Raw genomic sequence first — 57269 nt, forward strand, 5'->3', positions numbered from 1 at the left:
AGCGCGGATTCGGCGTACCGGTGGGTGCTCACCGACGCCGGCGACGCCGCTTCGGGACTGGCCGACGGCAGCTACACCGCCGTCGTCACCATCCCGCGGGACTTCTCCGCGCACGCCACCTCCGCGGCCACGGCGAAACCCCTCGAAGCCACGCAGGCGCGGATCCAGGTCACCACGTCCGACGCCGCCGGCGTCGCCGATCCCGCGTTGGCCGGCTATCTGGCCGAAGCCACCCAGCGCACCCTGGACCGGCAGATCGTCGAGACCTACCTCGACCGGATCTACGTCGGGTTCACCACGCTGCACGAGCAGGTCGGCCAGGCCGCCGACGGGGCCGCGCAGCTCGCCGACGGCACCGCGCAGCTCGCGCCCGGCGCGAAGAAGCTCGCGGACGGGTCGGCCCAGCTGTCGGCCGCGGCGCAGCAGCTCGCGGCGGGGGCCGGCCGGCTGGCCGACGGCACCGGTCAGCTGGCCGCCGGATCCGGCCGGCTGGCTTCCGGGCTCACCCAGGCCCAGCGGGACACGGCGCAGCTGCCGGCCCTCACCCGGCAGCTCGCCAACGGCGCCGGCCAGGTCGCCGACGGCAACGAACAGCTCGCCGCCGCCGTCGTCCCGCTGGCGAACCGGATCATCGCGGCGATCGACGCCCTGCCCTCGGCGCGGGACGCCGCCGAGGAGTTCCGCCGGCTCGCCGGCCGGTGCAGCGGCACACCGCCCTTCTGCGACGACCTCCGGCAGGCGGCGGACCGCTTCGCCGCCGACGCCGGGAAGATCGACGGCGCCAAGGCCACGGTGCGCGCGAACGCCGTGCGGGTGCGCGATTCCGTGCAGGCCCTGGCCACCGGCGCCCGCCGGGTCGCCGACGGGAACGCCCAGCTCGCAAGCAAGTCCGGGGCGCTCGCGGCCGGCATCGCCGACGCCGCGGCCGGCGCCCGCCGGCTCGACTCCGGCGTCCGGCAGGCCGACACGGGGGCGCGCGCCCTCGCCACCGGGTCCGGGCAGCTCGCGGCCGGGGCGAAGGAGCTCGCGACCGGGGCGGGGCAGCTGAACGACGGCGCCGGGCGCGTGAACGACGGCGCCCACGAGCTGGCCACGCAGCTGGACAAGGGCCGGGACCAGGTGCCGAGCTACACCGACGCCGAGCGCGCGCACCTCAAGACCGTGGCGGCCGACCCGAGCACCGCGACGACGGCCGGCACCGCAACGGGGCCGCTGGCGCTGACGTTGTTCGCCGCGCTGGCGTTGTGGGCACTGGCGCTGGCGACCTACCTGGTGACGCAGGCGGTGCCGGCCGCGGTGCTCACCGCCCGCGAGCCGACCTGGCGGATCATCCTGCGCGCGGCACTCCCGGGCGCCGCGGCGGCGACGCTCGCCGCACTGGCCATCACGGCGGTGGCGGTGCCGGTGCTGAAGCCGGGCTTCGCGGGAAGCGTGGCATTCCTGGTGGTGGCCCTCCTGGCGGCCGCGGCGTTCGTCGCCCTCAACCAGGCGGCCACGGCCCTGTTCGGCCGAGCAGGCCGCCTGGCCTCCCTGGTCGTCCTGGTCCTGGCAACGGCGACAGGGGTGGTCTCGACGCTGCCGGGCCCCCTGGCGGCGGTGGCCGGGTATCTGCCGACCCACGGCGCGGTGATCGCCTTGCGCGCGGCGGCGACCGGCGGGGACGGCCTGGCGTCGGGGGTGGCCGAGCTGGCGGCCTGGCTGGTGGTGGGGATGGTGGCGTCGATCCTGGTGACGGATCGGCGGCGCTACCTGTCGGCGAAGCAGGTGCGGGTGAGCTTCGCCTGACCTGGCAGGCTCCGCGGTACGCCGCGAAGGAATCTGCCGTGAACCTTCCGGAGCCTGCGTCGACTGAACAGGTGAAGGAGGGCAGATGAGCGATGAGCTGCTGATCGTCCGGTGCCGGCTCGGGGAGCGGGACGCCTTTGCCGAGCTGGTGCGCGCCTGGCACGGGGCGGTCGAAGGCTATGTCCGGCGCATGCTCGGCGGTCCGGACGACGACGTCGTGCAGGAGGTGTGGCTGGCCGTCTTCCGTGGGCTGCCCAGGTTGCGGGAGCCCGGGCGGTTCGCGCCGTGGTTGTTCACCATCGCCCGCCGCGCGGTGATGAACCGGCTCCGGGACGCCTACGCCCGGCCGGAGCCCGAGCCGGCCGAGGAGCCGGCGGGCCCGGACGAGATCGGGCCGATCGCCGACCGGGAGGTGCTCGGCGCCGCGCTGGGTGCGCTTCCGGTCCGGGAACGCGAGGTGCTGCTGCTGTTCCACCTCCAGGACCTGCCGCTGGACGCGTGCGCCCAGGTCTGCGGGGTGCCGGTCGGCACGGTGAAGTCGCGGCTCGCCCGGGCCCGGCGGCTGTTGCGGGAGCAACTCGAGCGGAAGGAGTACGAGGTATGACGCCGGAAGAAGTGATCGCGCGGCTCGACGCGCCGTTGTCGTTGCGGCGGCGGGTGGGCTATGTGGGGCTCGCGCTGGCCGGGCTGACCGGCAGTGGCCTCATCGTGCTGCTCTGGGCGACCGAGCCGGGCCTTCCCCCGCGGACGAAGGTGGCCTTCGCCGTGCTCGTCGCGATCGGGCTGGCCTGGGCGGCGTTCGGCGGCTGGGCGGTGACGCGGCGGGCCCCGCTGTTCGCCCGCGACCGCGTCGTGGCCGGCTGGCTCGGCCTGGCCGCCTGGCTGCTGTTCACGACCGGCGCGGTGGTGATCACGACGCTGCGGCACCGCGTCGAGCCCACGCTGCTGCTCGCGGTGGTCGTCCTCGGCGGGGTGGCCGTGGTGCACCTGCGGACCGTCCGCCGCAGCCGGGCCGCCCTCCTCAAGCGGAAGGAGGAGCTGACGCGGGAGTGAACCGCTACCCGGCGGCCGGCAGGAAACCCACGGTCAGCAGCAGGTTCGCGTAGAGGCGGTCGTCACCGGTGGCGATGCACAGGGCCACCTCCGGCTCGCGGCACGTCCGGTAGAACTCGAGCCTTTCCATGGGCCGCAACGGAAGCCCCGGACCCAGCAGCCGCTCGTACCCGCGCCAGCACGCGGGCGGGGCGCCGTCGTCCGGCAGCATCGTCGTCACCGATTCGACCGGGACCGCGGTGAGCAGCGGTTCCAGGACGTCGTCGATCGTGACCAGGCCCGGCCGCAGGTTCAGGTGGATCAGCTCCGCCCCGGGCGCGACGTTGGTCGCGTGCGCGTAGTTGGCGTCGGCGAGCAGGATGCGGGAACCGTGGCCGGTCGCCGCGAGGGCGCGCAGCAGCGGCGGGTGGAGGAGCGGGTAACGCAGCATCGCGTGGCCTTTCAGTCCGGTTCGTGGTTGAGCGCGCCCGAGCGGAAGGCGGCGACGGTGGCCTCGGCGAACCCGGCGGCCCGGACGGCGTCGAGCAGCCGGGCGTCGTCGCGCACTTCGGTGGCCAGGGCGGTGTCGAGTTCGATCCGGGCGGTGCCGCCGAGGTCGCGGACCCGGACGTCGCGGCAGTGCAGGCCGCGGGCGGAGAGGGCCGCGCGGACCGCCGCTTCGGCCCGCTCCACCCGGGCCAGCGTGGCCGTCGTGATCGGGATGCCGTAGCGGACGCGGCTCGCCAGGCAGGGCGCGGCCGGTTTGTCCGCCCAGGTCAGGCCCCAGTGCCGGGCGATCGCGCGGACGTCCTCTTTGGACAGGCCGAGCGTCCGCAGCGGGGTGTGCACGCCGATTTCGTCGCCCGCGCGGATGCCCGGCCGGAACGGGTCGACGGCGTCGTCGGCGTTCGTTCCGGTGGCCAGCGCCGGGAAGCCGTGGCCGGCGGCCACCGCGGCGATCGTCGAGAGCACCGTGGTCTTGCAGAAGTAGCAGCGCCGCCGTCCGTTCGCGGCGTACCCCGGCTCGTCGAGTTCGCCGGTCGCCGGGGTGAGGTGCCGGACGCCGAGGTCCGCCGCGATCTTGCGGGCGTCCGCCAGTTCCACCGCGGCCAGGCTCGCGGAGTTCGCCGTCACCGCGAGCACGTCTGCCGGGCCGAGGGCGCGGACGGCGGCGGCGAGCACCAGCGCCGAATCGGCGCCGCCGGAGAACGCCACCGCGAGCCGGCCCAGGCCGGCGAGGTGCGTGACGAGCCGGGTGCCGTCCATCAGCGCCCCGCGGCGATCGTCGCGACGACCCGTGCCGGCAGCCCCAGTTCGCGCGCGGCGGCCACGACGTCGTCGTGCTCCGGCTTCGCGCCGTGCGGTCCGCGCTTGCGCCGCACCGGCAGCCCGAGGACGTCGACCGTTTCGGTGACCCGGTCGAGCGCGGTGCGGCGGACCGGGTACTCGCGCAGCCCGAGACTGCCGGTTTCGGCGAGCACCAGGTCACCGAGCCGGGCGGCGTGCGCCGGCTCGGCGAGCACGTGCAGGACGTGGGCGGGCCGGCCCTTCTTCATCGTCACCGGGCTGATCCACGCGTCGAGCGCGCCGGCGGACAGCAGCTCGCCGACGACGTGCCCGAGCACCTCGCCGGTGACGTCGTCGAGGTTCGTCTCCAGCACCACCAGCGTGCGGTGCCCGGCTTCCGCCGTGTCGCCGAGGTGCACGACGGCGATGTTCGGCCGGTCCGGCAGCGGCCGGGTGCCCGCGCCGTAGCCGGTGGCCAGCAGCCGGAACTCCGGCGGCGGCTCGAACCGGGCGCCGGTGGCCCGCAGCAGCGCGGCCGCGGTGGGGGTGACGGTCTCGCCGGTGAGGTCGCTCCCGGTCGTTCGCGCGCCCCGCAGCAACGCCGCGGTCGCGGGGGCGGGGCAGGGGAGGAGGCCGTGCGCGGTGCGGACCGTGCCGGTGCCCAGCGGCAGCGCGCCACAGTACACAGTGGACACGTCGAGGGCGTCGAGTGCGGCGCAGACGCCGATGACGTCGACGAGCGTGTCGTGCCCGCCGAGTTCGTGGAGGTGCACGTGCTCGGGCGCTTCCCCGTGCAGCCGGCCTTCCACCTCGGCGATCGCCCGGAGCGCGGCCACGGCCCGGTCGGCGACCGGCGCGGGCTCGACCCGCCCGGCCATGGCGATCAGTTCGGCGGCGGACCGGCTGGTCGCGTCGTCGGTGACGTTCACCTGCGCGCGGGCCGCCGTCAGCCCGTGGGTGAGGAGGGCTTCCACGCGCAGCTCCCACCCGGTCAGCCCACTGCTCGCGACGGCGGCGCGGATCCGCTCCAGCGGCGCTCCCGCGTCGACGAGCGCGGCCAGCAGCATGTCCCCGGCCAGGCCGGTGAACGGCGCGATCACGCAGATCGTCATCGCGGCCTCCCCGAAGCCGGCCTCCCCGAAGCCGGCCTCCGCAGTACCTGGGCCAGCCGGAACGCCGCCATCGCCGCGCCGAACCCGGAGTCGATGTTGACCACGGTGATGCCCGCCGCACAGGAGGCGTGCATCGCCAGCAACGCCGTCACGCCTTCGAGGCCCGCGCCGTAGCCGGTGGAGGTCGGGACGGCGATCACCGGGCAGGCGACCAGCCCGCCGACCGCCGAAGCCAGCGCGCCCTCCATGCCCGCGACGACGATGACCGCGTCCGCCGCGGCCAGGCGGTCGCGCTCGGCCAGCAGGCGGTGGATGCCGGCGACCCCGACGTCGGTGACGGTGTCCACCGTGAGGCCGACGGCCGCCGCGACCTCCGCGGCTTCCTCGGCGACCGGGCCGTCGGACGTGCCGGCCGCGGCCACGGCGAGCGTGAAACCCGTCGCCGCGGCCGGGCGCCAGACCAGCAGCCGCGCGCCCGGGGCGTAGCGGCCGCCGGGGACGTCGGCCAGTACCGCCCGGGCCGCCTCGGCTTCGACCCGCGTGACCAGCACCGGGCCGGCGTTGTGCGTGAGCAGCGTCCGGACGATCGCGGCGATCTGCGCGGGCGTTTTCCCCGGCCCGTACACGACTTCCGGGAGTCCTTGCCGGTGTTCGCGGTCGACGTCGACGCGCGCGAACCCGAGGTCGGCGGTGTTCATGCCGCCTCCGCGGGAAAAAGTACGTCGGCGGTGTTCATGCCGCCTCCGCGGGAAAAAGTACGTCGGCGGTGTTCATGCCGCCTCCGCGGGAAAAAGTACGTCGGCGGTGTTCATGCCGGCACGTACGGGATCGTCAGCGGGCCTTCCGGGAGCACGCAGGCCCGCGCGCCCGGCCCGGCCCGGTCGAGCGCCTCGGCCACGGTGGCCGCGATGTCGGTGGTCCGGGTCAGGTGGGCCGTCGCGAGGTCGGCCTCGCTCAGGAAATCGGTGTGCACGACGACCCGGCAGTCGTTCTGGATCTTCGCCTGGATCTGGACCTGCCACTGGTCGGGCACGGTGACCTCGCGGGCCGAGATTTCGGCGAGCAGGGCCGCGGGCGAACTCGCCGAAGCGAGGACTTCGCGGTAGGAGCCGTGGTCCGGGAACCCGTCGCGGCACTCCGCGGCGCAGACGATCGTCCCGCCCGGCCTGGTGATCCGGTGCGCCGCCGACATCCCTTTCACCGCCTGGTAGAGGTTCTGGTCCAAGGGATACCCGGAGTTGGTCGTCACGACGACGTCGAACGGCGACGGCACCGGCCGCATGGCGACGTCGCGGGCGGCGCGGGTCGCGGCCGCGTGCATGGCAGGCAGGTCGCCGCCGAAGGCGCCGATGACCGCCTTGTCCCGGTTGAGGATGACGTCGAAGGCGAAGGTGACGCCGGTGGCCGCGGCGATCGCGCGGACGTCGTCGTGCACGGGATTGCCGTCGGTGATGCCCCAGGTCGCGTTGCGGTGGCCGATCCGGCGGGCGTCGTGCAGCACCAGCACGGTTTCCAGAGCCGCCAGCCCGGGCGCGACGAGCTTGGGGCCGCCCGAAAAGCCGGCGAAGAAGTGCGGTTCGACGAACCCGGTGGTGATCCGGACGTCGGCCGCGACCCACTCGCTGTTCAGCCACACCGGGACGTCGTCGCCGTGGCGGCCCAGCCACGTCAGGCTCGCGCGGTCGCGGGCGTCGTGGTTCACGATCCGGACCGTGTCCACGACCTCGTCGCCGAACATCGCACGCAGTTCGGCGTCGGAGTTGCCGCGGTGGGTCCCGGTGGCGACCAGGATGACGACGTCTTCGAGGCGGACGACGCCGTCCAGCTCGGCGAGGATCGCCGGGATCATCAGTTCGCGCGGCTGCGGCCGGGTCCCGTCGCACGCCGAGATCGCGACCGTCTGTCCCGGCCGCACCCGTTCGCGCAGCGGCGGCCCGGCGACCGGCTCCCGCAACGCCCGGCGCAGCAGCACGTCCGCGGGTTCGGTGACCGGGTGGTGCACCGGCGTCACCACGGTGGTGACCGCCGGGTCGATGGCCAGGTCGAGGCCGGTTTCCCCGTAGGCGAGCCGGACTCTCACGACGCCAGCCCGTAGACGCGGGTCGCGGTCCCGCCGCGGACGGCGTCCTGTTCGGCCGGTGTCAGACCGTCGAGCAGGCTGTCGGCCGCGTCCATGACTTCGGCGTACGTCCCGGCGAGCAGGCACACCGGCCAGTCGGAGCCGAGCATCAGCCGGTCCGGCCCGAACACGGTGAGCGCGGTGTCCGCGTACGGCCGCAGATCCTCGACGCGCCACGGCCGGCCGGCTTCGGTCACCAGGCCGGACAGCTTGGCGACGACGTTGGGTTCCCGGGCCAGCGTGGCCAGCTCGGTCGCCCAGGGTTCGAGATCGCCGCTCGCGATCGGCGGTTTCGCGAGGTGGTCCAGGACGAAGGTGAGATCCGGCAGGGCCCGGACCGCCGCGATGGCCGCCGGGAGCTGGTGGGGCACCACGAGCAGGTCGTACACCAGCCCGGCGTCGCGCACCGCCGCGAGCCCGGCCAGGACGTCGTCCCGCTCGAGCCAGCGCGGGTCGGGCTCCGCCTGGACGAGGTGCCGGATGCCGGTCAGCAGCTCGCCGCCCGGGGCCGAGCGCAGCCGTTCGATGTCCCGTGCCGGCGAACCGGTGAGGTCGAGCCAGCCGACGACACCGGCGATGAGCGGTTCGGCGGCGGCGATCGCCAGGAACTCCACCGATTCCCCGAGGTCCGGCAGGACCTGGACGAGCACGGTCGCGTCGATCCCCGTGGCGGCCGCCCGGAGGTCGGCCGGGGTGTAGTCGCGCCGGATCGCCGCGGTGTCGTCGCCGTCCAGCCACGCGTGCCGGCGGACGGAGGTCTGCCACAGGTGGTGGTGCGCGTCGACGCGCCGGCCGCTCACGCCTGGCCGATCCGGTGGTGCTGGCGGCCGAGGCCGTCGATCTCCACGGTCACTTCGTCCCCTTCGGACAGATAGGGGAAGTCGTTGGCGCCGAAGGCGACCCCGGCCGGGGTGCCGGTGTTCACGACGTCGCCCGGCTCGAGCACCATGAACTGGCTGAGGTACCAGACGATGTGCCGGACGCCGAAGAGCATGTTCTCCGTGGTGCCGTCCTGCCGCGGCTGCCCGTTGACCGCCAGCCGCAGGCCGAGGCCCTGCGGGTCGCCGGCTTCGTCCGGCGTGACCAGCCACGGCCCGAGCGGGTTGAACGTCTCGCAGGACTTGCCCTTCGTCCACTGGCCGCCGCGTTCGTGCTGGAAGTCGCGCTCGCTGACGTCGTTCGAGACGGCGTACCCGGCGATGACCGCGTCGGCGTCCTCCGGCGCCGCCAGGTACCGCGCCCGCCCGCCGAGCACCACGGCGAGTTCGACCTCGTAGTCGGTCTTCGTGCTCGTCCGCGGGACGAGCACGGTGTCGTGGGGGCCGATGATCGTGTTGGTGGCCTTGAGGAACACCACCGGCTCGGCGGGCGGCCGCGCGCCGGTTTCCGCGGCGTGGTCGGAGTAGTTCAGCCCGATGCAGACGAGCAGGCCGGGCCGGGCCACCGGGGCACCGACGCGCAGGCCCGTGGCGTCCAGCGCGGGAAGGGTGCCTTCGCGCAGTGCCGTCCGGGCCCGCGCGACGCCGTCGGCGGCGAAGAAGGCGCCGTCGACGTCCCGGGTCAGCGAACGCAGGTCCCGCGCCGCACCGGTTTCGTCGAGCACGACGGGGATCTCGTGGCCGGGGTCGCCGAGGCGTTGGAAGCGCATGGCCGGGACCGTAGCAGACATATGATGTCTTCTTCAAAGACCAGCGCAGTCATCATACGTAAAAGTGCGGAAAGTAGTGACACATCACTGTGTGTCCAAGTTATTGCCGTGTTACGGATCGACTCTGGACAATCCGCGGATCGACGCGTAGCCATACATATGTTGTCTGCCCCGAAGGAGAGGTGGCCACGTTGGCCGAAGTGATCAGCGCCATCGACGCCGTGGACGTCCGCTTCCCGACTTCGCTGAGCCTGGACGGGTCGGACGCGATGAACCCGGAACCGGACTACTCGGCGGCGTACGTGACCATCCGCACGAGCGACGGCGACGAGGGCTACGGCCTCGCCTTCACCGTGGGCCGCGGCAACGACGTCGAGGTGGCTGCCGTCCGCGCGCTCGTGCCGCTGGTCGTCGGGATGCCGGTCGCCGACGCGCTCGCCGACCTCGGCGCGTTTTCCCGGCGGCTGACCGGGGACAGCCAGCTGCGGTGGCTGGGCCCGGACAAGGGCGCGATCCACATGGCCGCGGCCGCGATCGTCAACGCGGCCTGGGATCTGCGGGCCCGCCGCGAAGGCAAGCCGGTCTGGCGGCTGCTCGCCGAAATGGCGCCGGAGGAACTGGTCGACCTGGTCGACTTCCGCTACCTGCAGGACGCCCTGACCCGCGACGAAGCCCTCGACATCCTCCGCCGCGCCGAACCGGGCCGCGCGGCCCGCCAGGCCGAGCTCCTGGAGTCCGGTTTTCCCGCCTACACCACGACTCCCGGCTGGCTGGGGTACTCGCCGGAGAAGCTGGCGGCCCTGGCCAGGGAGGCCGTCGAGGACGGCTTCACCCAGATCAAGCTCAAGGTCGGCGCCGACCTCGCCGAAGACGTCCGCCGGATGCGGCTCGCGCGCGACGTCGTCGGACCGGACATCCGGATCGCCATCGACGCCAACCAGGCCTGGGGCGTCGGGCAGGCCATCGAATGGCTGCGCCCCCTCGCCGAGTTCGACCCGTACTGGATCGAGGAGCCCACCTCGCCCGACGACGTGCTCGGCCACGCGGCGATCCGCCGGGCGGTCGCCCCGATCAAGGTGGCCACCGGCGAGCACACGCACAACGCGGTGATGTTCAAGCAGCTGCTGCAGGCCGAGGCGATCGACATCCTCCAGCTCGACGCCAGCCGGGTCGCCGGCGTCACCGAGAACATCGCGATCCTGTTGCTGGCCGCGAAGTTCGGCGTCCCGGTGTGCCCGCACGCCGGCGGCGTCGGGCTGTGCGAGATGGTGCAGCACCTGTCGATGTTCGACTTCGTCGCGGTGAGCGGCACCCAGGCCGACCGCGTCATCGAGTACGTGGACCACCTGCACGAGCACTTCGTTGACCCGGTACGCATCGAGCGCGGCCGCTACCTGGCCCCGCGGGAGCCGGGACTCGGCGCGCGCCTGCACGCGGAATCCGTGGCGCGGTACCGGTTCCCCGACGGCCCGGTCTGGCAGCGCGACCCGGCGGTGGTCGCGTGAGCGGGGAGTTCGACGGCGTCCGCGCGATCGTGACCGGCGGGGCGTCCGGGATCGGCCTCGCCACCGCGCGGATGCTCGCCAAGCGCGGCGCGCAGGTCGTCTGCCTCGACCTGAACGACAAGGTCGAAGAGCCGCTGACGGGCATCCGGGCCGACGTCTCGGACGACGGTTCGGTGCGGGCCGCGGTCGCCGCCGCGGTGGAGCACCTCGGCGGCCTCGACGTCCTGGTCAACAACGCCGGGATCGGCGCGCAGGGATCGGTCGAGGACAACGACGACGCCGAGTGGCACCGCGTCTTCGACGTCAACGTCGTGGGCATGGTGCGCGTGACCCGCGCGGCCCTGCCGCACCTGCGGAAGGCGGGCTCGGCGGCGATCGTGAACACCTGCTCGATCGCGGCCACCGCCGGGCTGCCGCAGCGCGCGCTCTACAGCGCCACGAAAGGGGCGGTCCTCGCGCTCACCCGCGCGATGGCCGCCGACCACCTGGCCGACGGGATCCGCGTCTGCTGCGTGAATCCCGGCACCGCGCACACCCCGTGGATCGACCGGCTGCTCTCGAAGGCCGACGATCCCGGGGCCGAGCTGGCCGCGCTCGCCGCGCGCCAGCCCACCGGCCGGCTCGTCACCGCCGACGAGGTCGCCGCGGCGATCTGCTACCTGGCCGGCCCGGACTCCGGGGCCACCACCGGCACCGATCTGGCCGTGGACGGCGGCATGTCCGGCCTGCGGCTCCGCCCGAAACCTGTCAACGAGGAGAGGTCATGAAGTTCCAGCACCTGCGCGCCGCCACCGTCGTCACCGCCGGCGTCCTGACCGCGGCCGCACTGGCCGGCTGCAGCGGCGGCGGCACGACCGCCGCCTCGGGCGGAACCGTCGTCGGGGTCGACTACCCGCGCTCGGACACCGACTTCTGGAACGCCTACATCAAGTACGTGCCCCAGTTCGCCGGCCAGTTCGGGCTCGACCTCAAGACCACCAACTCGCAGAACGACGTGGCCAACCTGACGGCCAACGTGCAGACGATGATCAGCCAGGGCGTCAAGGGCGTGGTGATGGCGCCGCAGGACACCGCGGCGATCATCCCGACCCTGCAGCAGCTGGCGACCAAGAAGATCCCGGTCGTCTCCGTCGACACCCGGCCCGACCAGGGCAACGTCTACATGGTCGTGCGCGCCGACAACCGCGCCTACGGCGAGAAGGCCTGCCAGTTCCTCGGCGCCAAGCTCGGCGGCAAGGGCAAGGTCGTCATGCTGCAGGGCGACCTCGCCTCGATCAACGGCCGCGACCGCACCGAAGCCTTCAACGACTGCATGAAGAAGGACTTCCCGGGCATCACCGTGTTCGGCGAGGCCACCAACTGGGACGCCAACACCGCGGCCCAGAAGCTGCAGACCCGGCTGACGGCCAACCCGGACATCAAGGGCGTCTACATGCAGTCCAGCTTCGCCCTGTCCGGCACGCTGCAGCTGCTGAAGCAGCGTGGCCTTGCCGTCCCGGCGAGCGACCCGAAGCACGTGTTCATCGTGTCCAACGACGGCATCCCCGAGGAGCTCGCGAAGATCCGGGCGGGGGAGATGGACGCGACCGTGTCCCAGCCCGCGGACCTGTTCGCCAAGTACGCCCTGCAGTACATCAAGGACGCCATCGCCGGCAAGACGCCGACGCCGGGCAAGACCGACCACGACAGCACCATCATCCAGGTTCGCGACGGCCTGATGGAGGACCAGCTGGCCGCACCGCTGGTCACCGCGGACGGTGCCACGTTCGGGCCGATCAGCAGCGTCAAGGTCGACGACCAGTCCCTGTGGGGCAACGCCAAGAGCTGATTCCCGCGGCCAGAACGCTTCAGAGAGGAAGCGAACATGAGCACCGTGCCGGTCGTCGAGGCGCGCGGGGTGGTCAAGACCTACGGCGCCACGGTCGCGCTCGACCACGCCGACCTGACCGTCCTACCCGGACAGACGCACGCACTGGTCGGCCGCAACGGGGCCGGCAAGTCGACACTGGTGTCCGTCCTCACCGGACTGACCGAGCCGGACGCCGGAACCGTGCGGCTCGACGGGGAACCGGCCCCGGCACTGGCCGACCGGGACGCCTGGCGGGCGCGCGTGGCGTGCGTGTACCAGCGGTCGACGATCATCCCCGAGCTGTCGGTGGCGGAGAACCTGTTCCTCAACCGGCAGGAGACCCGCGGCGGGCTCGTCCGCTGGGCCGCGCTGCGCCGCTCGGCCGAGGAGCTGCTCGAACGCTGGTCGGTGGCCGTCGACGTGCACCGGCCCGCCCGGGAGCTGAGCGTGGAGCAGCGGCAGTTCGTGGAGATCGCGCGGGCCCTGTCGTTCGGCGCCCGGTTCGTCATCCTCGACGAGCCGACCGCGCAGCTCGACGGGGCCGCCATCACCCGGCTGTTCGGCCACATCGCCGAGCTGCAGCGCCAGGGCGTCACGTTCCTGTTCATCAGCCACCACCTCCAGGAGGTCTACGAGATCTGCGACGCGGTGACGGTGTACCGGGACGCCCGGCACGTCCTCACCGCGCCGGTCGCCGAGCTGCCGAAGGCCGACCTCGTCGCGGCGATGACGGGTGAGAACGCCGTCACGGCGCAGGAACGGACGTCGTCGGCCCGGTACGGCGGCGAACCGGTGCTCCAGGTGACGGAGCTGACCCTCGCCCCGCACTTCGAAGACGTGTCGTTCGACGTCGCGCCCGGCGAGATCGTCGGGCTGGCCGGATCCGGCAGCAGCGGCAAGACCGAGCTCGCCGAGGCACTGGCCGGGCTGCGCAAGCCCACCTCCGGCACGGTCCTCGTCGGGAACTCCCGGCCCCGGCCCGGCGACGTCCCCGCGGCGCTGGCCGCGGGCGTCGGGTTCGTCCCGGAAGACCGGCACCACCAGGGTTTCGTGCCGGAGATGTCCATTGCGGACAACTCCACGATGAGCGTCATGGACCGGCTCGGCCCCGGCGTCTTCGTCCGGTCCGGCCTGCGCGACAAGCTCGCCGGGAAGCTGATCACGCGGCTGGCGGTGAAGACGCCGGGCCCGGAGCTGCCGGTGTCCGCGCTCTCCGGCGGCAACCAGCAGAAGGTCGTCATGGCCCGTGCCCTGGCCGGCGATCCGCGCCTGCTCGTGCTGATCACCCCCACCGCCGGGGTCGACGTGCGGTCGAAGGAGTTCCTCCTGGGCAAGGTCGCGGAGGCCGCCGCGGCGGGCACCGCGGTGCTGATCGCCTCGGACGAGCTCGACGACCTGCGCCTGTGCGACCGGCTGCTGGTCGTGGTGCACGGCAGGCTCGCCACCGAAATACCCGCAGGCTGGCAGGACCGCGAGGTCGTGGCCGCCATGGAAGGAGTCGACCTCGATGCCTGAAAGCCCCGCCGCGGTGGGCGCCCCGCCGCGGACCGGTTCCGCCGCCGCGCCCCGGCGGATCGCACTGGCCCGCCTGCGCGACTTCGCGCTGGTGCCAGGGATCATCGCGATCGCCGTCGTCGGCCAGCTGGTGAACCCGGTGTTCCTGCAGTACGACAACGTGATCAACATCCTGCAGACGATGTCGGAGATCGCGCTGCTGGTGCTCGCCCAGACGATGGTCCTGGTCGTCGGCAAGATGGACCTTTCGCTGGAGTCGACGTTCGGCCTGGCGCCGGGTGTGGCGGCCTGGCTGACGATCGGCGGCGGCCATTCGCTCGGGCTGCTGCCGTCGTGGACGGCCGTGCCGGTGGTCCTGCTGGTCGGCGTGGTGGTGGGCGCGCTCAACGCCCTGCTGATCGTCCGGTTCGGGCTGAGCGGCTTCGTCGTCACCCTCGGCATGCTGATCGTGCTGCGCGGCCTGCTCACCGGGATCTCCGGCGGCCAGACGTTCTTCGGCCTGCCCGACTCGATGCTCTACCTCGGCACCACCCTGTGGGCCGGGATCCCGGCGTCGATCTGGATCTGCGTGCTGCTGTTCGCCGGCGGGATCGTCCTGCTCGGCTACACCCGGTTCGGCCGCAGCCTGTACGCGATCGGCGGCAACGAGGACGCCGCGAAGGCCGCCGGTATCCGGACCGACCGCATCGTGTGGATCGTGCTGATCGGGGCCAGTGTGCTGGCCGCGCTCGGCGGCCTGCTGCTCTCGGGCCGGCTCGCCTCGGTGGCCGCGGCGCAGGGCAACGGCTACATCTTCACGGTGTTCGCGGCCGCGGTGATCGGCGGGGTGAGCCTAAACGGCGGCCGCGGCACGCTCTTCGGCGCGTTCACCGGCATCCTGCTGCTGTACATGATCCAGAACGTGCTGACCCTGGCCGGCGTGCCCGCCCAGTGGATCGGCGCCCTCAACGGCGCGATCATCCTCATCGCGCTGGTGATGTCCCGCATCACCAGCGGCAAGCGGCAGACCTGATGGCCGGCCTCGCCCTGGGCACCGCGGGCCTGGGCAACGTCTTCGGCGAGATCGACGACGAGGCCGCCGCGGCGGTCGTCGCCGCGGCGGCCGGCGCCGGGGTGCGGTACTTCGACACCGCGCCCTACTACGGCTTCGGGCTGGCCGAGCGCCGGCTCGGCCGGGCGCTTCCCGCGGGTTCGTTCGCGGTGTCGACGAAGGTGGGCCGGACGCTCACCGACGGCGGCTGCGTCTTCGACTTCTCCGCGGCCGCCGTCCGCCGGGGGATCGAGGACAGCCTCGACCGGCTGGGCCTCGACCACCTCGACATCGTCTACCTCCACGATCCCGACGACCACGAAGAGCAAGCCGCCGCCGAGGCGTGGCCCGAACTGTGCCGGCTGCGCGACGAAGGCGTCGTCTCCGCGATCGGTGTCGGGATGAACCAGTGGGAGATGCCCGCCCGGTTCGTCGAGCGGCTCGACGTCGACGTCGTCCTGCTCGCCGGCCGGTACACGCTGCTCGACCGCAGCGGCGAGCGGCTGCTCGACCTCTGCGGCGAGCGCGGCGTCGACGTCGTGCTCGGCGGGGTGTTCAACTCCGGCCTGCTCATCGACCCCCGGCCGGGTGCCTGGTTCGACTACGCCCCGGCGCCGGCCGACCTGCTCGCCCGCGCGCAGCGCCTGCGGGACGTCGCCGCCGCGGCGGGGTACGACCTGGCCGCGTGCGCGCTCGCCTTCGCCGCCGCGCACCCGGCCGTCACCTCCGTCCTGGTCGGCGCCACGAGTGCCGCCCAGGTGCGGGAAAACCTCGATGCCTTCCAGCGCGAGGTGCCGCACGAACTGCTGCACCACTTGATTTCCTGCTAGGTCCCCTCACCCAGGAGAGTGCAACGATGCCCCCTGCCCAGAACCCGTTTTCCCGACGGCAGTTCGGCGCCTTCGCGGCCGCCGGGCTCGCCGCGGCCGCCGTCCCGCCCGCGCTGGCCGGCCCGGCCGCGGCGGCCGCCGCGGCGCAGTGCTACCAGCCCACGTGGCCGTCGGTCGACCGGCACCCGCCCGCGCCGGAGTGGTTCCAGGACGCCAAGTTCGGCATCTACTGGCACTGGGGCGCCTTCACCACGCCGGAGTACGGCAGCGAGTGGTACGGCCGCAACATGTACATCCCGGACAGCGGCGAGAACAAGCACCACAAGGCGACCTACGGCGACCCGAAGGTGTGGGGCTACGACCGGTTCATCGACGGCGGCACCGACGTGGCAGGCAACCCGGTGCAGTTCGCGCCGAAGCTCGTCTCCCGCGGCGGGCAGTTCGACCCGGAGGAATGGGCGCGGGTCGTCAAGGCGTCCGGGGCGAAGTTCGCCGGCCCGGTCGCCGAGCACCACGACGGGTACTCGATGTGGGACAGCAAGGTCAACGAGTGGAACTCGGTGGCGCGCGGGCCGCACCTGAACCTGCTGAAGCTGTTCTCCGACGCCATCCGCGGGCAGGGCCTGAAGCTGCTGGTCGCGATGCACCACGCGTTCAACTACAACGGCTTCTACGACTTCGCCCCGCCACAGAGCACCCCGACCCTGCGCAAGCTCTACGGCCAGCTGCCGCGCGCGGAGGAGGACGCGCTGTGGCTGGCCAAGCTCAAGGAGGTGATCGACCGCGCGAAGCCGGACATCCTCTGGCAGGACTTCTCCCTGAACTCGCCCGGCTACTGCATCAACAGCGGCCCGTGCGCGGTGGGGGAGCAGCAGCGCCTCGAATTCCTGGCCTACTACTACAACCAGGCCGAGAAGTGGGGCAAGGAAGTCGTTTCGACGTTCAAGCACTTCGACCACGGGTTCAACACCAACGGCGAGGTCGCGGACTACGAACGCGGCGGCCCGGCCGACATCGTCACGCCGTACTGGCTCACCGACGACGCGATCAGCAGCAGCAGCTGGAGCTACACCCAGGGCATCGGCTACTACTCGAGCACGCAGATGATCCACGCGCTGATCGACCGGGTCAGCAAGGGCGGCAACATGCTGCTCAACATCTCCCCGACGCTGGAAGGCACGATCCCGGCCGAGCAGCGGGCGGTGCTCGCCGACTTCGGCACCTACCTCGGCCGCGTCGGCGAGTCGATCTATGCGACGCGCGTCTGGGACGTCTACGGCGAAGGCCCGACCAAGATGGGCGGCGGCTCGTTCGTCTCGCCGAAGGTGGGCACGGCCAAGGACTTCCGGTTCACCCGCGACAAGGCAGGCCGCGTGCTGTATGCGACCGTGCTGGCCTGGCCCGGCGCCACGGCGGACATCACCACCCTGTCCGGCAAGCGGATCGACCTGAGCGGCCTGCGCCGCGTCGAACTGCTCGGCGCTCCCGGCGCGCTGAAGTACACCCAGGACGCCGCCGGCCTGCACGTCACGCTGCCGGCGAAGCCGTACGACTCGCCCGCTTACGTGCTCAAGCTGACCTTCGCCGGCAAGATCCCGGTGGTGGGTCCCGCGTCCGGCGCGAAGGTGTTCGCCGACCGCGGCTTCCGCGGCGCGAGCGCGGCACTGGGGATCGGCGGTTACACCGCGGCCCAGCTGCAGGCCGCCCTGCCGAAGCCCGTTTCCGCGATCTGGCCAGGGGACGGCTACCAGGCCATCGGCTACCCGGCCGACGACTTCGCCGGGACCCCGAGCCGGTTCACCGTGGCCACGCCGGACGTGCGGGCGTCCGCGATCGTCTCGCTGCGCGTGGCGTTCGACCCCGCCCGGTGGTTCCGCATCGTCAACGTCACCAACGGCCTGGCCGTCGACGGCGGCGGTGCGGTCGCGGCGGGCAGCAAGCTGAAGATCTGGACCCCGGACGACAGCCCGAACCTCCAGTTCGGCGTCGAGGACATCGGCGACGGGTTCGTCAAGCTGACCAACCGCACCAACGGCCTGGTGATCGACGGGGCAGGCGCCGCGTCGGGCGGCAACCCGGTGCAGTCGGCCTACACCGGCGCGGCGAGCCAGCAGTGGTCGGTCACCGACACCGGCGGCGGGGTCTGCGCGATCGCGAACCGGGCCACCGGCCTGGTCCTCGACAGCGGCGGGAACGTCCCGTCGGGCTCGCCGCTCAAGGTGTGGTCCGACGACGGCAGCCCCAACCTGCGCTGGGTGTTCTCCGTGGCCTGACCGCCGGCGGGTTTCGCTGTCATGAACGACTCTTTCATGACGTCAGACGTCATGAAAGAGTCGTTCATGACGCTGGCGAGAGCCCGCCGTCGAGGCCGCGGAGGTCGTCGAGGTGGGCGCGCAACCAGCGTTCGGAGGTGTCGACGTGCAGCAGCGCGGCCGCGGTGGCGACGGCGGGGTCGCGGTCGGCGAGGGCGTCGTAGATCGCCTTGTGCTGGGACAGGGTCACGTGCGTCGCGCCCCGCTCGACCGTGCCGCGCCAGACCCGCGCGCGCAGGGTCCGCGAGGAGATGCCGTCGAGCAGCGCGGTGAGGGTCTCGTTGCCCGCCGCGCTGACGACCGCCCGGTGGAAGGCGGCGTCGAGCACGGTGAGGCGTTCGACGTCCTCGATCGCTTCGTGCATCGCGTCGAGCAGCTCGCCCACCGCGCGCAGCTGCGCGTCGGTGATCCGGGTGGCGGCCAGCCCGGTGGCCGCGGGCTCCAGGAGCCGGCGCACCTCGGTGAGCTCGAGGACACTGCCGCCCTGCATGAGCGCGACCGCGCTGCCGAGGCCTTCCAGCAGCAGGCTCGGGGCCAGGCTGGTGACGTACGTGCCGTCGCCGCGGCGGACTTCGAGGACCCGGGCCAGCGCGAGCGCCTTCACCGCCTCCCGCGTGGGGCTGCGGGAGATCCCCAGCTCGGTGGCGAGCTCGTGCTCGGGCGGCAGCTTGGAGCCCGCCGGGAACCGGCCGGAGGAGACGAACTCCCGGATCCGGTCGATCGCTTCGTCGGTCAACGATCTCGCCATGGTCCTCCTCGCGCGACTTCTGCTGAGTCTACCATTCGTATGATGTATATCTCGGAATGGCTCCTTATTCGTCAGTTTCGACGGTGATGGGTCGCTCAGACGTGTGATGTCTTGCCGTCTGTGCTTACTAACTTGTAAGTTAGAACGCATGACGACCTTCACGATCGACGAGGCCGAGGCGCTCAGCGCCCGGTGGGAAAAGGCGTGGAACGGCCACGACGCCGACGCGGTCGCCGCGATGTGCGCGGACGACCTGGTCTACGACGAACCCGCGCTGGCGGAGACCGAGCACGGGCCGGACGCGATCCGCGAGTTCGTGACCCGCATGGCGCGCGCGTACCCGGACTACTCGTTCACGCGCATGGGGTTGTACCCGGAGGTGAGCCGCCGCGCCGTGCTCGTCGCGTGGCGCTTCACCGGCACGTTCGCCAAGACCGGCGAGGTCGTCGAGTTCCACGGCGACGACCGGCTGGAGCTGGGGGAGGACGGGCTGATCCACGAGTACCGCTGCCTGTACGACAACAAGTTCGTGCTGAGCCAGCTCGGGAACCGGTGAGCGACGCGGGTCCGGCCCGCCTCCCCGCCGCGGCCCGCCGGGCGGGGATCATCGAGGCGGCCGACGTCGAGTTCGCCGCAACCGGGCTGGCGGGCACGCGGCTGGAGGCCATCGCCGCCCGCGCGGGGATTTCGCACCCGCGGATCGTGCAGATGTTCGGGTCAAAGCAGAAGCTGTTCCTGGAGGTGGTGCACGCGGCGTACGACCGCATCGAGGCGGCGTTCGCCGACGCCGAGCCGACGCTGCCCGCACTGGGCGTGGCGTATGTGCGCTTGCTGCAAAAGGATCCGACGGTCGGCTTGGTGGTGCTCCAGGGCTACGCGGCGGCGGCGGACGAGCCGGTCCGCGAGGCGGTACGCCGGCGGCACCTGGATTTGATGGCGACGATCGGACGGCTGACGGGCGCGGACGCGTTGCGGGTGCGGACGTTCTTCGCGACGGGCCTCGTCCAGACGGTGTCGACGGCGCTCGACCTGCCCGACCGGCGGGCCGACACGGGGTGGAGCGCGTGGCTGCTCGACCTCGCCGATCCGGCCCGGGAAACGTGACGCGTCCCGGGCGGCGCGACACCCGCTGCCCGGAACGCGTCTCCCCTCAGAACTGGGTGAAGAACTTCCAGGTCTCCGCCGGGAGCCACGTGGTGCGGCCCTTGACCGGTGCCGGGGCCGTGGCGTTGGCGCCGTCGGCCGGGCTGGCGTCGTGGCCTCCGTCGTACGCCACCCACTCGACCGGATGGCCCGCCGAACAGCCCGCGTACGTCGTGGCGATGTGGGTGCGGCTGCCCTTCGCCGGTTCCCGCGGGCTCTGCGGGGTGCACTGGTTGTTGCGCACGAACCGGTCGCGCAGTGACCGGCCGCCGCCGATGTTCAGCACGCCGTCGCCGATGCCGTGCGCCGCGAGGTAGGCGATCGGCTGCGTACCGCCGCTGCACCCGCTGAGCTGCCCCGCCGAATAGAGCGCGACCGCGCGGAAGACGTTCGCCCGTGCGCAGGCGAGCGCGTAGCTCATGCCGGCGCCGTAGCTGAAGCCGACCGAGAAGATCCGCGTGGTGTCGATGCACAGGCCGTTCTGGATCTGCCGGAGCATGTCGTCCACGAAGGTCACGTCCTGGCCGCCCGAGTTGGCCCAGCCGTTGTCGATCCCCTGCGGCGCGACGAAGATGGTGCTGTCACCGGCCAGCCGCCGCAGCCCGTAGTACGCCCAGACGTCGGTCAGCACGGTCCGCCCGGTGGCGACGTCGGTGGCGTTGCCGCCCCGCCAGTGCAGCCCGAACACAAGCCGGTAGGAGCGGTTGCGGTCGTAGTTCGCCGGGATGGTGATGATGTAGTTCCGGCTCTTGCCGCTGCTGCTGATGGTGTGGTTGCCGGTGGCCAGAGCCGGTGCCTTGCCGCACCCCGCGCTCGCCGCAGTGGTGCTCGCGACGGCGGCCGACGCCGGCGGGCCGGCCGCCGTCTGCAGGGTGGCCGCCGTCAGCAGCGCGGCGAGCACCACGGGCCACCGGCGCCGTCGCCGTCCGGGCGCGGGGTCGTGGGTCGTGAACCGCATGATTCTCCCTGGGGGTGAACGGAGGGTGGGCTGGGGACGATGGTGTGAAGGCCGTTCGCCGGAAGTCAAGGGCGCGCCGCGGCGGGCAGCGGTTTCCGGTTCCCCGGGGTTGAAACTTACAGGTTTTGGTCCTTTTAGGACGGTCTCGGGCCGGCGTTTTCTTGCGCTGAACAAATTCCGGGCACCGGTTTCGGCTGCGCAACGCCGATGATGTGGCCGCGTGCCGCTCCGCCGATGGCGGAACAGCGTGCGGATCGACGGAATTCGACGCGAGCGCGGGGATTTTGTTCAGCCGGTTGACACATTGGCGAGCGCGGTTTCAGCATCGTGCCTACACCCCTCTCGTCCGAGGATGTCCCGCGCTCGCCCCTCCCGTGGTCCGCGAAAGGTGCCTGCCATGTCCCTGGAGTTCCCGGCCTCGCCCCCGATCAGCCGGCGCACGGTGCTGGCCGCCGCAGGCGCTGTCACGGCTGCCTCGCTGGTGCGCTTCGCTCCCGGAGCCGGGGCGACGGAAGGACCGAGCAGCTACACCCCGACGTGGGCGTCGGTGGACCGGCACCCGCCGGCGCCGGCCTGGTTCCAGGACGCGAAGTTCGGCATCTACTACCACTGGGGTGTCTTCAGCGTCCCGGCCTTCGGCAACGAGTGGTACCCGCGCACCATGTACGTCAGCGGATCCAGCGAAAACAACCACCACAAGCAGGTGTTCGGCGACCCGTTGGCGTGGCCGTACCACAACTTCATCAACGGGGCGAACGACAAGTCGGGCCGGTTCGTCCAGTTCGCACCCAAGCTCACCTCGGCGGGCGGGAGGTTCGACCCGGTCGCGTGGGCGCAGCTGTTCAAGGCCGCGGGCGCGAAGTTCGCCGGCCCGGTGGCCGAGCACCACGACGGCTTTTCGATGTGGAACAGCCGAGCCAACGAGTGGAACTCCGTGGCCAAGGGCCCGAAGCTGGACCTGGTCGGGTTGCACGGGCAGGCCATCCGCGGGCAGGGCCTCAAGTTCCTGTGCGCGCTGCACCACGCCTTCAACTTCACCGGCTACTACGACCATGTGCCCGCGCAGTCGAACGCGTCGCTGAAGAAGCTCTACGGCCAGCTCGGCGCGACGGCGGAAAACCAGCTCTGGTACGCGAAACTGCAGGAGATCATCGACGGCTACCAGCCCGACCTGATCTACCAGGACTTCAACCTGGGCCGGATCCCGGAGGCGCAGCGGCTGAACTTCCTGTCCTACTACTACAACAAGGCCGTCTCCTGGAACAAGGACGTGGTGGCCACCTACAAGGACGGGTTCAACAACCGCGGCGAGGTCTACGACTACGAGCGCGGTGGCCCGGCGGGCCTGCTGACGCCGTACTGGCTGACCGACGACAGCATCTCCAGCTCCAGCTGGTGCTACACGAACGGCATCGGCTACTACTCGCTCAAGGCGATCCTGCACTCGATCCTCGACCGGGTCGCCAAGGGCGGGAACACGCTGCTGAACATCGCCCCGATGGCCGACGGCACGATCCCCGACGGCCAGCGCGGCATCCTGCTCGGCATCGGCGACTACCTCGGCCGGTTCGGCGAGTCGGTCTACGCCACGCGGTCGTGGTCGTCGTTCGGCGAAGGCCCGACGAAGATGGGCGGCGGCTCGTTCACCGGCCCGAAAGCCGGGACGGCGCAGGACATCCGGTTCACCCGGACCAAGGACGACAAGGTGCTTTACGCGACCGTCCTGGGCTGGCAGGGGGCCACGACGACCATCAGTACCCTGACCGCGTCCCGCTTCCCGCTGGCGGGTCTGGTGTCGACGCAGCTGCTGACCAACACCGCCGGCAGCTACGTGAACCTGCCGCGGCCGACCCAGGACGGCGGTGGCCTGCGCGTCGCCATGCCTTCGGCCACGGCGCCGTTCAGCGCTCAGGCCTACGTCCTCAAGTTCACCTTCTCCGACCGGATCCCGGCCTGAGAGCTGTCCCCCGCCCCTTCGCACGGTTCGGAGAAAGCCTTGATGTCCCCTCGCACCCGACGACGTGTGCTCGCCCTACCCCTGGCGGCCCTGCTGCTCACCGGCACGGTGGGGGTGGCCGACGCCCGAAGCGGCGGCTCGGTCGCCGCTGCCGGCATCACCGCCACCGTCAACGCCGACGGCAGCTACCGGATCACCACCCAGCAGCCCGCCGCGTGGACGTTCACCGGCACGGTCGGGCGGGCGGTGACCGGCCAGAGCACGAACACCGGCACCGACGCGATCGGCCAGTACCAGGAGATCGTGTTCACCTACACCGACAGCGTGCGCCGCAGCGGCAGCATCCGCGTCTACCAGAACTCGCCGGTGGTGCTGTTCGGCTCGACCAACCTCGCGTCGGTCGCGAACACCGCGGCGTCCGGGGCGACTTTCCCGGCCCTCGGCTCGCCGGCCCTGCCCTACCGCCAGTCGTTCCAGCACGCGTCCTGGTCGCCGTACGTGTTCAACGGGACGCTGGCCCCGGACAGCCCGCTGCTGACCTTCGACGCCCAGAACCGCGGCTACCTGGTGTCCCCGGCGGACAACTTCCCCGTCGCCGCCATGACGCGCAGCAGCAGCAGCAACACCGTGTCGGCCGGCATCACCTCGAGCGTGGGGACGCTGCCCGCCGGCTTCACCCACCGCACGCTGCTGGTGGTGGGCAGCGGCGTCAACAGCACCTACGGCACGTGGGGTTCGGCGCTGCTGGCCCTGGGCGGCAAGCGGCCGGTGGCCAACGACGCCAACGCGACGCTGAACAAGCTGGGCTACTGGACCGACAACGGCGCCACGTACTACTACAAGTACGACACCGCCCGCGGCTACGCGGGCACGCTCGACGCCGTGGTCAAGGACTTCGCCGCGAAGGGCACGCCGGTGGGTTACCTGCAGCTGGACAGCTGGTGGTACCCGAAGGGGTCGTCGAACTCGTGGCAGGGCAACGGCACGGACCGCGGCGGCGAGTACACCTACCGCGCGGCGCCGGCGCTGTTCCCGAACGGGCTGGCCGCGTTCAAGCAGCAGGTGGGCGTGCCGCTGGTGACGCACGCGCGCTGGATCGACCCGGCGAGCCCGTACCGGCAGCAGTACAGCATGTCCGGTGACGTGGTGAAGGACGCGGCGTTCTGGAACAGCGCGATGGACTACCTGGCGAGCGCCGGCGTGGTCACCTACGAGCAGGACTGGCTGTCGGCCAAGGCGCAGCCGAAGTACAACCTGACCGACCCCGACGGCTACCTCGGCAACATGGCCCGCGCCGCGGCGGCGAAGGGCATCACCATGCAGTACTGCATGGCGCTGCCGTGGAACAACCTGCAGAGCACGCTCTACCCCAACCTGGAGACCACCCGCGTCAGCGGCGACCGGTTCGAGCGCGGGAAGTGGGACGCGTTCCTGTTCGGTTCGCGGTTCGCGAGCGCGCTCGGCGTCCAGCCCTGGGCGGACGTGTTCATGAGCACGGAGACGAACAACCTGCTGCTGGCGACGCTGTCGGCGGGCATGGTCGGCGTGGGTGACGCGCTGGGCAGGCAGAGCGTTTCAAACCTGCAGAAGTCGGTCCGGTCCGACGGCGTGATCGTCAAGCCGGACACCGCGCTCGTCCCCCTGGACGGCGTGTACCCGGCGATCGCGGCGAACGCGAACGCGCCGATGGTGGCCGGCACGACGAGTGACCACAATGGACTGAAGGGCGGGTACGTTTTCGCGTACGCGCGCAACGGCGGATCGCAGCCGGTGAGCTTCAGCCCGAACAGCATGGGCGTGGCCGGATCGGCGTACGTGTACAACTACTTCGCGGGCGCGGGTCGCGTGGTGCCGGCGGGCGGCTCGTTCACCGACACGGTGACGGCGAACGGCTCGTACTACGTGGTGGCGCCGGTCGGCTCGTCCGGAATCGCGTTCCTGGGTGACACGGGCAAGTTCGCTTCGCTGGGCAGCAAGCGGATCGCGCAGCTGTCGGACAACGGCAGCGTGCAGGCGACGGTCGCGTTCGCGGCGTCGGAGCAGTCGGTGACGGTCCGCGGCTACGCCCCGGCGGCACCGCACGTGACGGCGTCGAGCGGGTCGGCCGGCGCGGTGCGGTACGACGCGGGGACGCACCTGTTCTCGGTGGACGTCCGGCCGGGCGCGGACCACACCGCGGCGATCACCGTGGCGGCGAGCTAGCCCGGATGCAGTGAATGACTCATTCCTGGCGTCGGAGGTCAGGAATGAGTCATTCACTGCGCTGCCGCCGCCGCAGCCCGAGCCGCGCTCACCGCAGTCCCGTGCTCGTGATTCCCTGCACGAACCGCCGCTGGAAGACCAGGAACACCACGATCACCGGCACCATCGACAGCACGCTCACCGCCATCACCGCCTCGATCGGCGAATTGAACGTGCCGTGCATCGACTGCAACCCCAGTGGCAGCGTGTAGTTCCGGTCCGGCTTCAACGCCACCAACGGCCAGATCAGGTCGTTCCAGCGCCACACGAACGCCACGATCACCAGCACCCCGACCAGCGGCCCGCACAGCGGGAGCACCACCCGGCGGAACACCGTCAGCTCGCCCGCGCCGTCCAGCCGGGCCGCTTCCAGGAGCTCGTCCGGGATCCCCAGCATGAACTGGCGCGCGATGAACACCGCGATCCCCTCGGCCGCGCGCGGCAGGATCACCGCCCAGAGGGTGCCGACCAGGTCGAGCTTGGCCACCACCAGGAACTCCGGCACCATGATCACCTGGATCGGCACCATGATCGTCAGCAGGATGGCCAGGAACACCACGTTCCGGCCGCGGAAGCGGTACTTCGCGAACGCGTACCCCGCCAGCAGGCTGACCAGGACCGTGATCGCGACCCCGGCCACCGTCGTGAGCACCGAGTTCACCGCCCAGCGGCCGACCGGCTGGCTCGCCACCGCCTCGCGCAGGTTGTCCAGCGTCCAGCTCGGCGGCCACAGCCGGAACGTGCCGTCGAGCAGGGAGCCGCGGGGGGCGAACGCCGTGGCGAACATCCAGTACACCGGGAAGACCATCACCAAGCCGCCGGCCAGCAGCAGGGCCCAGATCGCCCAGCGGCCCGGCGTCATCCGCGCGCTCGTCACAGTGCCTCCTCCCGGCGCCGCGAAGCCAGCCACTGCAGCAGCGTGAACACCAGCAGCAGCACCGTGAGCACCACGCCGATGGCGCTCGCGTAGCCCATTTCCCCCTGGGTGAACGCCGCCCGGAAGATCGCCTGCAGGAGCACCGTGGTGGCGAACCCGGGGCCGCCGCCGGTCAGCACGTAGATCACGTCGAACACCTGCAACGAGAAGATCACGTTGACGACCAGGAGCATGAACGTCGTCGGCCGCAGCTGGGGGAACGTCACGAACCGGAACTGCTGCCAGCGGTTCGCTCCGTCCAGTGTGGACGCTTCGAGCAGGCTGGGCGGTACCGACTGCAGCGCCGCCAGGTAGATCACCATGCAGAACCCGATGCGGCCCCAGACAATTGCCGCGCTGAGCGTCACCATGGCCCAGGACGGTGACGTCAGCCACGGCACGCGCGCGAGCCCGAGCGCCTGCAGCAGGTTGTTCAGCACGCCGGCGTCGCCGTTGAAGATCCAGTCCATGACCAGGGCGACGACGACGCCCGAGACCACCATCGGCAGGAAGTACAGGGTGCGCAGCACCGCCCGCGCGGGCAGGGCGCGATTCAGCAGCGTCGCCAGCAGCAGGCCGAGCGCCATGCTGGTCGGCACCGTCCCGACGGTGAACACGAGCGTGGTGCGCAGGCTCTCCCAGAACAGCGGATCGGCGGCCAGCCGGGTGTAGTTGGCCACGCCGTTCCACTGTCCGTCGCCGAACACGGGCACGTCCTGGAAGCTGAGCACCACCGCGTACGCCAGCGGGACGAACGCGAACACGGTGAACAGCGCCAGCGCGGGGGAGAGGAACAGGTACGGCGCCAGCGCCGCCCGGTCACGCGAGCGCACGGCCGACCTTGTCCGCGATCCTGCGCGCCGTGGTCGCCGCGTCCTGCTGGCCGGTGAAGCACAGGTCGAGCTCGTCGCCGAGGGCCTGGTTGACCGGGTCGAACTTCGGGCTCGTCTCCACCCGGACCATCGCCTCGGGCACGGTCGCCGCCTGCTGGACGAACTTCTGCATCACCGGCGCGTTCGACGCGAACCGCAACGGCTGCGCCAGCAGTGACTTGCGGACCGGCAGGAACAGGTCGCGCTCGCAGAAGGACTTCATGTTCTCCTGGTTGCAGACGAACGCGACGAAGTCGGCGGCCAGCTGCTGGTTCTTCGCGCTGCGGGTGACGCCGAGGACGTTGCCGCCCAGGTCCGACGCCGCCGAGGTGCTGCGGATCATGTACGTGGCGTCCCACGACCCGGCCGGCAGCGAACCGAACTGCTGCATGATCCAGTCGCCGTGGATGAGCAGGCCCACCGTGCGGGAGGTGAACAGCTGGTCGGCCGTGCCGTCCTGGGTGGCCTTGATCGTGTCGCCGGCGGGCACCAGCCCGTCGGCGTACCAGCTGCGGCTGAACTCGATGGCCTCGATCCCCTTGGCGCTGTTGATCGCGGGGGTCTTGAGGTCGTCCTCGAGGAGCCTGCCGCCGTGCATGTAGAGGATCGGCAGCCACCGGTAGGCGGTGTTGACGCCCTGGAACCCGTAGGCGAAGGCGTACTTGCCGGTCACGGCCTTCACTTTGCGCGCGACGTCGCGGAACTCGTCCCAGTCCCACGCTTTCGCCAGTTCGGCGGGCGGTGTCACGCCCGCCTTTTCGAGGATGTCCTTGTGGTAGTAGACGCCGAAGGTGTCGGTGTGCTGCGGCACGCCGAACACGCCCTTCTCCGTGCGCACGGCCTGCCAGAACGAAGGCGCGAAGTCGTCGCCGTAGCCCGCCGGCAGGTGGTCGTCCAGTTTCACCAGGCCGCCGTTGCCCGCGTAGCGGCCGTAGGCCTGGTACGTCATCCGGATGATGTCCGGCGCGGTGTCCGCGGCGAGCTGCGTGGAGAACCACTGGCCGAAGTCGCCCGAGGGCGTCACGTTCACGGTGATCTTCACGCCCGGGTGGGCCGCCGCGTAGTCCTGGGCGAACTTCGTGTAGGTCCTGATGTCTTCCGGGATGTTCCAGGTGGACAGCACGAGTTCGCCGCTGTCACCGCGGTCGGCGCCGCAGGCGGCGAGGGCGGGCCCGGCGGCCGCGCCGGCCAGCCCCGCCGCAGACAGCCGGAGGAACCGGCGGCGATCGATCGAAGGGGTCACGGCGTTTCTCCTCGGGTGCGTCGGTGCAGCCGGATGAGCCGGGCCGACGGCCCGGCGGGGAGCGAGATCCGCAGGGCGCCCCCGGCCCCGGCGAGGTCGAGGCCGGTCGGCAGGTCGGCGGGAAAGAGCACCCGGGCCGGAGCCGGGTCGCTGGCGGGTGCTGGGTCGCGGCCGGGTGCCGGGCCGCTGGCGGGTGCCGGGCCGCTGTTGGGCGCTGGGTCGCCGTCGGGTGCTGGGCCATCGCCGGGTGCCGGGTCGCGGCCGGGTGCCGGGCCGCTGTCGGGTGCTGGGCCATCGCCGGGTGCCGGGTCGCCGTCGGGCCACGGCAGCGGCAGGGTCACCGTGCCCGCCGTGGTGCCCCGGTGCCACACGGCGAGGACGCACTCGTGGTCGTCGTGCACCGCCAGGGCGATCCACCGGTCGTCCCGGCCGGGCAGTCCCAGCGGCCAGTGGGGCTGCCCGCGGGCCAGGAGGCTCCGGTAGCGCTTGTAGACCTCGACAGCCGTGCGGACCCGCTTGGCCTGCTCCGGAGCCATGCGGTCGATCCGCCCGCTCAGGTGCACGCGGCCCAGCATCGCGTTGACCAGGCAAAACGACGCCTCTTCCGGCCCGTGCTCCGGCTGCGGGTACGCCCAGACCGCGCTCTGCTCCGGCGTCACCGCGGACGGCGCAGCCGCCGCGATCGGCGCGTAGCGGCCGTGGTCCTTCTGGTCGCTGGTCGACTGCAGGGCCGTGCGGGCGAGCAGGGCGTAGTCCATCCGCATCCCGCCGGACGCGCAGTTCTCCAGCACCAGCGCGGGATGCCGGGCGAGCACGCCGTCGAGCCACGCCAGGAACGCGCGGTTGTGCCCGAGCAGCCCGGCGCCGGTGCTCTCGCCGCCGGCGTCCGTGCCGGCCGCGCTGATGTTGTAGTCCAGCTTGAGGTAGCCGGCCCCGAGCTCGCCGACGAGCCGGTCGACCACCCGGTCCATCCGCTCGCGGACGGCGGCGCAGCGGTAGTCCAGGTGGAACCGCCCGTTCTCCCGCACCCGGACCCCGCTGTCGGTGAAGAACGCCTCCGCGGGAAGCCGGTCCACGACGGGACTGCGGACGCCGACGACCTCCGGTTCCAGCCACAGGCCCGGTGTCATGCCGGCGTCGGTGATGCGGCGCAGCGTCGTCTCGATGCCGTGCGGGAAGCGGACGGTGGACGGTTCCCACTCGCCGACGGTGTCCCACCAGCTGCCCTCGTCGGCGTACCACCCGGCGTCGAGCACGAAGTACTCCGCGCCGGCTTCGGCGGCCGCGTCGATCAGCGGACCGAGGTCGGCTTCGGTCGCGTTGCCGTCGAGGCAGTTCATGTAGTCGTTGAAGACGACCGGCAGCCGTTCGAGGTCGGGCGCCGGACGGCGGATCGCCCGCCGGTACCGCGTCAACGCGCGCAACCCGTCGTCCAGGCCCCCGGCGGTGGCCGCGATCGCGACCGGCACGGTGGCGAACGACTCGCCCGGCGCGAGCGTGACGCGCCACTGGTGCTCGCGGCCGGTGGGCCCGGCGGCCTGCAGGTACAGGGATCCGTGGTGGTCGCCCAGCTCCCAGTGCCAGGCGCCGCAGTGCTCGACCTGCCACACCCAGGCCAGGCCGCGCTCGAGGTCCTCGATCCCGCCCACCGGCAGGAAGTCCCCGCTGGACCAGCTGCCGGTCGCGGTGACCGCGTGGCGGCCCTTGGCGGTGCCCTGCCCGTCGTCGAAGGGCCGGATGTCGACGAGGCCGGCCTGCTCGGCGGTGCGCCGCTGCCAGCGCAGTTCCGCGGTCCAGGCGTTGCGTGCCTCGTGAAGGCGGAGCTTGGCCATCGGGCCGAAACCGGTGACGGCCAGCGAGGAAACGTACGTCAGCGTCAGCGGGGCCCGGCCGGTGTTGGCGGCTTCGGAGCGGACGCGGATCACCTCGGTCCCGGCCACGTGCTCCAGCGCGGTGCGCACGCGCAGTCCCCGTGCGTCGTCGCGCTGCTCCACCCACAGGATCGTCCGGTCCGAAGTGGACTCCTCCGTGTGGCCGGCGTAGCGCAGGCCCGCCGTCACCGCGTACGGCCGGTGCTGGGCCGACGTGCTGTTGCCCAGCCGGCCTTCGCCGGGGCTGTCGAGCTCGACCAGCGAAACACCCGGCCCGGCCGGTGCCGGGCCGGCCCCGGGCACCAGCCCGAGCACCCGCACCGGGTCCGCCGGACCGGTCACCAGGTGCACGGCGATGCCGCCCGCGGTCCAGGACAGGGTGTTCATGCGTGCCTCCCCGTGTCACGGCCGCTTCGGCGGCCCGCTGCTTTCCCGGATGATCAGCTCGGGCTTCCGCGCGGTCAGCGGCCGCCGCCGCGCGGCGGGAGCCAGCACTTCGTGGAGCAGTGCGAAGCCGTCCCGGCCGAGGCCGGCGAAGTCCTGCCGCACGGTCGTCAGGGCCGGCGTGTAGTAGGCGGCCTGCGGGACGTCGTCGAAGCCGACCACGCTCACGTCGTCCGGCACCCGCCGCCCGGCTTCGTGCAGCGCCCGCACCACGCCGAGGGCGAGGTCGTCGTTGCCGCACAGGACCGCCGTCACGTCGGCGCCGGCCGCGAGCGCCCGGCCGGCTTCGTACCCCGATCGCGGTGTCCACGAGGCTTGGACGGGTTCGGGTGCCGTCACACCGGCGTCGGCCAGCGCCTGCCGCCACCCGCGGATCCGGTCGCTGCGCCCGCTGGACGACGGGATCGCCACGTGGTGCACGGTCCGGTGGCCCAGCTCCAGCAGGTACCGCGTGGCGTGGGCCGCCGCCGCGCCGTCGTCGAGCCGGATCGTCGGGCAGGGCGGGGCGGGCGGGGTGGCGGAGGCCTCGGCGAGCGCCACCACCGCGACGCCGGGCGGAACCGCGTGCAGCGCCTGGATGCCGACCTGGTCCCAGGCGATGACGAGGAGCGCGCCGGCGGACGGATCACCCACCCGGGCGACGGTCGCCGCCAGGTTTTCCGGTGCCACCGACGCCAGCGCGCAGACGCCCACGGCGTACCCGGCTTCCCGGGCGGCCGCTTCGATCCCCTGCAGGGCCGCGCCGTAGCCGTAGAGCGCGGTGTCGGAGACCAGCACGGTGACCGCCTTCACCTGCCCGCCGGCCAGGGCCGTGGCGACCCGGCTCGGCCGGAACCCGAGCTCCGCGATGGCGTGGTTGACCCGCTCCCGGGTGTCGCCGGTGACCCGGGGGTGGCCGTTGATGACCCGCGAAACGGTCTGGTGCGACACGCCCGCCACCCGGGCGACGTCGCGGATGCTGACCTTGCGCTGTTCGCCGTGACCGCTCACCGGCACCTCGCCGTCAGGAGCCGGCGGCGGGCGCGGTGCTCCCGCCGATGATCACTTCGGGGGACAGTACCTCGGCCGACGGGGGCGTGAGCACTTCGAGCTGCCGGGCGAGGAGTTCGACGGCCAGGCGGCCGAGGGTGCGCCCGGGGACCAGGACGGCGGTGAGGGGGAGGCGCCGGGCGTTCGCCACGGTCTCCGAGCAGACCGCGACGACGGACAGGTCACCGGGGACGTCGAGGCCCCGGTTCGCCAGCGCGGCCAGCACCCGCGGGAGGGCGGCCTCGTCGTCGACGACCAGGCCGGTGGGCGCGGCCTCGGCCAGCACTCGTGCCAGGCGGTCCTCGATCTCGTCCCCGGCGACGCCGACCGGGTGCGACGACGCGCGGATCCCGCGGTGGCCGGCGGCGGCCGCGAACGCCGCGGCGAAGGCCGTCGTGCGGACCGCCGCGGACCGCTGTCCGATGTGGACGATCGACCGGTGGCCGAGCTCGGCGAGGTGGGCGACGCAGGCGGCAGCCGCGGCGGGGTAGTCGAAGCCCAGGTGCGCCAGGGCCGGGTGTTCGGTGGGCTGCCCGCCGACGAGCACGGCCGGGACGCGTGCGGCGAGCAGCGGGGGCACGCGCGGGTCGTCGGCTTCGACGTCCATCACGATCGCTGCGTCCGCCAGTGCCGCGTGGAACACCCGGTGCAGGGCGTCGCCGCCGGTGTCCTGGGTGAGCAGGAGCAGGTCGAGGCGGTTCCCGCGCGCGGCCTCGACCGCGCCGGCGACGAACTCCGCCCCGGTGCCGGTGCTCTGGTCCCCGTGCGGCGGCACGGCGACGGCCACGACGCCGACGCGGCAGCCGGACGCCGAGCCGGGGGCACCGGGCCGCCGGTAGCCGAGCGTGCGGATGCTCTCCATGACCCGGCGCCGCGTCCGCGGCGAAATCGGCCGTTTTCCGGTGAGGACGTAGGACACCGTGCTGGGCGAAACGCCGGCCGCGGTGGCCACGTCGGCGACCGTCACGGTCTTGCCGCCGACCGCGTTCCCGGTCACATCGGAGGAATTGCGCATCGTCGATGACCTTCTCGTTCGCCCGATTGTCCAGTGGGTTGTCCGAGGCATGTGACCGGTAACATGAAATGCGGGGATTGACGTTAGTGGGCTCGATCGCCCTGGTCAAGCGGGTGTGGAATTCGACTTATTCGACATCGGTGCTCGCTACGGCCGAACGGCCGATCCGGTTGTTTCGAAATGGTCACGACCACGTGGCGATCATGAGATTTACAAATCGGCCGCGCGCCCCCTAGTCTCCACGCGGGGATCGGGATGCGCGCATTCTTCGCGTGGGGGTTCGGGAGGTGGCCGCGTGGCCTACGTGACGCGGGTGCGGCGGGAACGGGTGTCGGTCGACGAGCTGGTGCGCCGGGCGCAGGCCGAGGAGGAGACGCGCCGGGCCGCGGCGGGCGGTGGGGCGCACCGCGTCCACGCCGCGCGGGTGCGGCGGCGCTGCCGCCTGGTCGCCTTCGGCGCCGTCGTGGTGTTCCTGGCTTCCTTCGGCCGGCCCACCGGCGCGGTCGCGCTGCCGGACGTGCGGCCGATCCCGCCGGCGACCGCGGCCGGGCGCTGAGCCCGTGCTGCCGAGCAGGCAGGAAGGCGCGGCGGTGGTGCTGCCGGAGCCGGGGCGGTCGATCGGCGTGCTGGCGACGACGCTGGCAACGCTGGGTGCGGGCCGGACGTTCGACGCCGTCGCGCAGGCGGCCGCGGCCGAGGGGTACACGGTCAAGCTGATCCCGCTGGGCAAGCCGGGCCCGGGCGCGGTGCCGGAGCTGTGCCGGGACGTGGGCGAGCACGGCGTCGACGGCCTGGTCGTGCTGGTCGGGGAGCACCACTGGGACGGCGTCGTGGTGCCCGGGGACGTGCCGGTGGTGGTCGTCGATGCGCGCCCCGGGGCCGGCTACCCGGCGGTGGACACCGATCAGGAACAGGGTGCGGCGCTGGCGACCGAGCACCTGCTCAAGCTGGGCCACGAAACGGTGTGGCACATCGCGGGCCCGTCGGATTCGCGCGCGGCCGAGCGCCGCGAGCGGGCCTGGCGGCGGACGCTGACGCGGTTCGACCGCCCGGTGCCGTTGCCGGTGGTGGGGGACTGGACGGCGGAGTCGGGGCACACGCTGGGCCGGGTGCTGGCGCACGACCCGGCGGTGACGGCGGTGTTCGCGGCGAACGACCAGATGGCGCTGGGCTTGTTGCGCGCCCTGCACGAGGCGGGCCGTTCGGTGCCGGGCGAGGTCAGTGTCGTGGGCTTCGACGACATGCCGGAGGCCGCGAGCTTCTGGCCCCCGCTGACGACGATCCGGCAGTCGTTCCCGGAGCTGGGCCGCCGGGTGGTGCGGACGCTGCTCGCCCAGATCCGGTCCGGCATCCGGCCCGCGGCACCGGGGAACGTGCCGGTGACGCTCGTCGTGCGGGGCAGCACCGGCCCGCCGCCCTGGTAAGGGGCGGTAAGATCGTTGTGCCTTTTCCCGTACCGGAGCCGAGGACCGACGTGGGCGTCGACGTCTTGCTGATGGCCGTGCGGCAGCGCGGCACCAGCCCGAAGGGGCGGCAGGTGCGCCCGGTGGAGTTCTTGCTGGATCCGGCGGGCCGCTTCGCCCGGCTGTGCGCGTCGAGCCGTCAGCCGATGCTCAGCCGCGTGGACCCCGTCAAGACCCTGGTCCTGACCCGCGCCGACATGCCCCAGTTCATTTCCGAGGTGGAGACCGAACTTGCGGCGTCCGGCGACCGCGAGGTGACGGACCTCCTGGAGCGTGTCCTCGGCCTGGCGCGGCAATGCGCGGCGCAGGAGTCGCACGAACTGCACCTCGACGGCGACTGAGCGGGCGGCGTGGTCAGCGGTCCCGGGGCGTGGGTTCGGCGTCCGGGTTCGCGGGCTGCGCACTTCGGCGGAGATCCGCTTCGGTCCGGATCCGGATGCGGTTCGGGTTGGCGACGCCGGCAGCGGTGGAGTTGTCGTTCACCTTCCCGGTCTACCCCCGGATCGGGTTCGCTGCACAGTGATCCGCAGCACCGGTCCCGTTCGCGCGCGCGACGGCCCGTCCTCGCGGGACTGTCCGATCCGGACCGTCCCGCGGCCGAGCTGCCCCGGCGCCGCTGACGGGTCAGGCGTGGCCCGCCCCGAAGAGGTACCGGTTGGCGATGTCGATCACGAACCGGCCGCCGTACCCCGGGTAGCGGTCCACGATCGCCGCCTTGTACGCGTCGCCGTCGTCGCCCAGCAGCTCCTCCGCGTCGGCGAGGTACCGGCTCACCTCGCCGAACACCTCCGGCCCGGCCGGGGTGCCGTGCCCGACGAGGATCGTGTCGTACCCCGCTTCGCCCGCCAGGCGCTCGATCGCCTTCCGCCAGCCCGCGATGTCGTTGTTGCCCAGGAACAGGTGGATGTCGTGGTACACCAGGTCCTGGGCGACGAGCACGCCCTGCTCGGGCAGCTTGATCACCAGCTCGTCGGCCGCCTCGCCGCCGGTGTGGGCCTCGAACACGAACGGCACGCCGTCGATCACCTCGGTGCCCGGTTCGATGACCACCGCCGGGGTGACTTCGGCTGTCAGGATGGGGGCGCCGGTCGGGTCCTGGCCGTCGTCGAGGGCCGCGATCTGGTCGCGGACCACGGCGAGCGCGTGCACCGGGGCGCCGAAGCGGTTGGCGCCGCCGAAGTGGTCGGGGTGGGCGTGGGTGATGATCACCCGATCGAGGGGCTTGCCCAGGCCCCGGGCGTAGGCCGCGACCTCGTCGGCGTAGCCGCGGACGAACTGCGCGTCGACGACGACGACCCGCGACGGGGTCTCGATCAGCTGGGTGGTGACGTTGACGCTGTCGTCCGGCGCCATGTAGCTGTGCAGGCGCACCGCGCCCTTGTCGATGACGGTGATCGTGCCGTTCATGATCGCTCCTCCTGGTCGGACGGCGCCCTGTCGGCGTCGCGATCACCACTTTCGTCCCGCAACCGCAGGCCGGCGAGATACCGTGGAGACTCACCATGGTCAAAAGCGGACACGGAGCCGTGATGTCGATCCCGAACCTCGGCTTCGCCCCGCCGGAGGCCGGCGTCCCCGGCTTCGAGATCGTCGGCCTGGCCACCCTGCACGGCCGGATGCGGCGCCCCGGCGAGCTCCACCGCGTCGCCTTCCACAGCCTCACGCTGGTCACCGCGGGAACCGGCACGCGCACGGTCGACTTCGTGACCCACCCCTGCCGCCCGGGCACGCTGCTGTGGGTCCGGCCGGGCCAGGTCCAGCGCTACGGCGACCTCGGCACCACGGACGGCGTGCACCTGATGTTCACCCCGGCCTTCCCGCCGTCGTTCAGCGGCGCCGAGCACCTGGTCAGCGCGTGGTACGGCCCGGTCTGCCACCAGCTGGGGACGAGCCCGGAGTACGCCGTGCTCGCCACGCTGCTGAGCCAGCTGCGCGCGGAGGCCGCCCGTCCGCCGGGGACGGTGTCGGCGGAGATCCTCGGGCTGCAGCTCGCGGCGCTGCTCCTGCACGTCGGCCGGCTGCCCGACGACCGCCCACGCGCGGGCGGCGACGTCTACGCCCGCTTCCGCGCCGAGCTCGAACGGTCGTACGCGACGGTGCGCCGCGCGGAGGACTACGCCCACCGCCTCGGCTACACGGTGAAGACGCTGACCCGCGCCTGCGTGGCCGCCACCGGCCAGCCGGTCAAGCACGTCATCGACGGCCGCGTGGCGCTGGAAGCCCAGCGCCTGCTGGCCCACACGGACGAGCCGGTCGCGGCCGTCGCGCGCCGGCTCGGGTTCAGCGAGCCGACCAACTTCGGCAAGTTCTTCACACGCCGGACCGGCAGTACGCCGGGGGAATTCCGGCGGGTGCACCGGCCGTCGAATCCGTCGAACGAGCCGTTTCGTTACCCGGCCGAGCCTGCGGACGCTTGACGGCGGCAGGTATGACTGCGTAGACATGTCAGCGCAGTCACACGGTTCACCAGGCACGATGCCTCGGGTGAGCGAAGCACCGGGAGAAGCAATGACGCGATCGGGCCGGGGTGGGAATTCGTCCGCACCCAGCAGCAAGGACGTGGCCCTGGCCGCCGGCGTCTCGCAGAAGACCGTCTCCCGGGTCTTCAACAACGAGCAGTACGTCTCGGCCGACGTCCGGCAGCGGGTGCTGGCCGCCGCCGAAGAGATCGGCTACCGGCCCAACAACGCCGCCCGGGCGCTCGCGTCCGGCCGGACCCGCTCGATCGGGGTCGTCACGCTGGGCACCGGGCTCTACGGGCCCGCGTCCCTGCTCGTCGGCATCGAACGGGCCGTGCAGAACGCCGGCTACGCGCTGCGCGTGGTCAGCACCCTGGAGGGTGACCCCTCCGGCGTCGCCGGCGCCGTCGAGTCGCTGCTCGAGCAGGGCGTCGACGGCATCGTCATCTCCGAACCCATCGACGAGGGCCCGCTGGCCCTGCAGGTGGACGTCCCGGTCCTGGTCTTCGGCGCCCCGCCGTCGTTCACCGCCCCCCGGCTGATCACCGCGGGCGTGATCTCGGAAGAGCTCGCCCGGATCGCCACGGACCACCTGCTCGACCTCGGGCACGAGACCGTCCACCACATCGCGGGCCCGCGGCGGTGGTACGCGGCCCGCGACCGGGCCGAGGGCTGGCGCAAGGCGCTGCGGGCCCGCGGCGCGGTGGAGCCGCCGGTCGTCGACGGCGACTGGTCGGCATCGTCCGGGTACGCCGCCGGGCGGGTGCTGGCCGCCGGCGACGTCACCGCCGTGTTCGCGGCCAACGACGACATGGCCATCGGGCTGATCCGCGCGCTGCTCGAAGCGGGCAGGCGGGTCCCCGAGGACGTGAGCGTCGTCGGCTTCGACGACACGCCCATCTCCGCCTACGTCACGCCGCCGCTGACCACCGTGCGGCAGCCGTTCGACCCGATGGCGACCGCGGGCCTGCGTCTGCTCGTGCACGCCATCGAACAGCCGCAGGCCGCCGACCTCGAACCCGAGACACCACCGCTCGAGCTCGTCGTCCGCGCTTCGACCGCCCGCTTCGCCGTCCACCCGGGCTGACCGTCCGGAACCCGGCTTCGCGCATTCCCCTCACTCCCCACCGGTGTGCCCGGCACGCCGCATTCCGCCCCCAGGAGTTCCGTCATGCCCGAACTCGTCCCGAACCACGCCTTCAGCCGCCGGTCCTTCCTCGCCGCGGCCGGCGCGGTCTCGCTCGGTGCCGCACTGGCCGCGTGCAGCGGCGGCGGGAGCACCGCCGCGCCCGCCGCCGAGAAGGTGAGCCAGGCCGACATCGACAAGGCGATGGCGACGCCCACCGAACTGGTCTTCTGGAGCTGGGCCCCGGAGATCGAGCAGGAAGTCGCCCTGTTCACGAAGAAGTACCCGGCGATCAAGGTCACCGTGCAGAACGCCGGCCAGGGCACGCCGCAGTACACGAAGCTGCGGACCGCGCTGCAGGCCGGCACCGGCGCGCCCGACCTGGCGCAGGTCGAGTTCCAGTACCTGCCGACCTTCACGGTCCTCGACAGCCTGCTCGACCTCCGCCCGTACGGCGCCGACGCGCTGAAGGCCAAGTTCGTCGACTGGACGTGGGGCCAGGTCAGCGGCCCGAACGGCGAGGTCTTCGCCATCCCGCAGGACACCGGCCCGATGGGCCTGCTCTACCGGCAGGACATCTTCGACCGATACGGCATCGCGGTGCCGAAGACGTGGGACGAGTTCGCGGACGCGGCGCGGAAACTGCACGCCGCCGCACCGGACGTCTACCTGACCAACCTCGCCTCCAACCAGCCGGCGGCCTGGCACGGCCTGCTCTGGCAGGCGGGCGACAAGCCCTACACGATGTCCGGCAAGAGCGACATCACGGTCGCCGTCAACAGCCCGGCCGCCAAGAAGCTCGCCGGCTACTGGGGCGGGCTGGCCAAGGAAGGCGTCATCGGGACCGAGACGGACTTCACCGACTCCTGGTACGCCTCGCTCAACAACGGCAAGTACGCCACCTGGATCACCGCGGCCTGGGGCCCGGCCTTCCTGTCCGGCTCGGCCAAGGCCACCGCGGGCAAGTGGCGGGCCGCGCCGCTCCCGCAGTGGGACGCGGCCAAGCCGAGCTCCGGCAACTGGGGCGGCTCGACCACGGCGGTGCTGAAGGGCACGAAGAACCCGATCGCGGCGGCGATGTTCGCGCAGTTCCTCAACAGCGACCCCGAATCGGCGAAGATGTTCGCCACCAAGCAGCTGTTCTTCCCGGCGACCAAGGCCCTGCTCGCCGACCCGTCGTTCGCCGGCGACACCCCGTCGTTCTACGGTGGCCAGAAGGTCAACGAGGTGTTCAGCGCGATCGGCGAGACCGTCTCACCGGAGTTCCAGTGGCCGCCGTTCCTCGACCAGGCCGTGACCGACTGGACCGAGACCGTCGGCAAGTCGCTGGCGGACAAGACCGACACGGTCGCCGCGCTCGACCAGTGGCAGTCGCGGATCACCACGTTCGCCAAGAACCAGGGCTTCACGGTCCAGGGCGGGTGAGCGCGGTGAAGCACCGTTCCGCCGGGCCGTGGTTCGTGGCCCCGTTCCTGATCCTGTTCGCGCTGTTCTTCATCACCCCGCTGGCGTATGCCGCCTACCTCAGTTTCTTCCAGCACAAGCTGATCGGCGGCACGGTCTTCGTCGGCCTGGACAACTACGTCAAGGCCGTCACCGATCCCCAGTTCCTCCGGGGCGTGCTGCGGGTGGCGACGTTCTTCGTCATCCAGGTGCCGGTGATGCTGCTGCTGGCGCTGCTGTTCGCGCTCGCGCTCGACAGCGGCCTGATGCGGCTGTCGAAGGTGGTCCGCCTGGGCGTCTTCGTCCCGTACGCGGTGCCCAGCGTCGTCGCGACGCTGATGTGGGGCTACCTCTACGGCCAGGACTACGGGCCGTTCGCCCAGCTGAGCTCGTTCTTCGGGCTGCCGGTGCCGAAGTTCCTCAGCGACAGCTGGATGCTCGGCAGCCTCGCGAACGTCGTCACGTGGGAGTTCGTCGGCTACAACATGATCATCCTCTACGCCGCGCTGCGGACCATTCCGGGCGAGCTCTACGAAGCGGCCGAAGTGGACGGTGCCGGCGCCTGGCGCACGGCCTGGTCGATCAAGCTCCCGGCGCTGCGCCCGGCACTGCTGCTGACCCTGCTGTTCTCCGTGATCGGCAGCTTCCAGCTGTTCAACGAACCCAAGCTGCTCAAGACGATCGCGCCCAACGTCATCGACAGCGGGTACACGGCCAACCTGTACGCGTACTCGCTCGCCTTCACCGGCCAGCAGGTCAACTACGCGGCCACCGTGTCGTTCCTGCTGGGCCTGGTCATCGTCGTCATCTCGTACACGATCCTGATCACCGCCAACCGCCGGAGCCGGAGGGCCGCCGCATGACCCGCCGTCGCAGCGTTCCGCTGACCGTCGCCATGCTCGCCGCGCTGGCCTACTTCCTGCTGCCGCTGTGCTGGCTGGTCATCGCCTCGACCAAGAGCACCCAGGACCTGTTCACGACGTTCGGGCTGTGGTTCTCGAAGGCGCCACAGCTGTTCACCAACATCGGCGACACGCTGTCGCACCAGGACGGGGTCTTCGTGCGCTGGCTGCTGAACACGATCGGCTACGCCGTCGTCAGCGCGCTCGGCGCCGCCCTGCTCGCCGCGGCCGCCGGGTACGGGTTCGCGAAGTACCGCTTCCGCGGCCACGGCGCCGGCTTCAACCTCGTGCTCGGCGCCGTCATGGTGCCCGCGACGGCCCTGGCCATCCCGACCTACCTGCTGTTCTCCCAGGTCGGCCTGGTCAACACGCCGTGGGCGGTGATCCTGCCGTCGCTGGTCAACCCGTTCGGGCTCTACCTGATGCGGATCTACGCCCAGGACGCCGTCCCGGACAGCGTCATCGAGGCCGCCCGGATCGACGGGGCGGGCGAGGCCCGGATCTTCTTCCGGATCGGGCTGCGGATGCTGGCGCCGGGCCTGGTCACCGTCGTGCTCTTCACGCTGGTGGCCACCTGGAACAACTACTTCCTGCCGCTGATCATGCTCAACGACCAGAACCTGTACCCGGTCACCCTCGGCCTCGCGCTCTGGGCGGACCAGGCCCAGAACGGCGGCGCCGGCACGAGCGGCGAGATGCTGCCGCTGGTGCTGACCGGTTCCCTGCTCTCGATCCTGCCCCTCGTCGTGGCTTTCCTGTTCCTGCAGCGGTACTGGCAGAGCGGGCTCGCCGCCGGCGCCGTCAAGCAGTGAAATCAATCCATTGTGGAGGTTCACCCATGGCGGTCCTGCCCGCCCGCGTCCTGTTCGGTGCCGCCTACTACCACGAGTACCAGCCGTACGAGCGGCTCAAGACCGACCTCGACCTGATGACCGAGGCCCGGTTCACCGTGATCCGCGTCGGCGAGTCGGTGTGGTCCACGTGGGAGCCGGAGAACGGCCGCTTCGACCTGGACTGGCTGCAGCCGGTCCTCGACGGCGCCCACGAGCGCGGGATTTCCGTGGTCCTCGGGACGCCGACGTACGCGGTGCCGCCGTGGCTGGCCCGGCAGTACCCGGAGATCACCGGCGAACGGGCGACCGGGCAGCGCATCGGCTGGGGTGCCCGCCAGGAGGTCGACTTCACGCACCCGGCGTTCCGGTTCCACGCCGAGCGCGTGATCCACAAGATCCTCGCCCGCTACGCGGAACACCCGGCCGTGATCGGGTTCCAGGTGGACAACGAGCCGGGGCTGGAGCTGTTCCACAACCACGGCGTCTTCCAGCGGTTCGTCGACCACCTGCGGGCGAAGTACGGCGACGTCGAGACGCTCAACCGCGAGTGGGGCCTGGTCTACTGGTCGCACCGGCTCTCGACGTGGGCCGACCTGTGGACCCCGGACGGCAACGCCCAGCCGCAGTACGACGTCGCCTGGCGGGAGTTCCAGGCCCGCCAGACCACCGAGTTCATCGCCTGGCAGGCGGATATCGTCCGCCAGTACTCGCGGCCGGAGCAGTTCGTCACCACGTGCATCTCCTACACGCGGCCGGCGGTCGAGGACGACGAGCTCACCGACAGCCTCGACATCGCCTCGGGCAACCCGTACTACGCGATGCAGGAGGGTCTGCAGCTGCCGGACCCGACCCCGGTCGGCCACGAGCAGAAGTGGAAGACCACCGGTGTCTGGTCGCTGTACCAGACCGCCGACTGGATGTTCTCTTCGCGCCAGGCGCCGTTCCTGGTCACCGAGACCAACGCCATGCACATCGGCCAGACCTGGGACAACCGGCCCGCGTTCGACGGCCAGTGGCGCCAGGCCGCCTGGGCGCTCGTCGCGCGCGGGGCCCGGATGATCGAGTACTGGCACTGGCACACGCTGCACTTCGGCGCCGAGACCTACTGGGGCGGGATCCTGCCGCACAGCGGACGGCCCGGCCGCACCTACGCCGAGCTCGCCCGCCTCGGCGAGGAGTTCGAGCTCGCCGGTGCCGCGGTCGCCGGGCTCGAGCCGGACGCGGACCTCACGATGGTGTACTCGACGCCGAGCAAGTGGCTCATGCAGAAGTACCCGGCACTGTCCACACCGGACGGCGAGCCGGACGCGGCGTCGTACCACCGGTTCTTCGACCCGTTCTACCGCGGCGCCTTCGACGCGGGCCGCCAGGTCCGGATCGTCCACATCCGGCAGCTGCACGACCCCCGCGGGGAACGCGAAGGCGTGGCACCGGAAGAAGCCGCCCGGCGGCACCCGGTCCTGGTCGTCCCCGCGCTGTACCTGGCCGCGGACAGCACGCTGGACTGGCTGGCCGCCTACGCCCGCGCGGGCGGCCACCTGGTCCTCGGCCCGCGCACCGGCTACGCCGACCACGAGGGGCGGGCGCGGCACGAATCGGCGCCCGGACGGCTCGTCGACGCCGCCGGCGTCCGGTACGACGAGTTCAGCAACCTCGGCGCCGACGTCCCGCTCAAGCCGGTGCCGGGCAGCCCACTGGAGCTGCCGCCGGGTGCGGCGGCGACGCGCTGGGTCGACGGCCTGACAGTGCTCGACGCGCAGGTGCTCGCCGAGTACGACCACCCGCACTTCGGCCGCTGGCCCGCGATCACCTCGCGGCCGGAGGGGGACGGGCGGGTGACGTACGTCGGCACGGTCCCGGACGCCGCGTCCGGCCGGGCTTTGGCCGAGTGGCTGGTGCCGCTGCCGTCGCACGCGTGGCCGAACCTGCCGGAGCCCGTGACCGCGACCACCGGGACCGCGCCCGGCGGCCGCCGGGTGCACATCGTCCACAACTGGAGCTGGAACCCCACCACCGTGACCGCGCCCGCGCCGCTGTCCGATCTGCTCGACGGCACGAACGTGCCGACGGGGATGGCCCTGAGCCTCGGCCCGTGGGACGTCCGCGTCTTCGTCGAACGAACCCCTACAAGGAAGTAGCGAGGTAGCGATGGTCCCCACCCGACGATCCTTCAAGGCGGTGCTGCTCGTCGTCGTCGCGGCGCTGCTGGGCGCGAGCCCGGCGGCGACCGCGCAGACGAGCGGCCCGACGACGATCTTCCAGCCGACGGCCGCCGCGGGGTACGCCAATCCCGGCGCGATGTACGCGCGGGCGATCACCCTGCACCACAACGGCGAGGCCAACGGGACGCTGTTCTCGACGTTCGAGGTCTACCGGAGCGCGGGTGCCCCGGCGTTCCCGGTGTACCGCAGCGGCGACGCCGGGAAGAGCTGGACGTACGTCTCCCAGGTGACCGACACGGTCAACGGCTACGGCATGCGCTGGAACCCGGAGATCTACGAGCTGCCGGACCGGCTCGGCACGCTCCCGGCGGGCACCCTGCTCGTCTCGGGGCTGTCGGTGCCCGCGGACATGCACTCCACCGAGATCCTGCTCTACGCCAGTACCGATCTCGGGAAGACGTGGAAGCTGCTGAGCTCCGTGGCCAAGGGCGGCGTGGCGTCGGTGTCCGATCCGAACACGCCGATCTGGGAACCGGTGCTGCTCATGCGCAACGGCAAGCTGATCGTGTACTACTCCGACCAGCGAGACAACGCGCACCACTCGCAGAAGCTCGTCCACCAGGTCACCACCGACGGCCGGACGTGGGGGCCGGTGGTCGACGACGTCGCCTACCCGGCGCAGCGGGCGCGGCCCGGCATGGCGACGGTCGCCGAGCTGCCCGGCGGCCGGTGGATCATGACCTACGAGTACTGCAACGCGCCGCAGGGCAGCTGCCCGGTGTACTACAAGATCGCCACCGACCCGGAGAAGTTCGGCCAGGCCGACGACAACCAGATCGTCCTCGACAACGGCGCGAAGCCGTGCTGCCAGCCGTTCGTCGTCTGGACGCCGTCGGGTGGGCCGCAGGGCACGATCGTGGTCAGCAACGGCGGCGGGACCGACCTCGCCGTCAACACCGCGGGTGGTGATCCCACGCAGTGGCGGTCGCAGGCGTCCAACGCCCCCGGCGGGTACAGCCGCGGCCTGATGGTGATGCCGGACGGCAACACCGTCATGTCGATCACCGGCGGCTGGCACGACAGCACCTACCTCAACACCGTCGAGTTCGCCCTCGACCACGTCGCCCCGGGCCTTTCGACGGGGGCGACGTACACGCTGACCAACGACCACTCGCGCCTGAACCTGGGCGTCAACGGCTCGTCGGTGGTCCAGCAGAGCGCCGCGACGCCCTGGGTGATCACCCGCCAGCCGACCGGGTACTTCACGGTGGCCACCGGCGGCCGCGTCCTGTCTGTCGTCGGCGGGTCCACACTGGACGGTGCGTGGCTGGAGCTGCGCACGCCCTCGCCGGGTTCGGCGACCCAGGAATGGGCGGTCGTCCAGCAGCCGGACGGGACGTACGAGCTGGCGAACCGCAAGAGCGGCAAGCTCCTGGAGGACCTCGCCTGGGCCACGACGCCGGGCGCCCCGATGGCGCAGTGGTCGGACGCCGACGGCCGCAACCAGCGCTGGACGCTGCACCAGACGGCGCTGCCGAACCTGACGACCGGCGACTTCACGATCCAGAACAAGCTGGGCAAGTACCTGGAGATCGCGGCCGGTTCGACGGCCCCGGGCACCCAGGCCGACCAGTGGTGGTACGCCAACCAGCCGTGGCACCTGTGGCGCTTCACCACGGCGAACGGCGGCTACCGGATCGTGAACGCGAAGTCCGGCCTGGCCCTGACCGACACCCACCCGGCGGCCGGCGAGGCGATCACCCAGACGGCCGTCGACCCGGGCAACGCCCAGCAGGTGTGGACGCTGGTGCCGAGCGGGGACCAGACGCTGATCAAGAACGCGGGCAGCGGCCGGTACATCACCATCGCAGGCGGCTCGCCGTCGAACCTGGCGAAGGCGGTGTCCTGGACGAAGATCGAGACGCCTGACCAGTTCTGGACGGTGCGCCGGATCAACTGAGGCCCCCGCGGGTGGTGCGGTGGCTCCCGCCGCACCACCCGGCCGGCCCAGCGCGGCCGCCGCGTCAGCGCGCGGCGGCCGCCACCGCACGGGCGCGGTCGGCCAGCCGGGCGGTGGCGTGCAGCACCGTCACGACCGAGCCGAGTGCGACCGCGCGGTCGCCCAGCTGTCCTTTGCAGACAGTCACCTGTGCGCCGGCGAAAGGGAGGGCGTCGCGCAGGAGCGCGCTGCGCAGTGGTGGCAGCAGAAGCTCGTAGGCGGCGGCGAGCTCGCCGCCGATGATCACGCGGTCCGGGTTGACCAGGTTGCCCAGGACGGCGATGGCCGTGCCGAGGCGGTGGCCCGCGTCGGTGAGCACCCGGACGCAGGCGCGGTCGCCCGCGAGGGCGTGCCGGATGAGGTCGACGGCCGTGAGCTCGGTGCCGTGGCGGGCGCGCAGCTGGTCGAGCAGCGCCGGCAGGCTGACGTACGTCTCGAGGCAGCCGCGGTTGCCGCAGCGGCAGATCCGGCCGGCCGGGTCGACGGTCATGTGCCCGAACTCCGCGGCCGTGCCGCACGAACCGCGGAACAGCCTGCCGCCCAGGACGAAGCCGGCGCCGATGCCGGTGCCGAGCTTGACGTAGACGGCGACCTGGGCGCCCTGGCCCGCGCCCCAGGTGACTTCGGCCAGCGCGCCGAGGTTGCCGACGTTGTCGACGATCACGGGCAGGCCGAGCAGGGCGCCGAGCTCCTCGGCCGGCCGCAGCCCGACCCAGCTCGGCGCGATGCTGGACGAGCCGACCGTGCCCGTCAGCGTGTTGACCGGTCCCGGCAGCCCGGCCCCGACGCCGAGCACCATGCTCTGCTTGACCCCCGCGGCGGCGAGCGCGTCCCGCGCGAGCGTGGCCGCGATCCGCAGCGCGTCCCGGGCGTCGTGGTCGCGGTCGAGCGGGCGGAGCTGCTCGGCCAGCACCGTGTGCGCCAGATCGGCGACGATCACGCGGATGTGCGTGTGCCCGAAGTCGATGCCGACGACGGCGCCGGCGGCGGGGTTGAGGGTGAGCAGGGTGCCCGGCCGGCCCTGTTTCGGCGGCCCGCCGGGACCCGGGCTGCCGTTCTCCACGATCAGGCCGTCCTGGTACAGCGCGCCGACGACGTTCGACACCGTGGCCCGCGAGACGTCCAGCAGGCGCGCGATGTCCGCCCGGGTCAGGGGACCGCGGGTGCGGAGGAGCTCGACCACCCGTTCGTGATTTCCCGGCCGGGTCCCCGGGCGCTGTGTCACCACACCCGAGATGTACCCGGTCGCCGCCGAAACGACAAGGATTGAACATATTCGACGGCATTCGACTGCGGGTGACGACTTTTCGGGCAGTTTTGTCCAGCTGGTTGACACATTGGGGCCCGTGGTTCCAGCATCAATGCTGCCGAGCAAGCGGTCAAACGATCACCGGATGCGTACCGGCGGCCGCGGCTCACCCGTTCGAACCACTCTCGCCCAAGGATGTGCGGATGTGAAACAGAACCGGTATCCCGGCGCCCTGCGCGCCGCACCCCGCTAGCCCCGTTGCCGACGCGGAGACCGCCGAAGCTCGATCGGCGGTCCGGGTGCCTTCCGCCGGAGTGTTAGCGCTAACACTGATCGCTCCCCGGAAACGGCCACCGCGTCGCCGCGGCTTTTCGAGCGGAAATGCGTGCCGTCCCCACGGAGGTGACCATGACTGTCCTCGACCTTTCCGATCCGCGGCCGACCCTGGCCGACGTGGCCAGGGTCGCCGGTGTCTCGTCGGCCACGGCGTCCCGGGTGCTCAACGGTTTTCCCCAGGTGCGCGCCGAGACCCGGCGCCAGGTCGAACAGGCCGTGCGGTCGCTCGGCTACGTCCGGCAGCGCGCGGCCCGCGCGGGGGAGGGGCAGCGGACCGGCACGGTCGCCGTCGTCATGTGTGAAGACGGCCTGCGGCTGTTCTCCGACCCGTTCTTCGGCCGGATCATGGGCGGCATCAACCGCGTGTTCACCGCCGCGGGCGTGCAGGTCGTGGTGCTGATGATGCCGTCGGCCGGCCAGGCCGCCACCTTCCGCTACCTCGGCGGCGGCCACGTCGACGGGGCGCTGTTCGTGAGCACGCACGCGCGGTACACGACGGCGTTGTCCCACGCCGATCTCCCGGTGGTCAGCGCGGGGCGGCCGATGGTGCCGGATCCTGCCCAGTGCACGTACGTCGACGTCGACAACCGCGGCGGCGCCGAGGCGGCGGTACGGCACCTGCTCGCCGCCGGGCGACGGCGGATCGCCACGGTCGCCGGCCCGAAGGACATGGCGCCGGGCCGCGACCGGCTCGCCGGCTACGCCGCCGCGATCTCCGGCTCGGCTCTCGTCGACCCGGGGCTGGTGGCCCACGGCGACTTCGGCCAGGCCTCCGGCGAGCACGCGACGCGGCAGCTGCTCGACCGGAGGCCCGACCTGGACGCGGTGTTCGCCGCCTCCGACGTGATGGCGGTGGGCGTGCTCCGGGCCCTGCGCCGCACTGGCCGCCGGGTGCCCGACGACGTGGCGGTGATCGGGTTCGACAACGCGCCGGTGTCGCGGAGGACGGATCCGCCGTTGACGACGGTGAGCCAGCCGGTGGAGGCGCTGGGGGCGCGGGCGGCGGGCGAGCTGCTCGCGGTGCTCGACGGGACCGTGCGGCAGCCGCGCCGGGTGGTGCTGGGGACGAGCCTGGTGGTCCGGGCTTCGGCGTGAGCGCGCGGCCGCCGGGAGGCGGCAAGCTACACTGGCGCGTACGTGTTACTGAGCGGTCGCTTAGTGACCTTGTTCACGAGGTGCCCGGCACGGCAGGCGGCAGGTGGGCCGCCGGGCCGGCAGGTGCCCAGGTCGGAGCTGTTTCCGCCGTGGATGGCGGGTGGCTGACGGGCGTCGCGAACGGGGGTGTTGCCGACGTCAAGGTGACCATTTCCGGTCGTTGTGGTGACCTCGGAGTGACACGTGAGTGACCGGTGAGGGGTGGGCAGCGTGCAGGAACGGACAGCGGGGGATCCCTGTGGTGGCACGGCCGTCGTGCTGCCCGACCCGGCGCGCTCGATCGGCGTGCTCACCTCGACACTGGCCACGCTCGGCAACAGCCGGACGCTCGACGCCATCGCGCGCTCGGCCGCGGCCGAGGGGTACGCGATCAAGCTGATGCCGCTGGGCAGGCCGACTCGCGACGGGGTCACCGACGCCTTCCGGGAACTGCGGAACCACGACGTCGACGGCCTGGTCGTGCTGGTCGAGGAATACGACCTGGATTGGCCGGGAATCGTTTTCCCGCAAGCCATCCCGGTCGTCGTCGTCGATTCCAACGCCCGCGCCGGCTACCCGACGGTGGACACCGACCAGGCGCAGGGGGCGGTGCTCGCGACCGAGCACCTGCTCAAGCTCGGCCACGAGACCGTCTGGCACATCGCGGGTCCGACGGACTCCTTCGCGGCCGAGCACCGGCAGGGGGCCTGGCGGCAGACGCTGACCCGGTTCGACCGCACGGTGCCGTTGCCGGTGGTCGGCGACTGGACGGCCGAGTCGGGGTACACGCTCGGCCGGGTGCTGGCCCACGACCCCGCGGTGACGGCGGTCTTCGCGGCCAACGACCAGATGGCGCTGGGGCTGTTGCGGGCGTTGCACGAAGCCGGCCGTTCGGTGCCGGGCGAGGTCAGCGTCGTGGGCTTCGACGACATGGTGGAGGCGGCGAGTTTCTGGCCGCCGCTGACGACCGTCCGGCAGTCGTTCGCCGAACTCGGCCGCCAGGTGGTGCGGACGCTGCTCGACGAGGTCAGGTCGGGTGCCAGGGCCGTGACGCTCGAACGGGTTCCGGTGTCGCTGGTGGTCCGCGGCAGCACCGGCCGGCCGCCGTGGTGACAGGCCGGCGTGAGAACGGTGTGAAGCCGTTCGCGCATCGCTGGTTTTTGCTCGCTCTTCGCGATTGAATACATCGAATCGTGCGGCCGCGTGTTGACACGCCGGGCCGTGCAAACGGATGCTCGGCGGAGCGGCCGAAAGGCCGAACAGGACCGACGAGGGGGAGCCGAGTCATGACCACCGTGCCGGCGCCACCTCCCGTCCCGTCCTGATGGAACCGGAACTGATCGAGATCACCGCCACCGTCCCGCACGAACCCGCGGCGGTGTGGACGATCGTCGGCAGCCCCCACCTCTACCCACGGTTCGTCCGCGGCATCACCTCGTGCGAACCGGTTTCCGAGGCCACCGGCCGGGGCGCCCGCTACCGGTTCCGCGCCGGCGGCGCGGGCGAAGCCGAGATCTTCGTGCACCGCCGGGACGAACACCTGGCCTGGTCGAGCGTCGAGGGCACGCCGCACCGGATGTCCGTCGTGCTGCGCCCGGTGCCGGACGGCTGCGCGATCACCGTCCTGCTCACGCTGCTCGACGGCCGGTCGCCCGCGGTCCCGCGGGTCCGCCAGCGGATCCTCGACGCGATCGCGGCCATCAGCGACCACCTCGGCGGTGTCCCGGCGGCGGACCCGCTGCCGCCCCGGCCGTCCAAACGGGAGTTCGCGCGGATCCTGGTCAAGGCCGGCGTCCTCACCCCCGCCCAGCCCGCCGGGCTGCTGCGGCAGCTGCGGTCGGTGAGCCGGTGGGGCTCGACGCTGGCCGGCGGCTACGAGGCGGTGGCGCGCCGCGCGCCGGAGTCCCTCGCGCTGTGCGACGAGCGTTCCGAGCGGACGTTCGGCGAGCTCGACGAGCGCACCACGCGGCTGGCCGCGGTGCTGAAGCGCTACGACGTCACCGAGGGCTCACGGGTACTCCTGATGTGCCGCAACCACAACGCGATGGTCGAGGCGATGATCGCCTGCAGCAAGCTGGGTGCGGACGTGGCACTGATGAACACCGGGCTGGCGCTCGGCCAGGCCGCCGAGTTCACGCTGCGGCACGGGTCCCAGCTGGTGCTCGCCGACGCCGAGTTCGCCGGCCTGCGCGGCCGGCTGCCGTCGGAGATCCCGCAGCTGTGGACGTGGCCGCCCGGCAACGGGTGGCACGGGTCGACCATCGAGGAGCTGATCGAGGCCGAGCCGCTCGCCCGGATCGCCCCGCCCACCAAGCCCGGCCGGCTCGTCGTGCTCACCTCGGGCACGTCCGGCCCGCCGAAGGGCGCGCGCCGCCCGACGCCGAACAACGTCGCCGACGCCGCCGCGGTGCTGTCGGAGATCCCGTTGCGGGCCGGGGAACCGATCCTGGTCGCCGCGCCGCTGTTCCACACCTGGGGCCTGGCCGCGCTCCAGCTCGCCATGGCGCTGCGGGCGGGGCTGGTGCTGCCGCGGCGGTTCGACCCGGAAGCGACGCTGGCGATGATCGAGCGCCAGCGGTGCACGGCGTTGTTCGCGGTGCCGACGATGCTGCGCCGGCTGCTGGACCTGCCGGAGAAGACGCGGGCCCGCTACGACCTTTCCTCGCTGCGCGTGGTCGCCAGCTCCGGCGCCGGCCTGCCGGGGCGGCTCGGCGAGGAGTTCATGGACGCCTTCGGCGACATCCTCTACAACCTCTACGGCTCCACGGAGGTCTCGTGGGCGGCGATCGCCGGACCCCGCGACCTCCGCGCGGCCCGCGGCACGGCGGGCCGCCCGCCGATCGGCACCGCGATCCGCGTCCTCGACCGCGCGGGCGAGCCGGTGCCGCCGGGCGCGACCGGCCGGCTCTACGTCGGCAACCGCCTGCTGTTCGACGGGTACACCGACGGCGAGCAGCTGGACGTCCGCGACGGGCTGATGGACACCGGCGACCGCGGGTACGTCGACGCGAACGGCCTGCTGTTCGTCCAGGGCCGCGAGGACGAGATGATCGTCTCCGGCGGCGAGAACGTGGCGCCGGCCCCGGTGGAGGAAGTCCTGCTCACGCTGCCCGAGGTTCGCGAGGCGGCGGTGGTCGGCGTCCGCGACGCCAAGTACGGCCAGCGCCTCGCGGCCTACCTCGTGCTGATGCCGGGCGCCCAGCTGGACGCCGACACGGTCCGGTCGCACGTGCGCGAGCGGCTCGCCCGGTTCGCGGTGCCGCGGGACGTCGTGTTCGTCGAAGAGCTGCCGCGCAACGCGACGGGTAAGGTCGTGAAGCGGGCCCTGCGCCGCAACTACCGCTGGTGACGGCCCGCACGTCGAGGAGATGCTGCCGATCGTCTACCCGCCCACGGTCGGCGAAGCTGCGGGAAGTGCTGCGCAACCGCCCGAGCCGCGAGGTCGACGTCATCGTCGTCACCGACGGGCAGCGCATCCTCGGCCTGGGCGACCAGGGGATCGGCGGACCGCCGGACGCCCGCTGTCGCAGCAGCAGGTCGTCATGCTCGGTGCGGGTTCGGCCGGCACGGCCGGAAACGCCGGAGGAGCCGCTGCTGCCGGCGTGGGACGACGTCCCGGAGATCGCGACCCGCATCGCCGGAGCTGAGCGAGGACGACGTCGCGAAGGCGGTGCGCGAGGCGCGGTGGACTCCCGAGTACCGGTAGCGGCGGCTCAGGCGGGGCAGCTGATGTCGTGCCGGGGCGCCGCCAGGGTCAGCAGGTAGCGGTCGGCGGCCGACCGGGTGCAGGTGTTCCGCGGGTAGACCCCGTGGCCCGCGCCCTCGTAGGTCAGCAGGGTCGTGTTCGCCGCCGCTTGGCGGTGGACGGCCAGCGCCCAGGCGTACGGGGTCGCCGGGTCGTCCCGGGCGTTGAGCAGCAGGATCCGCGGCGCCCGCGGGATGCTCAGCCGGTGCGGCGGGTTCGCCGGCGGGCCCGGGACGCCCAGGCACGCCATCGCTTCGCCGTGGCTCAACGCGCTGCCGCGCATGAGCGGTCCGCGGCGCAGCTCTTCGGCGTGCAGCGCCGAGTACCGCGCGAAACTCCGGATCCGGAGGTCGAAGTCCTGGCACACGACCGCGAGCCGGACCGACGCGTAGTTGTACGCGAACCGCGTGCCGACCGGCGGCGTCCCGGCCAGGGTGTCGGCGATCACCTGGGCCGCGTCCGTCCAGTCCGGACCGTACATGTCGGAGAACACCCGGTCGCGCAACCAGTTGTGCCGCGCGGGCAGGCCGTCGGCGATCCGGAGTGCCCGCGGCCAGAGGGCGAGGACGTCCTGGCCGTGCAGCGCGCAGGTCGTCGTCCGGTCGCACCACGCGGCGAACCGGCGGAACACGCCGTCCGCGGCGGCGGCCCGGTCGCCCAGGAACCGCTCGAGGCCCGCGCTGTGGTCGATGACGCTGTCGAGCACCATCGCCCGGACCCGGTCGCCGTACCGTTCGGCGTACTGCTGGCCGAGCAGCGTGCCGTAGGAGATGCCGAGGTAGCTGATCCGGGGTTCGCCCAGCGCGCGGCGGACGGCGTCCATGTCCCGGGCGTTGACGGCGGTGTTCGCGTGGTCGAAGACGGGGAGGTTGCGGGCACGGCACTCGGAAACCGCTTTCACGCTGTACTCCCGCAGCGCGGCGAACTCCGCCGGGCCGGCCGGCTCGTCGCCGGGCGCGGGACCGGTGTCCGGGCATTCGATGAAGGCGCTGCGGCCGGTGCCGCGCACGTCGAAGCCGACGACGTCGAAGCGGGCCTGGACCTCCGGGCCGAAGAAACCCGGCGACACCGCGAATTCCGCATTCGACGAGCCGGGACCGCCGAGATCGGCCAGCAGCACCCCGAGGCGGTGCGCGGAATCGGTGGCGCGGTGCCGGGCCACCGCGAGCTCGATCGACGGCCCGGCCGGGGCGTTCCAGTCCAGCGGCACCCGCACGGTGCCGCACTCGCCGTCCGGGGGCGCCGGGCTGTCCGGGTCGTCGGGGCAGGCGGTCCAGACGATCGGCGACGGCGTCCAGCCGGCCTCGGCCACGGCGGGCGCGGCGCCGGTCAGCAGAAGTGCGCTCGCCAGCACGGTTCCCAGCACCCGAGGCTCCTCCCCGCGACGACCCGGACGCACCCGACGGTAGGGCGCGCGGGTCTGGACCACAAGGCCCGATCAGGCGGTGCGCTCCCGGACGCCGGCCAGTTCGGCGGGCGGCGGCCCGGGGTGCAGGATCCCCAGCTGCCGGGTGGTCCGCGTGAGGGCGACGTAGAGATCGTTGTGCCCCAACGGCCCGGCGAGGATCGCGGCCGGGTCGACGACGAGCACGACGTCGAACTCCAGGCCCTTGGCTTGGCCGGGGGTGAGCACGACAACGGGGTCGGTGAGCTCGGGCGGCACGGTCACCGGAACGGCCGCGCTGATCCGGGCGTGGTGGACCGACGGCGCGATGATCGCCAGCCGCCCGTCTTCGTGGCGCGCGGCAAGGCCGGCGAGCACGTCCGGCAGCTCCCCGACCGTGGTGCGGCGCCGCCACGGGTGTTCACCCGCGTGCCGAACCGACCGGGGCGCCCGCAGCCCGGGATGGCGAGCGGCGAGCAAGGGAGCCGCGACGGCCATGACCTCCACGGGAGTCCGGTAGTTCACGGTGAGCTCCGCCAGCCGCCACCGACCGTCCACATGCGACCGAAGGATGTCGCCCCACCCGGAACTGTCGGTGGTCCCGGGTAAGCTGGACACCGGGGGCCGGAGGCCGCCCCCCGCCGGGTCACCGGTCTGCGCGAGATCACCGACCACGGTCATCGACCTGGTGGGACACCGGCGAAACAGCATCCGCCAGGCCATCGCCGAGAGTTCCTGCGCCTCGTCGACGACCACGTGCCCGAAGGTCGCGCCGCCCCGCTCGCCGAGCACGGCGGCGGCTTCGTCGAGCAACGGCACGTCGGCCGCGCTCCAGGTGTCGCCGTCGGTTCCGAGCACCCGGGCCACCACTTCCGGCGCGGTCAGCGGCGGCCACACCTCGTCGAGCACGGCGCCGACCCCGGCGTCGGCGAGCAGCGCGGTCCGCAGCCGGGCGACGTCGGTGTCGTCGAGGATGCGCCGCGGGCCGTCGGGGCCGGGCTCGACCACCACCACACCGGCGGCGGCCAGCGCGCGCAGGTCGGCCTCGCCCAGGCGGCCGTCGGCGCTGCCGCCGTCGAGGGCCGCGCCGGTCTCGTCGAACACCACGTTCTCCATGCCGTCGGCCAGTTCCCGCGCGAGTTCGCCGACGAGCCGCTGCTGGAAGACGAGCCGCGCCTGGTTGTGCGGCAACCCGGTGGCGGCCGCCGCGTCGATCGCCGCCCGGCACGCCCGGGGTTCCAGCCGCAGCACTTGCTGCTCGAAGAGGAGGTCGACCGGCTCGTCGGGCGCGCGCACCCGCGACCGCACGGCGGCCGCGATCCGGCCGGCCATTTCGGCCCGGCCCTTGGCGACGGCGGTCTCGGGCGGGTCGGTCCGGCCGATCGGGACGGCCGGGCCCAGCTCGGCGAGGGTCGACGTCACGACGGCGTGTTCGCCGAGACCGGGGAGCACCTGCCCGATGTAGCCGAGGAAGACGTGGTTGGGGCCGACGACCAGGGCACCGCGGGTGCGCAGGTGCGGACGGACGTAGAGCAGGTAGGCCAGGCGGTGCAGCGCGACCGCCGTCTTGCCGGTGCCCGGACCGCCCTGCACCACGAGCACGCCGGGGTGGTCGTCGCGGACGATCCGGTCCTGTTCGGCCTGCAGCGTGGTGACGATGTCGGCCATCCGCCCGGTGCGCCGCGCGGTCAGGGTCGCCAGCAGGGCCGCGCCGCCGACCAGGACGTCGTCGCCGGCTTCGGTGTCCAGCAGTTCGTCTTCGAGGGCGAGCACTTCGCGGCCGCGTGTGGTGATGCGCCGCCGCCGTCGCACGCCCTGCGGGGTGGCCAGGGTCGCGGTGTAGAACGGCCGCGCGGCGGGCGCGCGCCAGTCGAGCAGCAGCGGTTCGTCGTCGCGGAACAGCCCGAGGCGGCCGACGTAGCGGCGGCTGCCGTCCCGCAGGTCGAGCCGTCCGAAGCACAGCCCGTCGGCCGCGGCGGCCAGCCGGTCGAGTTCGGCCCGCCAGAACGGCGCCGTCGCCGGGGCCGCGTCGGCCAGCCGGGCGGCGGCCTGTTCGCGCAGCGCGTCGGCTTCGGCGTGGAGGGTGGTCAGGTATTCCTGTTCGCGATCGGTTTCGTTCCTGCTGTTCCCGCTGGGCACGCCTGAGCTCCCCTGTCATCCGGTGATCGGTGACGTCGAGGGTGCACGGCGAATCGGTCGAGAAACAGTCTTGTTCTTTCGCGCGGCTTCAGCCGCGCGTGGCGCTGCAGGGCGCTCCGCGCGGCAAAGCCCACCGCATTCGGGAGTCAGGCGGCGAATTTCCTGCGCGGAGCGCGCTTTCGCGGCGACGGCGCGGACGATTCCGCGTCGGCACCGTGCGCCCGCTCGTAGGCGGCGGCGACTTCGGAGGCGAGCCGGCCGCGCTCGGAGACCTCGAAGCCGTTGGCGTTCGCCCAGGCCCGGATCCGCTGGTTGCGCTCCCGATCGGAGGCGGTGGTGGACTGCCCGGTGGCGACCCGCACCTTCCGCCCCCCGACCCGGCGGCCGGCGTTGATGTAGCGGGCGAGTTCTTCCCGCAGGGCGGTCGCGTTCCGGTCCGAAAGGTCGATTTCGAAGGTGACGCCATCAAGGCTGAACTGGACGGTCTGGGCGGCGGCGCTGCCGTCGATGTCGTCGAGGATCTCGACGGAGACTTTCTGGGCCACTTGGGTGCTCCTCCGGTGGATGTGCGCTCGAGAACGCGAACAACAATGTGCCGCGTTCTCCGGGAAGTGTATCCACAACCGGCCCGAAAGGGAATTCAACTCGCAGGGAAACAAGGCGGGTCCGTTCGGCGTAATTGCCCCGCATCGGCGGCGGAAGCAGCCGGTGAGCACGGCCGTGCGACGGTTGACGAAATGTGACGAAGTCGCCTCAATGGGTGAAGAACAACTTGGGGTGAGCCGCATGGGGGCGGGTCTATTGTGGACGTCCTTTGCGGACGGGGGGGGAATGCGGTTCCCGTGGTGGGGTGGTGTCGGGCGAGTTCGAAACCCGGAGGAGTGGGTTCGGCGGCGCGGGAAGCGGAGGGGGCTGGGGCTCCTGCCCGCCCAGTCGCGCGAGATACCCGCCCGATCACGGGTGATGCCCGGCTGGTCACGCGAGATTCTTCTTGGCGCACGCGCGGGCCTCGGAACTGTGTGGCCGCGGCCGGTCGGTGGCTCGGTCGGCCGGGGGACGTCGCCTCGCCGACCGCTGCCCCTGGGGCGCGGGCTCCGGCAGGCCGGGGCCGCGAGGTTGATCTTCGGGGTGGTGGGTCGGCAGGCCGGGGGCGGCGACGTTGACCTTCAGGGGTGGTGCGTGGCGGCCGCGGGTGGCGAAGTCGATCTTCGGGGTGGTGCCGAGCGGCAGAGCGGGGTGCGCGGGGCGCGGGGTGCGCGGGGCGCGGGGCGCGCGGGGTGTGAGGGGCGCGGGGTGTGAGGGGCGCGGGGTGTGAGGGGCGCGGGGTGTGAGGGGCGCGGGGTGTGAGGGGCGCGGGGCGCGCGGGGTGTGAGGGGCGCGGGGTGCGCGGGGCGCGCGGGGTGTGAGGGGCGCGGGGTGCGCGGGGCGCGCGGGGTGTGAGGGGCGCGGGGTGCGCGGGGCGCGCGGGGTGTGAGGGGCGCGGGGTGCGCGGGGTGCGCGGTGTGCGGGCTGCGCGGTGTGCGGGGTGCGCGGTGCGCGCGGAGGGCCGGGGGCGGGGAGGGCCGGGGCGGGGAGGGCGGGGAGGGGCGGCGGGGAGCTGTTGCCGGTGTCGTGAACGGCGTGCGCGCCCCGGCGGAGAGGCGGTCGCCCGGGGAACGGGCGGGCGAGCAACTGGACACCCCGGCCGGCGGCCATCCCCGGCCACCCGGTGAACACCGTTCATTCACCCACCGTTCAACCCGAAACAACCCCGGCCCCCGGGATCACCACCCGGGCCCCGCCCCTCGCATTCCGTCCCCATTGCCCCCATGCCGGCCACGTCACTCAATCGATCATTTCACCTGCGCGCCCGCGCCTTCCGCGTTACCCGCCAATCGGGTGATCTGCCGTATGGTGGCGCGCAACTTTCGATACTCGCGCACTTCGGGTTCTTGGCTTGATCGTCACCCGAGTGGCGCCGAGTCTTCCCAGGTGAGCGCTCTGCCGTAAAGTCAAACCTCCCAATCGAGGTAACATTTTCCGGCAGAAGAGTGAACAAAAACCGATCCTGTACTACTCCCTGTCCGGGCAAACCGGCGCGATTTTTGGACATTTTCGCCAATGCTCCGTTCGGCGGTACGAGCAAGGCGTTCACTGGGTAGCGTGATGCCAATCCGGCTGGTCTTGGGGGCTTCTCGACTGCCGGGTGAGCGACCTGGTGCACGAAGAACGCGCGCTCGGCGGTCGTTGGTACCTAATCGGTGCCGCGGGGGTGCCGTCGAAATCGGAACTGTTTCCGGGGGTTGTCGCGCGGCTGTCACGGTGGAAAGGATCAACGTGTCTTGCCCTCGTTCCTGCGGGTTTGCCCGGTGTGTGGCACGCCGGGCCGATTTGTTGAACGACTGGCAAATAGGCCGGCCGGGGGAAAGCCCCGATCCGGCCGTTTCTCGCGAAT

The 57269-nt window shown here is 72.3% G+C and carries 49 protein-coding genes (1 of these 49 only partly in view); 28 read left to right on the plus strand and 21 right to left on the minus strand.

The genetic code is table 11. The features are described 5' to 3' along the window. From BLW76_RS18900 to BLW76_RS18910, 3 genes are all read left to right on the plus strand, one after another. Positions 1-1785: the 3' portion of a YhgE/Pip family protein gene (locus BLW76_RS18900; RefSeq protein WP_091309144.1), read on the plus strand. It extends 240 nt beyond the left edge of the window; only the last 1785 of its 2025 coding nucleotides appear in the window; its start codon lies beyond the left edge, outside the window; it ends in the stop codon at positions 1783-1785. A gap of 85 nt (positions 1786-1870) precedes the next feature. Then, positions 1871-2389: an RNA polymerase sigma factor gene (locus BLW76_RS18905; RefSeq protein ID WP_091309146.1), complete on the plus strand. Its 519-nt coding sequence runs from the start codon at positions 1871-1873 to the stop codon at positions 2387-2389. Continuing rightward, on the plus strand, positions 2386-2838 hold the full coding sequence (locus tag BLW76_RS18910; protein WP_091309148.1) for a hypothetical protein: 453 nt from the start codon (positions 2386-2388) through the stop codon (positions 2836-2838). The genes BLW76_RS18905 and BLW76_RS18910 overlap by 4 nt, the downstream gene beginning before the upstream one ends. Before the next feature lie 4 nt (positions 2839-2842). On the opposite strand, the gene BLW76_RS18915 is transcribed toward BLW76_RS18910, so the two are convergent. From BLW76_RS18915 to BLW76_RS18945, 7 genes are all read right to left on the minus strand, one after another. After that, positions 2843-3268 (minus strand): RbsD/FucU family protein, encoded by a 426-nt coding sequence (locus BLW76_RS18915; RefSeq protein WP_091309150.1) that lies wholly within the window; start codon positions 3266-3268, stop codon positions 2843-2845. Positions 3269-3279: 11 nt separating this feature from the next. Beyond that, positions 3280-4083 carry an ATP-dependent sacrificial sulfur transferase LarE gene (larE, locus tag BLW76_RS18920; RefSeq protein ID WP_091309152.1) on the minus strand — a complete coding sequence of 268 codons (804 nt, stop codon included), beginning with the start codon at positions 4081-4083 and terminating at the stop codon, positions 3280-3282. Then, positions 4083-5216 carry a nickel pincer cofactor biosynthesis protein LarC gene (gene larC / locus BLW76_RS18925; protein WP_091309155.1) on the minus strand — a complete coding sequence of 378 codons (1134 nt, stop codon included), beginning with the start codon at positions 5214-5216 and terminating at the stop codon, positions 4083-4085. The genes larE and larC overlap by 1 nt, the downstream gene beginning before the upstream one ends. Then, the gene (gene larB, locus BLW76_RS18930; protein WP_091309156.1) at positions 5213-5914 is read right to left on the minus strand and encodes a nickel pincer cofactor biosynthesis protein LarB; all 702 of its coding nucleotides are present in this window, start codon (positions 5912-5914) and stop codon (positions 5213-5215) included. The genes larC and larB overlap by 4 nt, the downstream gene beginning before the upstream one ends. Positions 5915-6024: 110 nt before the next feature. Further along, positions 6025-7296, minus strand: a complete 1272-nt coding sequence (gene larA, locus BLW76_RS18935; RefSeq protein ID WP_091309159.1) for a nickel-dependent lactate racemase — start codon at positions 7294-7296, stop codon at positions 6025-6027. Next, on the minus strand, positions 7293-8135 hold the full coding sequence (locus BLW76_RS18940) for an amidohydrolase family protein (RefSeq protein ID WP_091309161.1): 843 nt from the start codon (positions 8133-8135) through the stop codon (positions 7293-7295). The genes larA and BLW76_RS18940 overlap by 4 nt, the downstream gene beginning before the upstream one ends. Further along, a complete protein-coding gene (locus tag BLW76_RS18945; RefSeq protein ID WP_091309163.1) occupies positions 8132-8983 on the minus strand; it encodes a fumarylacetoacetate hydrolase family protein in 852 nt (283 codons plus the stop codon). The genes BLW76_RS18940 and BLW76_RS18945 overlap by 4 nt, the downstream gene beginning before the upstream one ends. 182 nt (positions 8984-9165) lie before the next feature. Here BLW76_RS18945 and BLW76_RS18950 point away from each other — a divergent pair, with 182 nt between their 5' ends. The 7 genes from BLW76_RS18950 to BLW76_RS18980 are packed head-to-tail and all read left to right on the plus strand — an operon-like array spanning position 9166 to position 17985. Continuing rightward, positions 9166-10488, plus strand: coding sequence for an enolase C-terminal domain-like protein (locus BLW76_RS18950; protein ID WP_091309165.1), 1323 nt, complete (start codon positions 9166-9168; stop codon positions 10486-10488). Further along, a complete protein-coding gene (locus BLW76_RS18955; RefSeq protein ID WP_091309167.1) occupies positions 10485-11255 on the plus strand; it encodes an SDR family NAD(P)-dependent oxidoreductase in 771 nt (256 codons plus the stop codon). Before BLW76_RS18950 ends, BLW76_RS18955 begins: the two co-directional genes overlap by 4 nt. Then, positions 11252-12316, plus strand: coding sequence for a sugar ABC transporter substrate-binding protein (locus BLW76_RS18960; RefSeq protein WP_091309168.1), 1065 nt, complete (start codon positions 11252-11254; stop codon positions 12314-12316). Before BLW76_RS18955 ends, BLW76_RS18960 begins: the two co-directional genes overlap by 4 nt. A 36-nt stretch (positions 12317-12352) precedes the next feature. Then, complete coding sequence (locus tag BLW76_RS18965) at positions 12353-13852, plus strand: sugar ABC transporter ATP-binding protein (RefSeq protein WP_091309171.1); 1500 nt, start codon at positions 12353-12355, stop codon at positions 13850-13852. Beyond that, positions 13845-14864 carry an ABC transporter permease gene (locus BLW76_RS18970; protein WP_091309173.1) on the plus strand — a complete coding sequence of 340 codons (1020 nt, stop codon included), beginning with the start codon at positions 13845-13847 and terminating at the stop codon, positions 14862-14864. The genes BLW76_RS18965 and BLW76_RS18970 overlap by 8 nt, the downstream gene beginning before the upstream one ends. Beyond that, positions 14864-15712: an aldo/keto reductase gene (locus BLW76_RS18975; RefSeq protein ID WP_091309175.1), complete on the plus strand. Its 849-nt coding sequence runs from the start codon at positions 14864-14866 to the stop codon at positions 15710-15712. The genes BLW76_RS18970 and BLW76_RS18975 overlap by 1 nt, the downstream gene beginning before the upstream one ends. Before the next feature lie 26 nt (positions 15713-15738). Beyond that, entirely contained in the window at positions 15739-17985 is a 2247-nt protein-coding gene (locus BLW76_RS18980; RefSeq protein ID WP_091309178.1) for an alpha-L-fucosidase, read from the plus strand. A gap of 64 nt (positions 17986-18049) precedes the next feature. On the opposite strand, the gene BLW76_RS18985 is transcribed toward BLW76_RS18980, so the two are convergent. Continuing rightward, the gene (locus tag BLW76_RS18985; RefSeq protein WP_091309179.1) at positions 18050-18772 is read right to left on the minus strand and encodes a FadR/GntR family transcriptional regulator; all 723 of its coding nucleotides are present in this window, start codon (positions 18770-18772) and stop codon (positions 18050-18052) included. A gap of 148 nt (positions 18773-18920) precedes the next feature. Here BLW76_RS18985 and BLW76_RS18990 point away from each other — a divergent pair, with 148 nt between their 5' ends. Both BLW76_RS18990 and BLW76_RS18995 read left to right on the plus strand, forming a co-directional pair. Continuing rightward, positions 18921-19328 carry a nuclear transport factor 2 family protein gene (locus BLW76_RS18990; RefSeq protein WP_091309181.1) on the plus strand — a complete coding sequence of 136 codons (408 nt, stop codon included), beginning with the start codon at positions 18921-18923 and terminating at the stop codon, positions 19326-19328. Continuing rightward, the gene (locus BLW76_RS18995; RefSeq protein WP_091309183.1) at positions 19325-19876 is read left to right on the plus strand and encodes a TetR/AcrR family transcriptional regulator; all 552 of its coding nucleotides are present in this window, start codon (positions 19325-19327) and stop codon (positions 19874-19876) included. Before BLW76_RS18990 ends, BLW76_RS18995 begins: the two co-directional genes overlap by 4 nt. A gap of 46 nt (positions 19877-19922) precedes the next feature. On the opposite strand, the gene BLW76_RS19000 is transcribed toward BLW76_RS18995, so the two are convergent. Then, positions 19923-20873, minus strand: a complete 951-nt coding sequence (locus BLW76_RS19000; RefSeq protein ID WP_091309186.1) for a CE1 family esterase — start codon at positions 20871-20873, stop codon at positions 19923-19925. Between the two features lie 397 nt (positions 20874-21270). Between BLW76_RS19000 and BLW76_RS19005 the strand changes: the two genes are divergently transcribed. After that, positions 21271-22830 (plus strand): alpha-L-fucosidase, encoded by a 1560-nt coding sequence (locus BLW76_RS19005; protein ID WP_091309189.1) that lies wholly within the window; start codon positions 21271-21273, stop codon positions 22828-22830. Between the two features lie 42 nt (positions 22831-22872). Continuing rightward, positions 22873-25032: a hypothetical protein gene (locus BLW76_RS19010; protein ID WP_143060643.1), complete on the plus strand. Its 2160-nt coding sequence runs from the start codon at positions 22873-22875 to the stop codon at positions 25030-25032. A gap of 88 nt (positions 25033-25120) precedes the next feature. On the opposite strand, the gene BLW76_RS19015 is transcribed toward BLW76_RS19010, so the two are convergent. Genes BLW76_RS19015 through BLW76_RS19040 form a run of 6 tightly spaced genes read right to left on the minus strand, consistent with a single transcriptional unit; the run spans position 25121 to position 32461 of the window. Continuing rightward, a complete protein-coding gene (locus BLW76_RS19015) occupies positions 25121-25948 on the minus strand; it encodes a carbohydrate ABC transporter permease (RefSeq protein ID WP_208613332.1) in 828 nt (275 codons plus the stop codon). Then, positions 25945-26820, minus strand: coding sequence for a carbohydrate ABC transporter permease (locus BLW76_RS19020; RefSeq protein WP_091309194.1), 876 nt, complete (start codon positions 26818-26820; stop codon positions 25945-25947). Before BLW76_RS19020 ends, BLW76_RS19015 begins: the two co-directional genes overlap by 4 nt. After that, positions 26807-28102, minus strand: coding sequence for an ABC transporter substrate-binding protein (locus BLW76_RS19025; protein ID WP_091309196.1), 1296 nt, complete (start codon positions 28100-28102; stop codon positions 26807-26809). Before BLW76_RS19025 ends, BLW76_RS19020 begins: the two co-directional genes overlap by 14 nt. After that, positions 28099-30360 carry a glycoside hydrolase family 36 protein gene (locus tag BLW76_RS19030; RefSeq protein WP_091309199.1) on the minus strand — a complete coding sequence of 754 codons (2262 nt, stop codon included), beginning with the start codon at positions 30358-30360 and terminating at the stop codon, positions 28099-28101. Before BLW76_RS19030 ends, BLW76_RS19025 begins: the two co-directional genes overlap by 4 nt. 15 nt (positions 30361-30375) lie before the next feature. Next, complete coding sequence (locus tag BLW76_RS19035; RefSeq protein WP_208613333.1) at positions 30376-31407, minus strand: LacI family DNA-binding transcriptional regulator; 1032 nt, start codon at positions 31405-31407, stop codon at positions 30376-30378. Positions 31408-31420: 13 nt separating this feature from the next. Then, positions 31421-32461: a LacI family DNA-binding transcriptional regulator gene (locus BLW76_RS19040; RefSeq protein WP_091309205.1), complete on the minus strand. Its 1041-nt coding sequence runs from the start codon at positions 32459-32461 to the stop codon at positions 31421-31423. Between the two features lie 295 nt (positions 32462-32756). On the opposite strand from BLW76_RS19040, the gene BLW76_RS19045 reads away from it, so the two are divergent. The 3 genes from BLW76_RS19045 to BLW76_RS19055 are packed head-to-tail and all read left to right on the plus strand — an operon-like array spanning position 32757 to position 34265. After that, positions 32757-33017, plus strand: a complete 261-nt coding sequence (locus BLW76_RS19045) for a hypothetical protein (protein WP_091309207.1) — start codon at positions 32757-32759, stop codon at positions 33015-33017. A 4-nt stretch (positions 33018-33021) separates the two neighbouring features. Beyond that, entirely contained in the window at positions 33022-33885 is an 864-nt protein-coding gene (locus BLW76_RS19050) for a substrate-binding domain-containing protein (RefSeq protein WP_244170210.1), read from the plus strand. Between the two features lie 50 nt (positions 33886-33935). Continuing rightward, a complete protein-coding gene (locus tag BLW76_RS19055) occupies positions 33936-34265 on the plus strand; it encodes a hypothetical protein (RefSeq protein WP_091309210.1) in 330 nt (109 codons plus the stop codon). A 13-nt stretch (positions 34266-34278) separates the two neighbouring features. Here BLW76_RS19055 and BLW76_RS50430 read toward each other — a convergent pair whose 3' ends face one another. Next, positions 34279-34407 (minus strand): hypothetical protein, encoded by a 129-nt coding sequence (locus BLW76_RS50430; RefSeq protein ID WP_279627684.1) that lies wholly within the window; start codon positions 34405-34407, stop codon positions 34279-34281. A gap of 141 nt (positions 34408-34548) precedes the next feature. Further along, complete coding sequence (locus tag BLW76_RS19060; RefSeq protein ID WP_091309212.1) at positions 34549-35331, minus strand: MBL fold metallo-hydrolase; 783 nt, start codon at positions 35329-35331, stop codon at positions 34549-34551. 122 nt (positions 35332-35453) lie between these two features. Here BLW76_RS19060 and BLW76_RS19065 point away from each other — a divergent pair, with 122 nt between their 5' ends. The 7 genes from BLW76_RS19065 (at position 35454) to BLW76_RS19095 (ending at position 44809) form a co-directional block, all read left to right on the plus strand. Further along, positions 35454-36341 (plus strand): helix-turn-helix domain-containing protein, encoded by an 888-nt coding sequence (locus tag BLW76_RS19065; RefSeq protein ID WP_208613334.1) that lies wholly within the window; start codon positions 35454-35456, stop codon positions 36339-36341. Between the two features lie 91 nt (positions 36342-36432). After that, on the plus strand, positions 36433-37470 hold the full coding sequence (locus BLW76_RS19070; RefSeq protein ID WP_091309216.1) for a LacI family DNA-binding transcriptional regulator: 1038 nt from the start codon (positions 36433-36435) through the stop codon (positions 37468-37470). Between the two features lie 84 nt (positions 37471-37554). Then, positions 37555-38934: an ABC transporter substrate-binding protein gene (locus tag BLW76_RS19075; protein ID WP_091309219.1), complete on the plus strand. Its 1380-nt coding sequence runs from the start codon at positions 37555-37557 to the stop codon at positions 38932-38934. A 5-nt stretch (positions 38935-38939) separates the two neighbouring features. Beyond that, entirely contained in the window at positions 38940-39815 is an 876-nt protein-coding gene (locus BLW76_RS19080) for a carbohydrate ABC transporter permease (RefSeq protein ID WP_244170211.1), read from the plus strand. Then, positions 39812-40666: a carbohydrate ABC transporter permease gene (locus BLW76_RS19085; RefSeq protein ID WP_167384652.1), complete on the plus strand. Its 855-nt coding sequence runs from the start codon at positions 39812-39814 to the stop codon at positions 40664-40666. The genes BLW76_RS19080 and BLW76_RS19085 overlap by 4 nt, the downstream gene beginning before the upstream one ends. Before the next feature lie 26 nt (positions 40667-40692). Continuing rightward, the gene (locus tag BLW76_RS19090; protein ID WP_091309224.1) at positions 40693-42825 is read left to right on the plus strand and encodes a beta-galactosidase; all 2133 of its coding nucleotides are present in this window, start codon (positions 40693-40695) and stop codon (positions 42823-42825) included. Between the two features lie 10 nt (positions 42826-42835). Then, positions 42836-44809: an RICIN domain-containing protein gene (locus BLW76_RS19095; protein ID WP_091309226.1), complete on the plus strand. Its 1974-nt coding sequence runs from the start codon at positions 42836-42838 to the stop codon at positions 44807-44809. A gap of 64 nt (positions 44810-44873) precedes the next feature. Here the strand turns inward: BLW76_RS19095 and BLW76_RS19100 are convergent, their stop codons facing one another. Next, positions 44874-46031 (minus strand): ROK family transcriptional regulator, encoded by a 1158-nt coding sequence (locus BLW76_RS19100; RefSeq protein ID WP_167384653.1) that lies wholly within the window; start codon positions 46029-46031, stop codon positions 44874-44876. 474 nt (positions 46032-46505) lie between these two features. Here BLW76_RS19100 and BLW76_RS19105 point away from each other — a divergent pair, with 474 nt between their 5' ends. From BLW76_RS19105 to BLW76_RS50435, 4 genes are all read left to right on the plus strand, one after another. Beyond that, the gene (locus BLW76_RS19105) at positions 46506-47528 is read left to right on the plus strand and encodes a LacI family DNA-binding transcriptional regulator (RefSeq protein WP_091309230.1); all 1023 of its coding nucleotides are present in this window, start codon (positions 46506-46508) and stop codon (positions 47526-47528) included. A 270-nt stretch (positions 47529-47798) separates the two neighbouring features. Next, positions 47799-48680, plus strand: coding sequence for a substrate-binding domain-containing protein (locus BLW76_RS19110; RefSeq protein ID WP_425266010.1), 882 nt, complete (start codon positions 47799-47801; stop codon positions 48678-48680). Positions 48681-48891: 211 nt separating this feature from the next. Next, positions 48892-50916, plus strand: a complete 2025-nt coding sequence (locus tag BLW76_RS19115) for an AMP-binding protein (protein ID WP_091309236.1) — start codon at positions 48892-48894, stop codon at positions 50914-50916. A gap of 65 nt (positions 50917-50981) precedes the next feature. After that, entirely contained in the window at positions 50982-51332 is a 351-nt protein-coding gene (locus BLW76_RS50435; RefSeq protein WP_354846974.1) for a hypothetical protein, read from the plus strand. On the opposite strand, the gene BLW76_RS19125 is transcribed toward BLW76_RS50435, so the two are convergent. The 3 genes from BLW76_RS19125 to BLW76_RS19135 all read right to left on the minus strand — a co-directional run bounded on the left by BLW76_RS19125 (position 51281) and on the right by BLW76_RS19135 (position 55380). Continuing rightward, positions 51281-52678 carry an alpha/beta hydrolase gene (locus BLW76_RS19125; RefSeq protein WP_091309237.1) on the minus strand — a complete coding sequence of 466 codons (1398 nt, stop codon included), beginning with the start codon at positions 52676-52678 and terminating at the stop codon, positions 51281-51283. The two genes, BLW76_RS50435 and BLW76_RS19125, sit on opposite strands and share 52 nt — an antisense overlap. 72 nt (positions 52679-52750) lie before the next feature. Continuing rightward, the gene (locus tag BLW76_RS19130) at positions 52751-54835 is read right to left on the minus strand and encodes a HelD family protein (RefSeq protein WP_091309240.1); all 2085 of its coding nucleotides are present in this window, start codon (positions 54833-54835) and stop codon (positions 52751-52753) included. 146 nt (positions 54836-54981) lie between these two features. Further along, positions 54982-55380 carry a histone-like nucleoid-structuring protein Lsr2 gene (locus BLW76_RS19135; protein ID WP_091309242.1) on the minus strand — a complete coding sequence of 133 codons (399 nt, stop codon included), beginning with the start codon at positions 55378-55380 and terminating at the stop codon, positions 54982-54984. Between the last annotated feature and the right edge of the window lie 1889 nt (positions 55381-57269).

Origin of the sequence: Amycolatopsis tolypomycina, from assembly GCF_900105945.1 — a bacterium.
Lineage (GTDB): Bacteria > Actinomycetota > Actinomycetes > Mycobacteriales > Pseudonocardiaceae > Amycolatopsis > Amycolatopsis tolypomycina.

What these genes read in the sequence shown, in the direction of transcription:
- BLW76_RS18905 (WP_091309146.1), top strand. Translation starts at nt 1,871, where the DNA reads ATGAGCGATGAGCTGCTGATCGTCCGGTGCCGGCTCGGGGAGCGGGAC.
- BLW76_RS18910 (WP_091309148.1), top strand. Translation starts at nt 2,386, where the DNA reads ATGACGCCGGAAGAAGTGATCGCGCGGCTCGACGCGCCGTTGTCGTTG.
- BLW76_RS18915 (WP_091309150.1), bottom strand. Translation starts at nt 3,268, where the DNA reads ATGCTGCGTTACCCGCTCCTCCACCCGCCGCTGCTGCGCGCCCTCGCG.
- larE (WP_091309152.1), bottom strand. Translation starts at nt 4,083, where the DNA reads ATGGACGGCACCCGGCTCGTCACGCACCTCGCCGGCCTGGGCCGGCTC.
- larC (WP_091309155.1), bottom strand. Translation starts at nt 5,216, where the DNA reads ATGACGATCTGCGTGATCGCGCCGTTCACCGGCCTGGCCGGGGACATG.
- larB (WP_091309156.1), bottom strand. Translation starts at nt 5,914, where the DNA reads ATGAACACCGCCGACCTCGGGTTCGCGCGCGTCGACGTCGACCGCGAA.
- BLW76_RS18945 (WP_091309163.1), bottom strand. Translation starts at nt 8,983, where the DNA reads ATGCGCTTCCAACGCCTCGGCGACCCCGGCCACGAGATCCCCGTCGTG.
- BLW76_RS18960 (WP_091309168.1), top strand. Translation starts at nt 11,252, where the DNA reads ATGAAGTTCCAGCACCTGCGCGCCGCCACCGTCGTCACCGCCGGCGTC.
- BLW76_RS18965 (WP_091309171.1), top strand. Translation starts at nt 12,353, where the DNA reads ATGAGCACCGTGCCGGTCGTCGAGGCGCGCGGGGTGGTCAAGACCTAC.
- BLW76_RS18970 (WP_091309173.1), top strand. Translation starts at nt 13,845, where the DNA reads ATGCCTGAAAGCCCCGCCGCGGTGGGCGCCCCGCCGCGGACCGGTTCC.
- BLW76_RS18975 (WP_091309175.1), top strand. Translation starts at nt 14,864, where the DNA reads ATGGCCGGCCTCGCCCTGGGCACCGCGGGCCTGGGCAACGTCTTCGGC.
- BLW76_RS18980 (WP_091309178.1), top strand. Translation starts at nt 15,739, where the DNA reads ATGCCCCCTGCCCAGAACCCGTTTTCCCGACGGCAGTTCGGCGCCTTC.
- BLW76_RS18985 (WP_091309179.1), bottom strand. Translation starts at nt 18,772, where the DNA reads ATGGCGAGATCGTTGACCGACGAAGCGATCGACCGGATCCGGGAGTTC.
- BLW76_RS18990 (WP_091309181.1), top strand. Translation starts at nt 18,921, where the DNA reads ATGACGACCTTCACGATCGACGAGGCCGAGGCGCTCAGCGCCCGGTGG.
- BLW76_RS19000 (WP_091309186.1), bottom strand. Translation starts at nt 20,873, where the DNA reads ATGCGGTTCACGACCCACGACCCCGCGCCCGGACGGCGACGGCGCCGG.
- BLW76_RS19005 (WP_091309189.1), top strand. Translation starts at nt 21,271, where the DNA reads ATGTCCCTGGAGTTCCCGGCCTCGCCCCCGATCAGCCGGCGCACGGTG.
- BLW76_RS19010 (WP_143060643.1), top strand. Translation starts at nt 22,873, where the DNA reads ATGTCCCCTCGCACCCGACGACGTGTGCTCGCCCTACCCCTGGCGGCC.
- BLW76_RS19030 (WP_091309199.1), bottom strand. Translation starts at nt 30,360, where the DNA reads ATGAACACCCTGTCCTGGACCGCGGGCGGCATCGCCGTGCACCTGGTG.
- BLW76_RS19040 (WP_091309205.1), bottom strand. Translation starts at nt 32,461, where the DNA reads ATGCGCAATTCCTCCGATGTGACCGGGAACGCGGTCGGCGGCAAGACC.
- BLW76_RS19060 (WP_091309212.1), bottom strand. Translation starts at nt 35,331, where the DNA reads ATGAACGGCACGATCACCGTCATCGACAAGGGCGCGGTGCGCCTGCAC.
- BLW76_RS19065 (WP_208613334.1), top strand. Translation starts at nt 35,454, where the DNA reads ATGTCGATCCCGAACCTCGGCTTCGCCCCGCCGGAGGCCGGCGTCCCC.
- BLW76_RS19070 (WP_091309216.1), top strand. Translation starts at nt 36,433, where the DNA reads ATGACGCGATCGGGCCGGGGTGGGAATTCGTCCGCACCCAGCAGCAAG.
- BLW76_RS19075 (WP_091309219.1), top strand. Translation starts at nt 37,555, where the DNA reads ATGCCCGAACTCGTCCCGAACCACGCCTTCAGCCGCCGGTCCTTCCTC.
- BLW76_RS19085 (WP_167384652.1), top strand. Translation starts at nt 39,812, where the DNA reads ATGACCCGCCGTCGCAGCGTTCCGCTGACCGTCGCCATGCTCGCCGCG.
- BLW76_RS19090 (WP_091309224.1), top strand. Translation starts at nt 40,693, where the DNA reads ATGGCGGTCCTGCCCGCCCGCGTCCTGTTCGGTGCCGCCTACTACCAC.
- BLW76_RS19095 (WP_091309226.1), top strand. Translation starts at nt 42,836, where the DNA reads ATGGTCCCCACCCGACGATCCTTCAAGGCGGTGCTGCTCGTCGTCGTC.
- BLW76_RS19105 (WP_091309230.1), top strand. Translation starts at nt 46,506, where the DNA reads ATGACTGTCCTCGACCTTTCCGATCCGCGGCCGACCCTGGCCGACGTG.
- BLW76_RS19115 (WP_091309236.1), top strand. Translation starts at nt 48,892, where the DNA reads ATGGAACCGGAACTGATCGAGATCACCGCCACCGTCCCGCACGAACCC.